The sequence below is a fragment of the Enterobacter cloacae complex sp. 2024EL-00214 genome (genome assembly GCF_043945575.1).
GTDB lineage: Bacteria > Pseudomonadota > Gammaproteobacteria > Enterobacterales > Enterobacteriaceae > Enterobacter > Enterobacter cloacae_P.
In genome coordinates this window covers 1-57,671 of record NZ_JBIMRC010000017.1, presented here as the reverse complement: position 1 = coordinate 57,671, position 57,671 = coordinate 1, and the positions used below count along the sequence as shown (strand labels likewise).

The following is a 57,671-nucleotide window of genomic DNA, read 5'->3' as shown; positions in this document are numbered from 1 at the left end:
TGAAGCGCCGATTTTCCATATGGTCGGTACGCCAAACCGGTTCAGTCTGCCACCTGAAGTTGGCGTTTCTGGTGGTAGTTTTCGGCTTCTAAATATGGAAATTATGATATGGAAAACCAATCTTTCTCCCAACTCTACAGCGAACTCACCCTCAACCCCGATCTCCCAACCCTTGCCGAGCGTTGTAAGTTGCTCACCGAAATCCTGCTGGATTGCACTTCGCTTCCTCAAACCCAGCCCGTTTGCCGCTGTCTGGGCGCTTATCTGGAAGAAGTCAAAACGGGACTCACAGAATCAATGCGCGATTTTCAGGTAGTGGAATTTGAAGCCGAAGAAGAACGACCGAAGCATAAAGAGTGGTTGCTGGAAGATACTGAAACGAAATGCGATTACTGCCGGGCATTAAATCACGTATTGCTGATTTCGCATTTTGATCGCGATATGTTGCCGCATCTTACGGGGTTATTGCATGACATAGCGCATTCAATGGCCGCAGATGTGATTACGCCTTGTCGTGAAAAAACCGTAATCCATATTATTCCCTGAATCTGATTTGTTGCATCAGTACGGGTTCTTGCACCCATTACGTCACGGATGTGATAAGAAATTGTAGTGGCCTGGACATCCCAAACACGAGAGAAGCAAAAAGTATGCGGGCCACTTTAGTGAATAATTAAAACCCCATTATGAAATTTTCAGGGATAACTAATGAGATCGCTCCTGATAATCATTTTCACGCTGTCTTCAATTGCTGTGGCAAGTGAACACAATCAACCCGCTACCATAGCCATAAAATTTAATCAGTGGTATATCAGTCAGCTTAATCAGAATAATGCACCTGTCCTCAACCCGGACACTATGGGTGATTACGTAGCATCAGAAACGATCGCAGCGATAAAAAAACTTTATTCAGGTGACAGCAATGATAAAGACATGCCAGATGCTGACATGTTTATAAAAGCCCAGGACTGGGGTAATGGCTGGGATCATGTTGCGGTAGTTTCATCTGATTTTGACGCTGTGTGCACAAACATCTATATCGCATTCGGACAGAAGCAGGAGCATGTCGTTGCAGATTGCCTGATTCAGGAAAATGGGAAGTGGAAAATAAGGTCAGCAACTCTTATTAAATAAGGATCGGCTCGCTGACTGTGGGACCTTTCTACGGGCGACTTACGGGCTAAGCGCGACAGCGACGGTTCCCTGGTTCTGAGAAATAACAACCGCATCTGTTTCAGGGGGCGGTTTTTTCTGCCAGCCGGGTATCGAATACAAAAGAGTGGCGCTGAACGGAGGATAAAGCCTGTTGAAATGCCGGGTTCAATGGGTTGAGAATGGCATTGTTTTCATAAGGAATAATGCAGGAAGGTAAAATAAGTGCCAGTGCATCACTGGCCTGTAGCCAGCTGGTTCCCAGGTCCATCGTTGAAACCGGAGCCGGATTTTCCTGCCAGTCCCCGGGCAGCCACTCTTTATCCAGATGATCAATCTGATCGTCCGGGATATCGATGCTGAACAGTTGGTATTGATTCAGTACGGTATCCCTTTTAACGTGAACCAGAATTTCGAGCGCTGCCAGCGAGATGGATGTGGAGACGTACACCGCAGGGTGTCCTTTATGATTCCAGCGGCCACCGTACTGGTTTGCACCGCTTCCACTCCACGCTTCGCTGGCATAACGTCCCGTCACCAGACGATAAAAAATCATGCCAGCACTCCGTGTTCCAGACGGCCAATCAGGTCGGTGACTTCCAGTGCGCCGGTTTCTGTGGCAATCAGGTCGACAGGTGCTATATTGCCAAGCCCGCGAACCGGTGATTGCAGCCAGTTCCATGCCTCGTCTTTACTGCCAAAATAATCGACAGCGGTATCCAGTACCCGAACGAAACGAGCCACGCGTTCGCTTTCATCGGGCGTCAGCGTACGGCCCGCACTTTTGCGGCGCGCGACATTGCGCTCGTTAATCCCTGTCACGCGTAAAATGTCCGCTTTTGACATCGCGGTCCATTCATGAATGTTGTCAAGTACGCTGACGGGCAAGCCCTGATTGAGATATTCAATCAGCCGCATACCTCTGTTTGCAGGCAAACCTGCAAAACGCCAAAGTGCGTTGTCAGCAGGTTTCTGCGCGGGAACCCATGTTCTCATCTGTACCTCCTGATGAATGTCATTTGTCATAGGGAAGTATAGTCATTTGTCATGACTTATGGAATGGATACTTTTTGCGCATTAAGAGCGGAGGGATTAAAGGTGTCGTGGCCTACAAAAAAATAAGGCCGGGATTATCCCGACCTTGTATATATTCATCTGCCATTACAGGCGAAAACAATTAGCGACTACGGAAGACAATGCGGCCTTTGCTCAGGTCGTACGGGGTCAGTTCAACAGTCACTTTGTCGCCCGTTAAAATGCGGATATAGTTTTTGCGCATTTTACCGGAGATGTGCGCAGTTACCACGTGACCGTTTTCCAGCTCTACGCGAAACATGGTGTTAGGCAACGTATCAAGTACGGTACCCTGCATTTCAATATTGTCTTCTTTGGCCATCTAATCCTCTGGGGTATCACTACCAAGTTTTGAACCGGCAAGATAATGCCGAAATTCATCAATTAAGTAAAGAATTGCGCGATTAAAACGCAGCAAAACAGTTTCGGCGCATTGCCCAAGCGTCACGGTACTACCGAACGAAAAGCGCATTCGTAAAGGGGAGACGACAGGATAAACGTCAGGACGTTATCTGAAGCGAAGGTCCCAAACGGCGGCGGGGCAACAGGCAGAAGCTACTCTGCGGCGTAATTATAACACCCTCATGAAAAATGTGCGGAAAACATTTAGACATTGGGCATAAAGAGTGTCCTTGGTACCCAGAAGTCGCGCGGAAGCTTCTCCTGGCGGCAGGTATCCAGGTGCTCAATGTAGTGACGACGGGAGATTTCTACGGCACCGAGCGAGGCGGTATGCTCGTTAAGTACCTGACAATCCATCAACTGTCCGCCACGTAGGGCAAACTCGTTGCAGAAAACCAGCAGTGCAGTTTTCGAGGCGTTAACTGCGCGGGAAAACATCGACTCGCCACAGAACAACGTACCCTGTGCCACGCCATACATGCCACCAACCAGCTCACCTTTCTCCCACACTTCTATTGAATGGGCGTAGCCAAGCTCATGCAGGCGGTGATAGGCGTCGATAATATCGCGGGTTATCCATGTGCCTTCATGACGATCGCTGGCACAACCTTCAATGACCTGACCAAACGCGTGGTTGAGCGTTACACGGTACGGTGATTTCGCATGGAAACGTTTCATGCTGCGGCTCAGATGAAACTGGGCTGGCCACAGTACAGCACGCGGGTCGGGCGACCACCATAAAATAGGGTCACCGGGGGAAAACCACGGGAAAATCCCGCGCTGGTAAGCCATCAATAGCCGTGCAGGACTGAGGTCACCGCCAAGCGCCAGTAGCCCATTGGGTTCACGCAGCGCCCCCTCCGGAGAAGGGAACGCAATATTATGACGAGAAAGCTGGACCAGGCGCATGACAGCAGAACTCCAATACGCGAGTGAGGAACGGTACAAATATAGTCTACAGACGCTGTTTAAACTGGTAGTAGCGACCCTGTTTCGCCAACAGTTCTGCGTGACTACCATGCTCAATAATGTGCCCGTTGTCCATCACAATTATCTGATCAAAACTCGCCAGTCCGCGCAGTCGGTGTGTCACCATCAGCACGGTTTTACCGGCCATGACAGTGGCCAGTAAATCAAGGATTTGGCTCTCGGTAGTGGCGTCCAGCCCTTCTGTCGGCTCATCCAGCAACATCAGCGGGGCATCGTGCAGCAGTGCTCGCGCAATTGCCAGACGGCGCAACTCACCGCCGGAGAGCTGACGACCCCCTTCACCCAGCCAGCTGTTTAACCCGTCATCTTCAAGCAGTTTATGCAGCCCAACCTGCTCCAGCACCGCGCTAAGCAGCGCATCAGGGGCATCTGGCGCGGCAAGCAGCAGGTTATCGCGCAGCGTTGCGCTAAAGAGATGCACACGCTGCGGTACCACGCTGACAGTCTTGCGCAACGTCTGTTCGCTGAAGTCTGCCAGTGGCACATTGTTAAGGAGGATCTGTCCCTGCTGCGGATCCCAGGCGCGGGTCAGCAGCTGCAGGAGCGTCGATTTACCGCAACCCGTGCGGCCAAGAAGCGCAATGCGTTGGCCTGCGTTCACGACGAGATTGATGCCTTCCAGCGCGTTTTGTGCCTGCTTGTCATAAGCAAACGTGACGTCATTCAGTGTCAGAGTGACGCGCTCTGGCACAACGGTTTGCCCGTCGCGGAACGTCACTTCCGGCTCTTGCCCGGCAATCTCCGTGATGCGCAGGGCAGAAGCGATAACCTGCCCAAGATGCTGGAATGCCCCCGTCACCGGTGCCAGTGCCTCAAAGGCCGCCAGCGCACAGAAGACGAAGAGGGCAATCAGTGCGCCGGGCTGTGAGTTATCGCCCACTCCGCCAGAAGCCATCCACAGCATAGCAATGACAGCCACGCCGCCAATTAACATCATCAAGGCCTGGGAGAACGCCGTCAGTTCAGACTGGCGACGTTGCGCTTCGTGCCAGTTTAACTCCGTGCTTTCCATACGGGCGCGGTAGCGTTTGCTGGCACCAAAAAGGGTCAGCTCGGCCTGCCCCTGTAACCAGGAGGTGAGTTGCTGACGATATTCACCGCGAAGGCGAGTCAGATTTTCCCCGGTGGATTTACCGGCGCGGTAGAACAGCGGCGGCAGAATCATCAGCGTCAACAGCATGATGCCGCCGAGCGTCAGCGCAATGGGAACATCCAGAACACACAACCCCAGCGTAACCACCGCGATCACCACAAATGCGCCCACCAGCGGCGAAATGACGCGCAGGTAGAGGTGATCCAGCGTATCGACATCCGCGACCACGCGGTTGAGCAATTCACCCTGGCGAAAACGCGCCAGCCCGGCAGGGGAGAGGGGCAATAGTTTGCTGAAGGTGTAAATGCGCAGGTGTTGCAGCACGCGGAAGGTCGCATCGTGGCTGACCAGCCGCTCAAAATAGCGTCCGGCGGTACGGGTAATGGCGGTGCCACGCACGCCCGCGGCCGGGAGCATGTAGTTAAAGCTGTATAACCCGGCGACGCCCGCGACGGCAGACGCCGATAAGAACCAGCCGGAGAGCGTCAGCAGGCCAATGCTGGCAAGCAGAGTGACGATCGCCAGTACGATGCCCAGCGTCAGCATCCATTTATGGCGTTTATACAGCGCAAGATACGGGAGCAGGGCACGCATCAGATGTCCTCCTGACGATTCGCCAGCAGGGTGGCAAATGGCCCCTGCGCGGTAACGAGAGAGGCGTAATCGCCTTGCTCAACAATTTGACCGTTTTCCATCACCCAGATTTGATCCCAGTCGGCAATGCCTTCCAGCTGGTGTGTGACCATCAGGGTGGTTTGCTGCAATGAGGCTGCGTTAAGGGCATGCATTACGCGTTGCTCGCTGTGTGCATCCAGGCTGGCGGCAGGCTCATCCAGCAGCATCAACTGGCAGGGATTAAGAAGAGCACGGGCAACGGCTACACGCTGCGCCTGGCCTACGGACAGCCCGGCAGACTGGTCGCCAACGATAGTGTTGACCCCCTGCACAAGCAGGGGCAGAAACTCGCTGACCCAGGCGCGGTCAAGGACGGATTGCAGCTCATCTTCGCGTGCATCCGGGCGAGCCAGAAGCACGTTCTCCCGCAGCGTGGCGGCCGGTAGCTGTGGGTTTTGTCCCACCCAGCTTAGCTGTTTGCGCCAGGCATCCGGATCGAGATCGCGCAGCTCGGTTTTGTTAATCCGTAGCGAACCGGTGTAAGCCATAAAGCCGGACAGTGTATTAAGCAGCGAACTTTTACCTGAACCGCTGGTACCGACCAGCACCACTCGCTGCCCGGCAGGCAGGGTAAAGTTCAGCGGGCCTGCCAGCACTTTGCCTTCAGGCGACAGAATAGAAAAATCACTCGCCTCAATTGTCACTGGTTCTTTGGTATTCAGCGTAACGTCACCCCGTTCCGGGTGTGCCAGCGGCGTTTCCATGAATGTTTTCAGGCTATCGGCCGCGCCAACGGCCTGCGCTTTAGCATGATAAAAGGTACCGAGATCGCGCAGTGGCTGGAAAAACTCCGGAGCCAGGATTAGCGCCAGGAAGCCCGAAGACAGCGTCACTGCCGTACCGTAGTGGCCAAAATCCAGCGCACCGAGGTAGGAGAAACCGAAATAAACCGCCACCAGTGCAATCGACAGCGAGGTAAAGAATTCGAGCACGCCAGACGACAGAAACGCCAGGCGTAACACTTCCATCGTGCGCTGGCGGAAATCCTGCGACGCCAGGCGGATGTTTTCAGTTTCCGCTTCACCACGGCCAAAAATACGCAAGGTTTCCATACCGCGCAGACGGTCAAGGAAATGGCCACTCAGACGACCCAGCGCCAGGAAATTGCGGCGGTTAGCGTCTGCAGCCCCCATTCCCACCATCGCCATAAACAGCGGGATCAACGGGGCGGTACCCAGCAGGATCAACGCCGCTACCCAGTTGGTCGGGAAAATGGTGATCACAATCAGCAGCGGCACGCAAACGGCCAGCGCCATCTGAGGAAGATAGCGGGCATAGTAGTCGTGCATATCGTCAATTTGCTCAAGGATAAGCGTCGCCCAGCTTCCGGCAGGCTTACCCTGGATCCAGGCGGGTCCGGCTTCCTGCAGACGGTCGAGTACCTGACGGCGGATTTCATAGCGTATATGTTGCCCCGCATGGAAACCGACGCGTTCACGCAGCCAGACCACCCAGGCGCGCAGAACAAAAACCAGAACAAGGACGATAAACGGCATCAGGAGTGCTTCGCGCGGAATGTTCTCCATGATCATGTGGTTAAGAATGCGGGCCAGCAGCCATGCCTGGGCAACAATCAACAGACCGCTGATCAGTCCCAGAAGGCGGGAAATCATGAGCCAGCGGCGGGAAAGAACGCTTTGCTGTTTCAGCCAGCGTGTTAACTCTTGTTGACGGGTTTTTTCCATTGCGTACTTTGCAGGTGACGTTATTAGAAATTGGGCAGCGCAATGTTACAACGGAGAGACAATAAAGGCGACTTATCGCCGCCTTTATTTACGTTTGTTACTGACTTGTAAAGATTATTTACCTTGTTCGGCCAGCCCGTCCAGATAGCGTTCAGCATCCAGCGCGGCCATACAACCGGTACCGGCGGAGGTGATTGCCTGACGGTAAATATGATCCATGACGTCACCTGCGGCGAATACGCCCGGGATGCTGGTCTGGGTTGCGTTGCCGTGAATGCCGGATTGCACTTTAATGTAGCCGTTTTCCAGCTCCAGCTGACCGTCGAAGATCGCCGTGTTCGGGCTGTGGCCGATCGCCACAAACAGGCCAGCCACTTCCAGCGATTCCACGGTATCGGTGTTCTGGGTATCACGGATACGCAGACCCGCAACGCCCATCTGATCGCCCGTGACTTCTTCCAGCGTACGGTTGGTGTGCAACACGATGTTGCCGCTCGCCACTTTATCCATCAGACGTTTGATCAGGATTTTCTCCGCACGGAAGGTGTCGCGGCGGTGGATCAGGTGTACCTCAGAGGCGATGTTCGCCAGATAAAGCGCTTCTTCCACTGCGGTGTTACCCCCGCCAATGACCGCGACTTTCTGGTTGCGGTAGAAGAAACCGTCGCAGGTGGCGCAGGCAGATACGCCGCGGCCTTTGAACGCTTCTTCAGACGGCAGACCCAGGTAACGGGCGGATGCACCGGTGGCAACGATCAGCGCGTCACAGGTGTACTCACCACTGTCGCCGGTCAGACGGAACGGACGGTTCTGCAGATCGACCTTGTGAATATGGTCGAACAGAATTTCGGTTTCGAACTTGGTCGCATGCTCGTGCATACGTTCCATCAACAGCGGCCCGGTCAGGTCGTTCGGGTCGCCTGGCCAGTTTTCCACTTCGGTGGTGGTGGTCAACTGACCGCCTTTTTCCATGCCGGTAATTAACACCGGTTGCAGGTTAGCGCGTGCAGCGTAGACCGCCGCGGTATATCCCGCAGGTCCAGAACCAAGAATTAGCAGCTTACTGTGTTTGGCCGTGCCCATGAGATCCCCATTGTTGTTGGCAGACATTTGGCAGGATTGTAGGGAATTTGTTGCCGTAAAAAAAGAGCACAGCAATTTTGATATCAATATGTGCAATAGACGCTGACGATGAATGGCGGGCGATAACATACTGTGTGCTATTGAAAACCGGTTGTTTATAAGGCAATAAAATGAGGATTAATACCCGACCGCAATGAATATCCGGCATGTTGTACTAAAAATCGATGTTTTGCTTTGACAATCACCTGCGCTTTTGCGAAAACATTCAAGGAAGAAAAAAAACGCATTAACTGTGTGCCGCATAGGCATGCACGTAAATGCCATTTTTACCGGGTTAGTGAAATCTACGCATGGTGTGGACAGACGCCATACGTGATGTCGGTGACTGCCCTTCGGGCAACGGACTTCTTACCAACAGAACCCGAATCCGCATCGCGTCTATAGCCTAATAATTCGAGTTGCATGAAGGCGGCGACGCAGCGAATCCCCGGGAGCGTACATGAGTACGTGACTGGGGTGAGTGAGAAAAGCCAACGCGCAGGCAACTTGAAGTATGACGGATATAATACATAACCAGGCGATGTGATGAATAACGGGTACAGGCTCTGAACAGTGATGTGCACAGGGTCCAGGCAGGAGTAGGGAAGGAATACAGAGAGACAATAATAATGGTAGATAGCAAGAAGCGCCCTGGCAAAGACCTCGACCGTATCGATCGTAACATTCTTAATGAATTGCAAAAGGATGGGCGTATTTCCAACGTCGAGCTTTCAAAACGTGTGGGACTTTCCCCGACGCCGTGCCTTGAGCGTGTACGTCGACTGGAAAGACAGGGTTTTATTCAGGGCTATACGGCTCTGCTGAACCCGCATTATCTGGATGCCTCACTTCTGGTATTTGTTGAGATTACTCTGAATCGTGGTGCGCCGGATGTGTTTGAGCAATTTAACGCCGCTGTACAAAAACTTGAAGAAATTCAAGAGTGTCATCTGGTTTCCGGTGATTTTGACTACCTGTTGAAAACCCGTGTGCCAGACATGTCCGCCTACCGTAAGCTGCTGGGTGAAACCCTGCTGCGACTGCCTGGTGTGAACGACACCCGTACCTATGTGGTGATGGAAGAGGTCAAACAGAGCAATCGTCTGGTTATTAAGACGCGCTAACACGGAACAGGTGCAAAATCAGCGTAGTTTGATTACACTCCTGTTAATCCATACAGCAACAGTGCCGGGGATACCCGGCGCTGTTGTCCGTTTTAGCAAACAGGCAGGATATGCCTGATACCTGGAGAGCCTTTCTTGAGCCAGGAATACACTGAAGACAAAGAAGTCACACTATCGAAGCTAAGCAGCGGACGTCGTCTCCTTGAGGCGTTGCTGATTGTTATTGCCCTTTTTGCCGTCTGGCTGATGGCAGCCTTACTCAGTTTCAACCCCTCCGATCCAAGCTGGTCACAAACCGCATGGCATGAGCCTATTCATAATTTAGGCGGCATTCCCGGAGCCTGGCTTGCGGATACGCTCTTTTTCATTTTCGGTGTGATGGCCTACACCCTTCCCGTCATTATGATTGGCGGATGCTGGTTTGCCTGGCGTCATCGGCAGAACGATGACTACATCGATTATTTCGCTGTTTCGCTGCGCCTGATTGGCGCGCTGGCACTGATCCTGACCTCCTGCGGGCTGGCGGCGATTAACGCCGATGATATCTGGTACTTTGCTTCCGGTGGGGTGATCGGCAGCTTGCTGAGCACCGCGCTACAGCCGATGCTCCACAGTAGTGGCGGAACCCTGGCATTGCTCTGCATCTGGGCGGCTGGGTTGACGTTGTTCACGGGCTGGTCATGGGTGAGTATCGCCGAAAAGATCGGCAGTTTTATCCTTAATATTCTTACTTTTGCCAGCAACCGTACCCGTCGCGATGACACATGGGTTGATGAAGACGACAATGAAGATGAGTACGACGATGCCCCGGTGCAGCGTCGCGAATCTCGCCGTGCCCGCATTCTGCGTGGGGCGCTGGCGCGCCGTCAGCGCGTAGCCGAAAAATTTGCCAACCCGCTGGGCCGTAAAACCGATGCTGCACTTTTCTCCGGCAAACGCATGGATGAAGAGGAGCAGGTTGAATATCGTGCTGCAGGTAAGGCCGTCGATCCTGATGATGTGCTCTTCTCCGGGAGCCGCGCCACGCCAGGTGATTTTGACGAGTACGATCCGCTACTCAATGGTCACTCTGTCACCGGGCAGGTTGCGGTCGCTGCAGCGGCCACCACGGCAGCGCAGGCGTTTGCTGCACCTGCTGAAGCCGTCATGCCATCCGCGCCGGTTCCTGCACCAGAGCTGGCTATGCAGCAGCCTCAGGTTGACTGGCAGAGTGCGCCGGGTGTCCATACGCCGGAGCCGGTCATCGCACCGGAGCCAGAAAGCTATGTGCCGGTACAGCAGGAACAGTGGCAACAACCTTATCAGCCGCCTGAACCTGCGTATGAACCGCAGGGGTATCCGGAATACGAGCAACCTGCCGCCCAGCCGTATCAGGCATATGTGCCTGAACCGGTCGAACCTGCGCAGCCATATGTAGAGCCGCAGTCCGAACCTGAAGTGGTGGAAGAGACGAAACCGTCCCGTCCGCCAATGTACTACTTTGAAGAAGTTGAAGAGCGTCGGGCCCGTGAGCGCGAGCAACTGGCGGCCTGGTATCAGCCCGTTCCTGAACCTGCCGTACAGGTTCCTGCTGTTTCTGCTCCTTCCGTTGATCCTACACCTGTTGTTGCTCCGGTGGCTGAAAGCGTGAAGCAAGCCACGGCAGCGGCCGCTGTTGCTGCGCCAGTCTTTAGCCTGGCAGCAGGTGGCGCGCCACGTCCTCAGGTGAAAGAGGGGATTGGCCCGCAGTTGCCTCGTCCTAATCGTGTTCGCGTACCAACGCGTCGTGAGCTGGCCTCTTACGGCATCAAGCTGCCTTCCCAGCGTATGGCTGAGGAAAAAGCGCGCGAGTCTGAATATGAAGACGACGCCGATGAACTGCAGCAGGATGAGCTGGCACGTCAGTTCGCCGCGCAGCAGCATCAGCGCTACGGTGAAGAGTATCAGCACGATGCGCCATCGCCTCATGTTCCTGAAGACGAAGAGGATGCGGCGGAAGCCGAGTTAGCGCGCCAGTTTGCGGCAACGCAGCAGCAGCGCTATTCCGGTGAACAACCTGCCGGTGCGAACCCGTTCTCGCTGTCAGATTTTGAATTCTCGCCAATGAAAGATCTGGTGGATGATGGCCCTGGTGAGCCGTTATTCACCCCGAGCGTGATGCCGGAAGCTGAGCAACCGGTGCGCCAGCAGCAGCCTCTGGCACAGCATGCTCCTGCACAGCAGGCGTATGCGCAGCCGCAACAGCCGACTCCGCAGACTCACGCACAGCAGCCGCAGTTCCAGCAGCCTCCGGCACAGCCGCAGGAAAGCCTTATTCATCCATTGTTGATGCGTAACGGTGATAGCCGGCCGCTGCAACGCCCGAGTACGCCATTGCCGTCGCTGGATCTGTTAACGCCGCCACCGTCTGAAGTTGAACCGGTTGATACCTTTGCGCTGGAGCAGATGGCGCGTCTGGTCGAAGCGCGTCTGGCTGATTTCCGCATCAAGGCGGATGTGGTGAACTACTCTCCTGGCCCGGTGATCACCCGTTTCGAACTGAACCTGGCCCCTGGCGTAAAAGCGGCGCGTATTTCTAACCTGTCCCGCGACCTGGCGCGTTCCCTGTCGACCGTGGCGGTGCGTGTGGTAGAAGTTATCCCGGGTAAGCCGTACGTAGGGCTTGAACTGCCGAATAAGAAACGTCAGACCGTGTATTTGCGAGAAGTGCTGGACAACACCCGCTTCCGCGATAATCCATCTCCACTGACCGTGGTGCTGGGTAAAGATATCGCGGGCGATCCGGTGGTTGCCGATCTGGCGAAAATGCCTCACCTGCTGGTCGCGGGTACCACCGGCTCCGGTAAGTCCGTTGGGGTGAACGCCATGATCCTCAGCATGCTCTATAAAGCGCAGCCTGAAGATGTGCGTTTCATCATGATTGACCCGAAAATGCTGGAATTGTCGGTTTATGAAGGCATCCCGCATCTGCTGACTGAAGTTGTGACCGATATGAAGGACGCCGCCAACGCCCTGCGCTGGAGCGTCAATGAGATGGAACGTCGCTATAAGCTGATGTCGGCGCTGGGCGTGCGTAATCTGGCCGGTTATAACGAGAAAATCGCTGAGGCGGCGCGTATGGGCCGTCCGATTCCGGACCCATACTGGAAGCCGGGTGACAGCATGGATGCCCAGCATCCGGTGCTGGAAAAACTGCCTTACATCGTCGTGCTGGTGGATGAATTCGCCGACCTGATGATGACCGTCGGTAAGAAAGTGGAAGAGCTGATTGCGCGTCTGGCGCAGAAAGCGCGTGCGGCCGGTATTCACCTCGTTCTGGCGACGCAGCGTCCATCAGTAGACGTCATCACCGGGTTGATTAAAGCAAACATCCCGACCCGTATTGCGTTTACCGTATCGAGTAAAATTGACTCGCGTACCATCCTCGACCAGGGAGGTGCAGAGTCACTGCTGGGGATGGGGGATATGCTCTACTCCGGCCCGAACTCAACCTCTCCGGTGCGTGTTCACGGCGCGTTCGTTCGTGACCAGGAAGTGCATGCGGTGGTACAGGACTGGAAAGCGCGTGGCCGTCCGCAGTACGTTGACGGTATTACCTCCGACAGCGAAAGCGAAGGCGGTGGTGGTGGCTTTGACGGCGGCGAAGAGCTGGATCCGTTATTCGACCAGGCGGTTAACTTCGTCACCGAAAAACGTAAAGCGTCTATCTCCGGGGTACAGCGTCAGTTCCGCATTGGCTACAACCGTGCGGCGCGTATCATCGAGCAGATGGAGGCCCAGGGCATCGTGAGCGAGCAGGGGCATAACGGTAACCGTGAGGTACTGGCTCCACCGCCGTTTGATTGACCTTTCATCGATTGCAAAGAAGGGTAAATCAGCAAAATTTAAGCATTTTCTTCTGTCACCTGCCTGCGGGCAGGTTCACAATAGATGACAGAACCCCGTATCGGGATGACGTATTTTAAGGAATAACAATGAAAAAAATTGCAATCGCTTGTGCATTACTCACCAGTTTTGTTGCCAGCAGCGTCTGGGCTGATGCCGCCAGCGACCTTAAAAGCCGACTGGATAAAGTGAGCAGCTTCCATGCCAGCTTCACGCAAAAAGTGACTGACGGCAGCGGCAACGCGGTGCAGGAAGGCCAGGGTGATTTGTGGGTAAAACGCCCGAATCTGTTTAACTGGCATATGACCCAACCTGATGAGAGCATCCTGGTGTCTGACGGTAAGACCCTGTGGTTCTTCAACCCGTTTGTTGAGCAGGCGACCGCCACCTGGCTGAAAGATGCGACCAGCAATACACCCTTTATGCTGATTGCCCGTAACCAGTCCAGCGACTGGCAGCAGTACAATATCAAACAAAGCGGTGATGAGTTTGTCCTGACGCCAAAAGGCAGCAACGGCAACCTTAAGCAGTTCACGATTAACGTGAGCACCAATGGCACCATCAATCAGTTTGGTGCTGTTGAGCAAGACGATCAGCGCAGCAGCTATCAGCTTAAATCTCAGCAAAACGGCGCTGTTGATGCATCAAAATTCACCTTTACCCCGCCGAAGGGCGTAACGGTGGACGACCAACGTAAGTAAGAGGCGTGAGTGGGCAACCTGTCGCTCGATTTTTCAGATAATGCGTTTCAACCTCTGGCCGCCCGTATGCGGCCAGAAAATTTAGCGCAGTACATCGGCCAGCAGCACTTGCTGGCTGCGGGCAAGCCATTGCCGCGTGCCATTGAGGCCGGGCATCTGCACTCGATGATCCTCTGGGGCCCACCCGGAACCGGTAAAACGACACTCGCGGAAGTGATCGCCCGATATGCGAACGCCGATGTGGAACGCATCTCTGCCGTCACATCTGGCGTGAAGGAGATCCGCGAGGCGATCGAGCGAGCGCGGCAGAACCGTAATGCCGGACGTCGTACCATCCTCTTTGTGGACGAAGTCCACCGCTTCAATAAGAGCCAGCAGGATGCTTTCCTGCCGCATATTGAAGACGGCACAATTTTCTTCATCGGTGCGACCACGGAAAATCCGTCATTTGAACTGAATTCGGCGCTGCTTTCCCGCGCCCGTGTGTACCTGCTTAAATCGCTCACGACTGACGATATCGAAAAGGTTCTGATGCAGGCGATGGACGACAAAGCGCGCGGCTACGGCGGGCAGGATATCGTTCTGCCGGACGAGACGCGCCGGGCAATTGCGGAGTTGGTCAACGGTGATGCGCGGCGGGCACTGAACACGCTGGAAATGATGGCCGATATGGCTGAAGTTGACGATGCTGGTAAGCGAATGCTGAAACCGGAGTTGCTTACTGAAATTGCCGGCGAACGCAGCGCGCGTTTTGATAATAAAGGCGATCGTTTTTACGATCTGATTTCTGCTCTGCATAAGTCCGTGCGCGGCAGTGCGCCGGATGCGGCGCTCTACTGGTACGCGCGCATTATCAGTGCGGGTGGCGATCCTCTGTATGTTGCGCGTCGCTGCCTGGCGATTGCCTCTGAAGATGTCGGCAATGCCGATCCGCGCGCTATGCAGGTGGCACTTTCCGCGTGGGACTGTTTTACCCGCGTCGGGCCAGCGGAAGGTGAGCGCGCCATTGCGCAGGCGATTGTGTATCTGGCTTGTGCACCGAAAAGTAATGCGGTTTACACTGCATTTAAAGCGGCTATGTCTGACGCGCGTGAACGTCCGGACTATGATGTTCCGGTTCATCTGCGTAATGCACCGACCAAACTGATGAAAGAGATGGGTTATGGGCAGGAGTACCGCTACGCCCACGATGAACCCAATGCCTACGCTGCCGGAGAGGAATATTTCCCTCAGGAGATGGCACAAACCCGCTATTATCACCCTACAAACAGAGGTCTTGAAGGCAAGATTGGCGAAAAGCTCGCCTGGCTCGCCGGACAGGATCAAAATAGCCCTATAAAACGCTACCGTTAGTTCAATCGTTGCGGTAATGTTGGCATAGTATCCCTGTGACCGCAGGCTGTGGTTACATTTCCCTATTTTAATTCGATAAGCACAGGATAAGCATGCTCGATCCCAATCTGCTGCGTAATGAGCCAGACGCAGTCGCTGACAAACTGGCACGCCGGGGCTTTAAGCTGGATGTAGATAAGCTGCGCGCTCTTGAAGAGCGTCGTAAAGTTCTGCAGGTACAAACTGAAAATCTGCAGGCAGAGCGTAACTCTCGATCGAAGTCCATCGGCCAGGCGAAAGCGCGCGGGGAAGACATTGAGCCATTACGCCTGGAAGTGAACAAACTGGGTGAAGAGCTGGACCAGGCGAAAGCGGAACTGGACGTTCTTCAGGCAGAGATTCGTGATATTGCTCTGGCGATCCCGAACATTCCTGACGACAGCGTGCCTGTCGGTAAAGACGAAAACGACAACGTTGAAGTGAAACGCTGGGGCACTCCTCGCGCGTTCGACTTCGACGTTCGCGATCACGTGACGCTGGGTGAAATGCACTCAGGACTGGACTTTGCCGCAGCGGTTAAGCTGACGGGGTCTCGCTTTGTGGTGATGAAAGGTCAGATTGCCCACCTGCACCGCGCACTGGCGCAGTTCATGCTGGATCTGCACACTGAACAGCACGGCTACAGCGAAACCTACGTACCGTATCTGGTGAACCACGATACGCTGTACGGTACAGGTCAGTTGCCGAAATTTGCTGGCGATCTGTTCCATACCCGTCCGCTGGACGAGGAAGCTGACAGCAGCAACTATGCGCTGATCCCAACGGCAGAAGTACCGCTGACCAACCTCGTGCGCGATGAGATCATCGACGAAGATGACCTGCCAATCAAACTGACGGCGCACTCTCCGTGCTTCCGTTCAGAGGCGGGCTCTTATGGCCGTGACACCCGTGGTCTGATCCGTATGCACCAGTTCGACAAAGTGGAGATGGTGCAGATCGTGCGTCCTGAAGAGTCTATGGATGCGCTGGAAGAGATGACCGGCCATGCTGAAAAAGTGCTGGAGCTGCTGGGTCTGCCGTACCGCCGTATGGCGCTGTGTACCGGTGACATGGGCTTTGGTGCCTGCAAAACCTTCGACCTGGAAGTCTGGGTTCCTGCGCAGAATACCTACCGTGAAATCTCTTCCTGCTCTAACGTCTGGGATTTCCAGGCGCGTCGCATGCAGGCACGCTGCCGTAACAAGTCTGACAAGAAAACCCGTCTGGTGCATACCCTGAACGGTTCTGGTCTGGCAGTGGGTCGTACGCTGGTCGCGGTGCTGGAAAACTACCAGCAGGCGGATGGTCGTATTGAGATCCCTGAAGTGCTGCGCCCGTACATGAAAGGCCAGCAGTACATCGGTTAATTTGTCGTAAAACAAAAAAGCGCCTGAGGGCGCTTTTTTTATGCCTCTGATTTGATACGAAGCAATAACCCCTCCCTCTAAAGTGGTAATACTCCTCCGAATGAAAGTCAGCATAACGCGCTGATAACGAAGAAATACGTTGTATATAAGGCTACATAGCGGCCTGGGCCGCCTCTCTTTTTTTTGTGAGCAACCAAAGTGAGTCTCTATGAAAATCAAAGCGCCTGATGCGTTAATGGCTGCCGAGGTCACTCGCCGTGGGTTGATGAAAACCACGGCAATTGGTGGCCTGGCTGTTGCCAGCAGTGCCTTCACGCTCCCCTTTACCCGACTGGCATCAGCGGCGGATGCTCTGTCCCCGGCGACAGCCCCGGAAAAAGTGGTGTGGAGTGCCTGTACCGTAAACTGTGGTAGTCGTTGTCCATTGCGTATGCATGTGGTGGATGGTGAAATTAAGTATGTCGAAACCGACAATACTGGCGACGATAACTACGATGGATTACATCAGGTTCGTGCCTGCCTGCGTGGCCGCTCAATGCGTCGCCGCGTCTATAACCCGGATCGCCTGAAGTATCCGATGAAACGCGTCGGTCAGCGTGGGGAAGGGAAGTTCGAACGCATTAGCTGGGATGAAGCCTACGATATCATTGCCACCAACATGCAGCGTCTGATCAAAGAGTATGGCAACGAATCCATCTACCTGAACTATGGTACCGGGACTCTTGGCGGTACGCTGACGCGTTCCTGGCCACCGGGAAAAACGCTGGTAGCACGTCTGATGAACTGCTGCGGCGGTTATCTCAATCACTATGGTGACTACTCTTCTGCACAGATTGCCGCAGGTCTGAACTACACCTATGGTGGCTGGGCAGACGGTAACAGCCCTTCTGATATTGAGAACAGTAAGCTGGTGGTGCTGTTCGGTAATAACCCGGGTGAAACGCGCATGAGCGGCGGCGGGGTGACATACTACCTTGAGCAGGCTCGCGCGAAATCCAATGCACGTATGATTATTATCGATCCACGCTATACCGATACCGGTGCAGGGCGTGAAGATGAGTGGATCCCTATCCGTCCTGGTACCGATGCCGCATTAGTCAGCGCGCTGGCGTGGGTGATGATCACCGAAAACCTTGTCGATCAGCCATTCCTTGATAAATACTGCGTTGGTTATGACGAGAAAACCCTGCCCGCCAGCGCACCGGCTAACGGGCATTACAAAGCGTACATTCTCGGTCAGGGCAGTGACGGTGTGGCGAAAACCCCAGAGTGGGCCTCTACCATCACCGGTATTCCGGTCGAACGTATTGTTCAACTGGCGCGTGAAATTGGTTTAGCCAAACCGGCCTTTATCAGCCAGGGCTGGGGGCCGCAGCGTCACGCAAACGGTGAAATCGCGACCCGCGCCATTTCGATGCTCTCCATTCTGACCGGCAACGTTGGTATTAATGGCGGTAACACCGGTGCGCGCGAAGGCTCTTATGACGTGCCGTTTGAGCGTATGCCGACGCTGGATAACCCGGTTCAGACCAGTATCTCCATGTTTATGTGGACGGATGCAATTGAACGTGGCCCGGAAATGACCGCGTTGCGTGACGGTGTGCGGGGTAAAGACAAGCTGGATGTGCCGATCAAGATGATCTGGAACTATGCCGGTAACTGTCTTATCAACCAGCACTCTGAAATTAACCGTACCCATGAAATCCTGCAGGATGACAAGAAGTGCGAGATGATTGTGGTGATCGACTGCCACATGACCTCGTCGGCGAAATATGCCGATATTCTGCTGCCGGACTGCACCGCCTCTGAGCAGATGGATTTTGCGCTTGATGCCTCCTGCGGCAACATGTCCTATGTGATCTTCACCGATCAGGCCATCAAACCGCGCTTTGAGTGCAAAACCATCTATGAGATGACCTCCCAGCTGGCAAAACGCCTTGGCGTTGAGCAGCAGTTTACCGAGGGGCGTACTCAGGAAGGGTGGATGCGTCATCTGCATGAACTCTCCCGTAAAGCCATCCCTGACCTGCCGGACTTCGATACCTTCCGCAAGCAGGGGATGTATAAACAGCGTGACCCGGAAGGGCACCACGTGGCGTATAAGGCATTCCGGGAAGATCCTCACGCCAACCCGTTGACGACGCCGTCAGGCAAAATCGAAATCTATTCGGAAGCGCTGGCGAAAATCGCCTCCAGCTGGGAGCTTCCGGACGGGGACGTTATCGATCCACTGCCAATCTATACGCCTGGTTTCGAAAACTACAACGATCCGCTGACGGCGAAATTCCCGCTGCAGTTGACCGGTTTCCACTATAAGGCACGCGTACACTCAACCTACGGCAACGTAGACGTACTGAAAGCCGCCTGCCGTCAGGAAATGTGGATCAACCCAATAGATGCGAAAGCGCGCGGTATCAGCAATGGCGATCGCGTACGCATCTTTAACGGTCGTGGAGAGGTACACATTGAAGCCAGGGTTACACCGCGCATGATGCCAGGCGTTGTCGCGCTGGGGGAAGGGGCCTGGTACAACCCGGATGCAAACCGTATCGACCAGGCAGGCAGTATTAACGTACTGACCACGCAGCGCCCATCACCGCTGGCGAAAGGCAACCCGTCCCACACGAACCTTGTTCAGGTTGAAAAGGTGTAAGGAGTAACCGATGACAACCCAGTATGGATTTTATATTGATTCCAGCCGTTGCACCGGGTGCAAAACCTGCGAGCTGGCCTGCAAAGATTACAAAGACTTAACCCCGGACGTCAGCTTCCGTCGTATTTACGAATACGCGGGCGGCGACTGGCAGGAAGACAATGGCGTCTGGCATCAGAATGTCTTTGCTTATTACCTGTCGATTGCCTGCAACCACTGCGAAGATCCGGCGTGTACCAAAGTGTGCCCGAGCGGGGCGATGCATAAGCGTGAGGACGGCTTTGTGGTGGTGGACGAAGATGTCTGCATCGGCTGTCGCTACTGCCATATGGCCTGTCCTTATGGTGCGCCGCAGTACAATGCCGCCAAAGGCCACATGACCAAATGCGACGGTTGCTATACCCGCGTCGCAGACGGCAAAAAGCCCGTCTGCGTGGAGTCCTGTCCGCTGCGTGCGCTGGACTTCGGCCCGATAGAAGAGCTGCGTAAAAAACACGGCCAGCTTGCTGCCGTCGCGCCGCTGCCGTCGGCGCACTTCACGAAGCCGAGCATTGTGATTAAACCTAACGCCAACAGCCGCCCGACGGGTGATACCACCGGCTATCTGGCAAACCCGAAGGAGGTGTGAGATGGGAAGTGGATGGCATGAATGGCCGCTGATGATCTTCACGGTCTTTGGACAGTGCGTTGCGGGCGGTTTCATTGTTCTCGCCCTTGCGTTGTTAAAAGGCAATCTGAATGCCGAACAACAGCAACGTCTGGTATTGAGCATGTTTGGCCTGTGGGTATTGATGGGGATCGGGTTTATCGCCTCTACGTTACACCTCGGCTCGCCAATGCGCGCGTTCAACTCCCTGAACCGCGTAGGTGAGTCTCCGCTCAGTAACGAAATCGCCAGCGGGGCAATCTTCTTTGCTGTGGGTGGTCTGGGCTGGCTGTTGGCCGCGCTGAAAAAACTGCCTGCGGGTCTGCGTAGCGTGTGGCTTGTGGTCACGATGGTGCTGGGCGTGGTGTTCGTGTGGATGATGGTGCGGGTTTATAACACTATCGACACCGTACCGACCTGGTACAGCGTCTGGACACCGATGAGTTTCTTCCTGACGATGTTTATCGGCGGGCCGCTTCTCGGCTTCCTGCTGTTACGCGTTGCGGGTGTTGATGGCTGGGCAATGCGTTTACTGCCGGTTGTTTCGCTGCTGGCGCTGGTGGTGAGTGCGGTTGTTGCTCTGATGCAGGGGGCAGAACTGGCAACCATTCACAGCTCCATTCAACAGGCTTCTGCACTGGTGCCGGATTACGGTTCGCTGATGGCCTGGCGCGTGGTGTTGCTGGTGGCGGCATTAGTCTGCTGGATTACGCCTCAGATCAAGGGCTATCAACCCGCGCTGCCGCTGCTGTCACTGGCGTTTGTGCTGGTGCTGGTCGGTGAATTGATTGGCCGTGGGGTGTTCTACGGTTTGCATATGACCGTTGGGATGGCCGTCGCCAGTTAACTCCAGTTTTTGTTATATAAAGCCGGGACTTAGTGCCCGGCTTTTCTTTTTCCGATCATGAAATTTTTCGACTGTCATCAGGTGTAGATTCTGACCATTAATAAATAAAAACATATACATAATTAATATTAATGACAGATATTGCAGTAGCAGGATGAGTTTTTTAAATCGACAAGGGACTTATCGTGCGCCCAGCCAGAACCGGTGGATTGACTTTGTTTTTGCCAGTGGCATGATGCGCACGAAATCTGAATTTCCTCACGGTTTTAATCCATGACCACCTATACCCGGCCAGTGCTTCTGTTGCTCTGTGGCCTGCTTTTGCTGACCCTGGCGATCGCGGTGTTAAACACGCTCGTCCCGCTGTGGCTCGCCCATGAAAACTTACCGACCTGGCAGGTGGGTATGGTTAGCTCGTCGTTTTTTACGGGAAACCTGCTGGGAACCCTGGTGACAGGGAACCTGATTAAACGTTTTGGTTTTAACCGTAGCTATTATCTGGCGTCGCTGATTTTCGCCGCCGGGTGCGCCGGGCTGGGGCTGATGGTTGGCTTCTGGAGCTGGATGGCCTGGCGTTTTATTGCCGGTGTAGGCTGCGCGATGATCTGGGTAGTCGTAGAAAGTGCGCTAATGTGCAGTGGCACTTCGCGCAACCGTGGCCGCCTGCTGGCGGCTTATATGATGGTCTATTATGTCGGTACCGTGCTCGGGCAGTTGATGGTCAACAAACTGCCAACTGATTTGATGAGTGTTCTGCCGTGGGTCACGGGTATGACGCTGGCGGCGATCCTGCCACTGCTCTTCACGCGTATTGTGAACCAGAGCAGTGAGCATCAGGAAGCGACGACCCACGTCTGGCCGATGTTGAAGCTGCGTCAGGCGCGTCTGGGAGTGAACGGCTGTATTATCTCTGGCATTGTGCTGGGGTCGCTCTATGGCCTGATGCCGCTCTGGCTGAACCATCAGGGGGTTAGTGATTCCGGGATCGGGTTCTGGATGGCCGTGATGGTCAGTGCAGGTATTGTCGGGCAGTGGCCAGTTGGCCGTCTGGCGGACCGTTTTGGCCGCCTGCTGGTGCTGCGCGTGCAGGTCTTTGTGGTGATCATGGGGTGTCTCGCCATGCTCAGCAACGCTGCGATGGCTCCCGCGTTGTTTATTCTGGGAGCCGCGGGTTTCACGCTCTATCCAGTCGCAATGGCATGGGCCTGTGAGAAGGTGGAACATCACCAACTGGTGGCGATGAACCAGGCGCTGTTATTAAGCTATACCATCGGCAGCTTATTGGGGCCGACGTTTACCGCCATGCTGATGCAGAATTATTCCGACAACCTGCTCTTTATTATGATCGCCAGCGTGTCGTTTATATACCTCTTAATGCTGCTGCGCAAAGCGGGTGAGCATCCAACCCCAGTGGCACATGCCTGATTAAATGAAAGCCTGTCAATGACAGGCTTTTTTGTTCTCATCACATATAAGAGTTTTACGTATTGTTTGTTTATTGCGCCAGGTGATAATTCAAATACGTTCTACCACTAAAAGGCAGTAATCATGTCTATACGTCGTTTTTCCACTACAGCTCTGGCAGTAGTGTTGTCTTTAACGTTCGCAACTGCGCCGGTCATGGCTAACCCAGGAAACGGGAATGGGAATGGTGGTGGCCACGGCAACAGCGGTGGACAAGGCAATGGCGGCAATCATGGAAACGGGAATTCCGGTGATAATGGGAACGGAAATTCTGGCAATCATAGTAATAAACAAAATAACGCAAGCCAGGTGCATGGTAAATCGAGCAAAAACGTCAGCGATGATGTTGATGCACGCGTCAGCTTCGATCATGCCCGCCATCTGGCGTTGAACTATGGTTTAACGGGGTATGATTCATTGCCTCCGGGCATTGCGAAAAACCTTGCTCGTGGCAAACCACTTCCTCCGGGGATTGCTAAGAAAACTGTCCCTGCCTCTATGCTGGATCAGCTTCCTTCGTATCCGGGTTATGAGTGGCGAGTGGTAGGTGATGATCTGGTCTTAGTGGCATTGAGTACGGCGATTGTGACCAGCATTATCAATGGCGTCTTCAAATAGAATACAAAAAGGCCCGGTTCTCACCGGGCCTTTTATTAATACATGACCTTGTGGCCGTACTGCTCAAGAATACCTTTAACGCGTTCCATCGTCTCTTTCTTCGGCGGCTTAACGCCATCGAGTTTGTACTCTTCACCCATCGCCACCCATTTATGTTTACCCAGCTCGTGATAGGGCAGAAGTTCTATTTTCTCAACGTTACCCATATCCCGGGTAAATTCGCCCAGACGATGCGCAGAATCATCATCATCTGACCAGCCGGGTACAACAACATAGCGGATCCAGGTTTTGATACCTTTCCCTGAGATGTATTTCGCGAACTCCAGGGTACGATGGTTGGAAACACCCACCAGATTCTGGTGGATCTCATCGTTCATCTGTTTGAGATCGAGCATCACCAGATCGGTCACTTCAAGCAATTCATCGATGACCGGATCGTAGCGGCGCACAAACCCGTTGGTGTCGAGGCAGGTATGGATACCTTCTTTGTGGCAGGCGCGGAACCAGTCGCGTACAAATTCAGCCTGAAGGATCGCCTCACCGCCGGATGCAGTCACGCCGCCGCCGGACGCGTTCATAAAGTGGCGGTAGGTCACCACCTCTTTCATCAAATCTTCAACGGTCACTTCCTTGCCTCCGTGCGTATCCCATGTGTCACGGTTATGGCAGTACAGGCAACGCATCAGGCAGCCCTGGAAGAAGGTAATAAAACGGATACCCGGGCCATCGACAGTGCCACAGGATTCAAAGGAGTGAATGCGACCAATAATTGACATTGCGGTGATATCTCCAGCATCGGCCCGTCCGGGGCCTGTGTATGCACAGCTCAAAACCGGCTGTGTTTAAGTCTGTTTTGGCTGTTATCCATAAAGTATAGATAGCGGACAAAAGAGACTGGTGTGGAGAGGGTGCTAAAAAGGCCCCACTTGCGTGGAGCCTTTATTGTACGCTTTTTAACGCGTGATTTCAGTCAATTCCACTTACATGGACTGAGTGAAAGTACGGGTGATAACGTCCTGCTGTTGTTCTTTAGTCAGGGAGTTAAAACGTACTGCGTAGCCTGATACACGGATGGTCAGCTGAGGATATTTCTCAGGATGTTCCATCGCGTCGAGCAGCATTTCACGGTTCATGACGTTCACGTTCAGGTGCTGACCACCTTCGATGGACGCTTCGTGGTGGAAGTAACCATCCATCAGACCCGCGAGGTTAGTTTTACGCACTTCGTCGTCTTTACCCAGCGCGTTTGGCACGATAGAGAAGGTGTAAGAGATACCATCTTTAGCGTAAGCAAACGGCAGTTTAGCAACGGAGGTCAGAGAGGCAACCGCACCTTTCTGGTCACGACCGTGCATTGGGTTAGCACCTGGGCCGAATGGCGCGCCAGCACGACGACCGTCTGGGGTGTTACCGGTTTTCTTACCATACACAACGTTAGAGGTGATGGTCAGAACAGACTGAGTCGGGATAGCGTTACGGTAAGTAGTCAGTTTCTGAATTTTCTTCATGAAACGTTCTACCAGGTCAACCGCCATGTCATCAACGCGAGAGTCGTTGTTACCAAACTGCGGGTATTCGCCTTCGATTTCGAAGTCAACAGCCAGGCCGTCTTCGTCACGAATTGGTTTAACTTTCGCATATTTGATTGCAGACAGGGAGTCAGCAGCAACGGACAGACCAGCGATACCACACGCCATGGTGCGGATAACGTCACGGTCGTGCAGCGCCATCAGAGAGGCTTCGTAGCTGTACTTGTCGTGCATGTAGTGGATAACGTTCAGCGCAGTAACATACTGTTTAGCCAGCCAGTCCATGAAGTGATCCATACGGTCCATCACTTCGTCGAACTTCAGCACGTCGCCTTTGATTGGTTCAGACTTAGGACCAACCTGCATTTTCAGTTTTTCATCAACGCCGCCGTTGATTGCGTACAGCATGGTTTTCGCCAGGTTTGCACGCGCACCGAAGAACTGCATTTGTTTACCAACGATCATTGGGCTTACGCAGCAAGCGATAGCGTAGTCATCGTTGTTGAAGTCCGGACGCATCAGGTCATCGTTCTCGTACTGCAGAGAAGAGGTGTCGATGGACACTTTAGCGGCGAATTTCTTGAAGTTCAGAGGCAGTTTTTCAGACCACAGAACGGTGATGTTCGGCTCCGGAGAAGGACCCATGGTGTACAGGGTGTTCAGGAAGCGGAAGCTGTTTTTGGTAACCAGAGTACGGCCATCAACGCCCATACCACCGATAGACTCAGTTGCCCAGATTGGGTCACCAGAGAACAGTTCATCATATTCAGGCGTACGCAGGAAGCGAACCATACGCAGTTTCATGACCAGGTGGTCAATCATTTCCTGAGCGTCTTGTTCTGTGATTTTGCCTGCTTTGATGTCACGTTCGATGTAAGCGTCCAGGAAGGTGGATACGCGACCGAAGGACATTGCTGCACCGTTCTGAGACTTAACAGCAGCCAGGTAGCCGAAGTAAGTCCACTGGATAGCTTCCTGAGCGTTGGTAGCAGGACCAGAGATATCGCAGCCATATTTAGCAGCCATCTCTTTGATCTGACCCAGCGCACGGTGCTGTTCAGCGATTTCTTCACGCAGACGGATAGTGGCTTCCAGGTTTACGCCGTTTTCCAGGTCAGACTGCAGGGAAACGAACTGAGCGTATTTGTCTTTCAGCAGGAAGTCGATACCGTACAGTGCAACACGACGGTAGTCACCGATGATACGGCCACGGCCATACGCATCTGGCAGACCAGTCAGAACGCCAGATTTACGGCAGTTCAGAATGTCTTTGGTATAAACATCGAATACACCCTGGTTGTGGGTTTTGCGGTATTCGCTGAAGATTTTTTTCAGCATTGGGTCCAGCTCGCGGTTATACGCTTTGCAGGAACCTTCAACCATTTTGATACCACCGAACGGGATGATTGCACGTTTCAGTGGCGCTTCAGTTTGCAGACCAACGATTTTCTCAAGGGCTTTGTTGATGTAACCAGCATCGTGAGAAGTGATGGTGGAAGCAACGGAAGTGTCGAAATCAACTGGCGCGTGAGTGCGGTTTTCCAGTTTAACGCCTTCCATTACCTTGTCCCACAGCTTGGTGGTCGCGTCAGTTGCGCCAGCCAGGAAGGATTCGTCACCTTCATACGGGGTGTAGTTTTTCTGAATGAAGTCACGGACGTTTACTTCATTCTGCCAGTCACCTTTAGTAAAACCTTCCCAGGCTGTGGCTAACTTTTCATTAAGCTCGGACATGTAACACCTACCTTCTTAAGTGGATTTTTTATTTACTGCCTGAGATAACCATCAATGATGGTCGTCGCCACGCAGGTAAATGACCCAGTATGTCAACCCAACTAACAGACCCCCACCGATAATGTTCCCGATAGTGACAGGGATCAGGTTATCAGTAATGAAATTCATAATAGTCAGGTGAGAGAAACTTTCCGGAGTTGACCCAACTGCAGTCCAGAACTCCGGGCTCGCAAAGTTGCGGATTACAATACCCATCGGGATCATAAACATGTTTGCGATACTGTGCTCAAAGCCGCTGGCAACAAACATCGCAACCGGCAGAACCATAATCATGGCTTTATCCATCAGGCTACGACCAGAGTAGCTCATCCAGACCGCCAGGCAGACCATCAGGTTTGCGAGGATGCCGAGAGCAACAGCTTCGATAAATGTATGGTGCATTTTGTGGTCAGCGGTTTGCAGGACGTTGAGTCCCCAGCCGCCGTTGGCGGTCATGTACTCGCCAGAGAGCCACATCAACAGAACAAAGAGCAGACAACCAATCAGGTTACCAACATAGACGTTAAGCCAGTTGCGCGCCAGTTGGCCCCAGGTAATTCTTCCGCTGGCTTTCGCCACCACAATCAGCACCGTTGAGGTGAAGAGGTCGGCACCGCAGATCACGCAAAGAATCAGACCCAGTGAGAAGCAAATACCGCCAACCAGCTTGGCCATGCCGAAAGGCATCGCGGCAGTACCGGTGGTCGCAGTGATGTAGAAGACGAAAGCGATAGAGATGAACACACCGGCCGTGATCGCCAGATAGAACGTCTTCATCGGATGTTTCGTTGCTTTATAGACACCCGCTTCTTCGGCAACTTTGGCCATCGCAGCTGGGAGTAATAGATCAAAAGGGTTGTCAGCTTTCACACTAACTCTCTCTTTATTAAGTCGGCGACGAGATACTAACAAAGCATTATAGAAGAGAAATTGATATAGATCATATCTCGCCTGGCTTATAGGCCCGCAATGCGTATGGTTTTACAACAAATGCGGAGTAAGTATTTGATTATCCGTATAAAAATAAATTTTAAAAGTTATGAAAAGAGTTGAATTTTTTCGTTCGACCATCTCCTGGACAGTTAATTAAAATGGAGTATTTACCATAAAAAGTAACAGCAAAACCCGGGTAAGCATTATTATATTTACCCGTGTTTAACTTTATTATTACAATTAACAGTCATTGCCGAATAAAATAAAAAACGGGGCAATGAAATCGCCCCGTAATATAGCCCAGACGATTGAATACGCCTACTGCTACTCATGTTATGTGCGCTTATTTTGACCAGTAAGTCGCTTTAGCTTTCTGCAGTTTCTCATAAGCATTCAACAGCGACTGATGCGCCAGGAAGGCTTTCAGATCGTTATCAACAGCCTGAAGTCCGTAGAACGGCTCTTCACCACTCAGCGCCGCGCTGGCTGCTTCCACCGCTTCTGCACCGTACATACGCACGAATGCATTCAGATATTGCAGTGGCTGACGATCTTCTTCCTGCGCAAGCAGCAGCAGGGTTTGCAGGCAACGGTAGTAGTTGGTGCGCTCGGCAGAGAAGACGGACTGGTTAAACTCCATTGTCCACTCGGTCCAGGCCAGCGCCTGATCCAGGTCGCCACCAGCCAGCGCCAGCATCGCTTTCAGCTCGCCAATGCGCAGGGTATACCAACCGTTGTCTTTACCGGTCGCCAGACCCAGCAGTTCGCGTACGCGGGTAAAGTCATCGTGACCTTCATCGTCCAGCTGGGCGATCAGGTTCAGATAATCTTCTTTTTCCCACTCGCTGCCCGGCAAGGCCAGCAGCGTTTCACGCAGATGTGCGCCCATGCTGTTGTTTGCCAGCCACAGATCTTCCGCCGGATAAATGTCGGACATGCCTGGAACAATAATGCGGCATGCGTAGACGCTCAGGTGCTCGTAGTCAGCAATATAGACTTCCTGATCTTCTGCGTCGAAGATAGCCATCAGGGTGGCGAACTCTTCTTCAGTGGTACCGGCGAAGCTCCAATCCACGAACGGGTAGTCCGCGTCCTGCTTAAACATATCCCAGGAGATCAAACCGCTGGAGTCGATGAAATGCGTCTCGAGGTTGGTGTGCTCGGCCACTTCTTCGTCGTCAAACGTTGGTGGGGTAAACACGTCGAGATCTTTCAGACTGCGACCCTGCAGCAGCTCGGTCACGGTACGCTCCAGCGCTACGCCGAAGTCCGGGTGTGCACCGAAGGAAGCAAAGCAGGTTCCGTTAGCCGGGTTGAACAGCACCACACAGATAACCGGATATTTACCGCCCAAAGAGCCGTCATAGGCAAAGATTGGGAAACCTTCCGCTTCCAGCTTAGCGATGGACTCTACCACGCCCGGATAGCGTGCCAGGACGTCAGCCGGGATTTCAGGCAGGCTGATAGACTCGGCAATAATGCGGTTTTTAATGTGGCGTTCGAAGACTTCAGACAGACCCTGCACGCGCGCTTCGTTGCGGGTGTTACCGGCAGACATGCCGTTAGACACGTACAAGTTGCCGACGATATTCATTGGGATATAGACGGTCTGGTCATCGGACTGGCGGGTAAACGGCAGGGCGCAAATACCACGTTCCTCATTGCCGGACTGCAGGTCAATCAACATGCTGGCGGTCAGTTCGTTTTCCGGATCGTAGAACGCGCGCAGACGTGCATCCAGAATGCCTGCTGGCAGTTCGTCGTCTTCGGTCAGCGGGAACCATTTTTCATTTGGATAGTGAACGAACGGGCCTTTTGCGACGGTTTCACCCAGCCAGAAGTCGGCGAAGAAATAGTTGGTCGACAGACGTTCAAAATACTCACCCAACGCAGAGGCCAGAGCCGCTTTTTTCGTCGCGCCCTTACCGTTGGTAAAGCACAGTGCACAGTCTTTATCGCGGATATGCACAGACCAGACGTGAGGCACCGGGTTCAGCCAGGAGGCTTCTTCGATATTAAAGCCCAGGTCGGTCAGTTTCTGCTGGAAGCGAGCGATGGAATCTTCCAGAGCGGCGTCTTTGCCGGGGATAAACGTTTGAGTCATGGCGTTCACTTTTATCGTACGTAAAGCGCGCAATGATACGGGTTTTGCATGACAGGTGCTATCTTCGGCGAAAATAAAAGGCAGGGCTATAGGGCAGAAGAACAATCAATAATGTCCACGCCGCGTGAATCCAGGATGGACGAAGGTTAGCCGGGGCAAATCGATCACCTGGCAGCCATTTTATCGGTTTTGTGACAGCAAGGTGGCAGATTGTATTGTGTGACGACAGACACATTTCGCCGGTCATAAGTTTTAGACATTGCGGCGCGTGTCACTGAATGATAAAACCGATATCCACAGTTATAACTTATGGCTTTTAGCGTGGTGAGGGGAAATGGCTCAAGTCTTTAATTTCAGTTCAGGTCCGGCGATGTTACCGGCAGACGTGCTTAAACAGGCTCAACAGGAACTTTGTGACTGGAACGGTCTTGGTACATCGGTGATGGAAATCAGCCACCGTGGTAAAGAGTTTATTCAGGTGGCGGAAGAGGCAGAAAAGGATTTTCGCGATCTGCTGAATATTCCCTCGAACTACAAAGTATTGTTCTGCCACGGCGGTGGACGCGGTCAGTTTGCTGGCGTTCCGCTGAATATTCTGGGCGGCAAAACGACCGCTGACTATGTTGACGCTGGCTACTGGGCTGCAAGCGCAGTGAAAGAAGCCAAAAAATACTGCTCGCCACATGTTATTGACGGCAAAATTACCGTTGATGGCCTGCGTGCCGTGAAGCCAATGAGCGAGTGGCAGCTTTCTGATAACGCAGCCTATCTGCACTATTGCCCGAACGAAACCATCGACGGTATTGCCATCGATGAAACGCCGAATTTTGGCAAAGATGTGGTGGTGGCAGCCGATTTCTCCTCCACCATTCTCTCCGCGCCAATTGATGTGAGCCGCTACGGTGTGATCTACGCCGGTGCACAGAAAAACATTGGTCCGGCAGGTTTGACGCTGGTCATTGTGCGTGAAGATCTGCTGGGCAAAGCACACACTGCGTGCCCGTCGATTCTGGATTACACCGTGCTGAACGATAACGACTCCATGTTCAACACCCCACCGACGTTTGCCTGGTATCTGGCGGGCCTGGTCTTTAAATGGCTGAAGCAAAACGGCGGTGTGGCGCAGATGGACAAGATCAACCAGCAAAAAGCGGAACTGCTGTACGGTGTGATTGATAAGAGTGATTTCTACCGCAACGACGTGGCGAAAACGAACCGTTCCCGCATGAACGTGCCGTTCCAGCTGGCAGACAGCAATCTGGATAAAGTCTTCCTGGAAGAGTCGTTTGCAGCGGGCCTGCATGCGCTGAAAGGCCACCGCGTGGTAGGGGGTATGCGCGCCTCTATCTATAACGCCATGCCGCTGGAAGGCGTAAAAGCACTGACCGACTTCATGGTCGACTTCGAACGTCGTCACGGTTAATTGCGCTGTTTTCACCCCCGCAGTTTGTGCTGCGGGGTTTTTATTATGTCGAGTTGAGAGTTAAGTTTCATGGAATCCCTGACGTTACAACCTATCGCGCGGGTAGATGGCACCATTAATCTGCCTGGTTCAAAAAGTGTCTCGAACCGCGCTCTGCTGCTGGCAGCTCTGGCAAACGGCACCACCGTCCTCACGAATCTGCTGGACAGCGATGACGTACGCCATATGCTCAATGCGCTGAAAGCGTTGGGAGTTCATTACACGCTGTCTGACGATCGTACCCGTTGCGAAGTGACCGGCAACGGCGGTGCATTGCGTTCGGCTGAAGAGCTTGAACTGTTCCTGGGCAACGCCGGAACGGCGATGCGTCCGCTGGCGGCTGCCTTGTGTCTGGGCAGTAACAACATTGTGCTGACCGGCGAGCCGCGCATGAAAGAGCGTCCAATCGGTCACCTGGTGGATGCCCTGCGTCAGGGCGGCGCACAAATTACGTATCTGGAGCAGGAAAATTATCCACCGTTACGTCTGCGTGGTGGCTTTACCGGCGGTAACGTTGAGGTTGACGGAAGCGTCTCCAGCCAGTTCCTGACCGCACTGCTGATGACCGCACCGCTGGCTCCGCAGGATACGGTCATCACCATTAAAGGTGATCTGGTATCTAAGCCGTACATTGATATCACGCTGCACCTGATGAAAACCTTCGGTGTTGAGGTTGAAAACCAGTCTTATCAGCGCTTTGTGGTTCGCGGTGCGCAGCAGTACCAGTCTCCGGGTCACTACCTTGTTGAAGGCGATGCCTCTTCGGCGTCCTACTTCCTGGCGGCCGGTGCGATTAAAGGCGGTACGGTAAAAGTGACCGGTATTGGCCGTAATAGCGTACAGGGCGATATCCGCTTTGCGGATGTGCTGGAGAAAATGGGTGCTGTCGTCACCTGGGGCGATGACTTTATCTCCTGTACTCACGGCGAGCTGAATGCCATCGATATGGACATGAACCATATCCCGGATGCGGCGATGACCATTGCGACGGCTGCGCTGTTCGCGAAAGGGACCACGACGTTGCGTAACATTTACAACTGGCGCGTAAAAGAGACTGACCGCCTGTTCGCGATGGCAACCGAGTTGCGTAAAGTTGGTGCTGAAGTGGAAGAGGGCGAAGACTACATTCGCGTCACGCCTCCGACAAAACTGCAGTTCGCGGAAATCGGCACTTATAACGATCACCGTATGGCAATGTGTTTCTCGCTGGTGGCGCTGTCCGACACGCCAGTGACCATCCTCGATCCGAAATGTACGGCAAAAACCTTCCCGGACTATTTCGAGCAGTTGGCGCGTATTAGCACGCTGGCCTGATGGATCCCTGCCGCATCACCCGATGCGGCATTTCCTTACGCTTTCTGACGTTCATCCTCGCCCGTTTCTTCTACACTCTGCTTCAATCATTCCGTAATTTGCACGCAAGGGTAACAGTTGCACACGTTGGCGCGTATAATGCGCGGCGTTCATGTTAACGGTATGCCTTAATTAAGGAGAAAAAGATGACGGCAGTTGCCCCGGTAATCACCATTGATGGGCCTAGTGGCGCAGGGAAAGGTACTCTGTGCAAAGCGATGGCGGAAGCATTGCAATGGCATCTTTTAGATTCGGGAGCAATCTATCGCGTGCTGGCTCTGGCTGCGCTGCATCACCACGTTGATGTTGCGTCTGAAGAGGCACTGGTACCGCTGGCTGCGCATCTGGATGTGCGTTTTGTCTCGACCGACGGTAACCTCGAAGTGATCCTGGAAGGGGAAGACGTCAGTGGCGAAATTCGTACCCAGGAAGTTGCTAACGCGGCTTCCCAGGTGGCAGCGTTCCCGCGTGTTCGTGAGGCACTTTTACGTCGCCAGCGTGGATTCCGTGAAGCCCCGGGTTTGATCGCCGACGGACGTGATATGGGAACCGTGGTCTTCCCTGATGCACCAGTAAAAATTTTCCTTGACGCCTCCTCGGAAGAACGTGCTCAACGGCGCATGCTTCAGTTGCAGGAGAAGGGGTTTAGTGTTAACTTTGATCGCCTTTTGTCCGAGATAAAAGAGCGCGACGATCGCGACCGTAACCGCGCTGTCGCTCCACTTGTTCCTGCTGAAGATGCATTAGTGCTGGATTCAACCAGTTTAACTATTGAGCAAGTGATTGAAAAAGCGCTACAATATGCGCGCCAAAAACTGGCACTCGCGTAATCGCGACCGATTTAGCAGTACCCCCGCTGCAATGGATTGACGGCGGGTATGTGAAACAACCCCATCCGGCACGGAGCCAGGTGGACGTTAATATTAACCTGAAGATTAAACATGACTGAATCTTTTGCTCAACTGTTTGAAGAATCCTTAAAAGAAATCGAAACCCGTCCGGGTTCCATCGTTCGTGGTGTTGTTGTTGCTATCGACAAAGACGTAGTACTGGTTGACGCCGGTCTGAAATCTGAGTCCGCCATTCCGGCAGAGCAGTTCAAAAACGCCCAGGGCGAGCTGGAAATCCAGGTTGGTGACGAAGTTGACGTTGCACTGGATGCAGTGGAAGACGGCTTCGGTGAAACCCTGCTGTCCCGTGAAAAAGCTAAGCGTCACGAAGCCTGGATCACGCTGGAAAAAGCTTACGAAGAAGCTGAAACTGTGGTCGGTGTTATCAACGGCAAAGTTAAAGGCGGCTTCACTGTTGAGCTGAATGGTATTCGTGCGTTCCTGCCAGGTTCACTGGTAGACGTTCGTCCAGTTCGTGACACCCTGCACCTGGAAGGCAAAGAGCTTGAGTTCAAAGTAATCAAGCTGGACCAGAAGCGTAACAACGTTGTTGTATCCCGTCGTGCCGTTATCGAATCCGAAAACAGCGCAGAACGCGATCAGCTGCTGGAAAACCTGCAGGAAGGCATGGAAGTCAAAGGTATCGTTAAGAACCTCACTGACTACGGCGCATTCGTTGACCTGGGTGGCGTTGATGGCCTGCTGCACATCACCGACATGGCGTGGAAACGCGTTAAGCACCCAAGCGAAATCGTGAACGTTGGCGACGAAATCACTGTTAAAGTGCTGAAGTTCGACCGCGAACGTACTCGTGTATCCCTCGGCCTGAAACAGCTGGGCGAAGATCCATGGGTTGCTATCGCTAAGCGTTACCCAGAAGGTACTAAACTGACTGGTCGCGTTACCAACCTGACTGACTACGGCTGCTTCGTTGAAATCGAAGAAGGCGTTGAAGGTCTGGTACACGTTTCCGAAATGGACTGGACCAACAAAAACATCCACCCATCCAAAGTTGTTAACGTTGGTGATGTAGTGGAAGTGATGGTTCTGGATATCGACGAAGAACGTCGTCGTATCTCCCTGGGCCTGAAACAGTGCAAAAACAACCCATGGCAGCAGTTCGCGGAAACCCACAACAAGGGTGACCGTGTTGAAGGTAAAATCAAGTCTATCACTGACTTCGGTATCTTCATCGGCCTGGACGGCGGCATCGACGGCCTGGTTCACCTGTCTGACATCTCCTGGAACGTTGCAGGCGAAGAAGCAGTTCGTGAATACAAAAAAGGCGACGAAATCGCTGCAGTTGTTCTGCAGGTTGACGCAGAGCGTGAACGTATCTCCCTGGGCGTTAAACAGCTCGCAGAAGATCCGTTCAACAACTGGGTTGCACTGAACAAGAAAGGCGCAATCGTAAACGGTAAAGTGACTGCAGTTGACGCTAAAGGCGCAACCGTAGAACTGGCTGACGGCGTTGAAGGTTACCTGCGCGCTTCTGAAGCTTCACGTGACCGCGTTGAAGATGCAACTCTGGTTCTGAGCGTTGGCGACGACGTTGAAGCTAAGTTCACCGGTGTTGACCGTAAGAACCGTGCAATCAGCCTGTCTGTTCGTGCTAAAGACGAAGCTGATGAGAAAGATGCAATCGCAACTGTTAACAAACAGGAAGATGCAAACTTCTCTAACAACGCAATGGCTGAAGCTTTCAAAGCAGCTAAAGGCGAGTAATATCAAGTTCTCAACATCATTTGAGCTGTAACGCATTTACAGCGATAAGGATGAGGAGCAGACTTGACAGATTGCAGGATTCGTCCTGTAATCAATAACAAAGGGCGGCTACGGCCGCCCTTGTTTAATGAGCTGTTCAGCTAATTGGTTTGAAAGGAACCGGAGGAATCATGACCAAGTCAGAATTGATTGAAAGACTTGCCAGTCAGCAACCGCACATCCCTGCAAAAGCAGTGGAAGATGCCGTAAAAGAGATGCTGGAGCATATGGCCACCACTCTTGCCCAGGGCGAGCGCATTGAAATCCGCGGTTTCGGTAGTTTTTCTCTGCACTATCGTGCTCCACGTACCGGGCGTAACCCGAAGACTGGCGATAAAGTCGAGCTGGAAGGCAAGTACGTTCCACACTTTAAGCCGGGTAAAGAACTGCGCGATCGCGCCAATATTTACGGCAACTGAGTTTAACCGTCAGGTGTAAACTGGGTTAAAAGAGAAAGCACCTGCGGGTGCTTTTTTTGTCTGTCTCATTTTCATTCTGAAGATGCGCCGCAATTTCAGCTTCGCTTTTCTGCAACCCGTTAAAAACATTACAGCGTCTGCTGTAACCCGTATTTTTTCCCACTGACGCTTTCCCTGCCTGCTTACATACTGCCGCCCTGAAACAGGGAGGTAGCAATGGGAATTCCCGTTATTAGTGTGTGCGCCATTCTGGCGATAGTCCCGTTACTCTGGCTACCTGAACTGCCAGCACGCCATATCGTCTGGATAATGATTGCTGGCGGAATAGTGCTGGCTATCCAGCGAAAAGTTGAGCTGAGGTTTGTCGGTATTGGGTTGTTATTTTGCGTCTGGGGTATTCTTGCTGCGCAAGAAAGCGTATGGCCGATGCAGCATTTAACCACGGGTGTACAGCGGGCAGTGGTAGAGATTACGGCCACCGATGGGGCAATGACGCATCAGGGGAAGATTGTGACTCTCAACGGCAAACGCTGGAGTGCTTCCACGGGGGTAATGCTGTATGGCAATTACCTGCCGCAAAAGGTGTGTGCTGGTCAGCGCTGGGCCATGACGCTGCACCTCAGGGCAGTACACGGTGAGCTAAACGACGGCGGTTATGATGCGCAACAAAGCGCTTTTGCCCGACATCAAACGCTGAGCGGCCGGTTTACTCAGGCTGAAATTGTCGACGATCGCTGCAGCCTGCGTGCCCGATATCTGATGTCACTGCAAAATACGTTGTCTTCATATCCGTGGGGAGCGGTGATCCTGGGGCTGGGAATGGGGGAGCGCCTGGATGTACCGCGAGAAATAAAAAACCTGATGCGTGAAACAGGCACACTGCATCTGATGGCGATTTCGGGCCTGCATATTGCGCTGGCGGCATCCATCGCCTGGTTACTTGTCCGGGGTATCCAGTTTTTCTTGCCGTGCAACTGGGTTTACTGGCAGATGCCCGTTCTGGGCGGACTGTTCTTTGCGGCCTTTTATGCATGGCTCACCGGATTGCAACCACCTGCACTGCGCACCGTCATCTCGCTTGCGGTGCTGGCGGCCTTGCGGATAAGCGCCCGTCGCTGGACCCCCTGGCAAGTCTGGTTTTGCTGCGTGGCAGCGATTCTGATCTTCGATCCTTTAGCCGTACTTTCGCAAAGCCTGGCCTTGTCAGCCTTTGCCGTGGCGGCATTGATTTTCTGGTATCAGTGGCTGCCACTTCCGCGCTGGCACTGGTTTGGCCATATACGACCGCTGGTGAATATGATCTATTTACAGGTCGGAATGCTATTGTTGCTCCTGCCATTACAGGTGTTGATTTTTCATGGTTTCAGCATCTCTTCTCTGGTGGCGAATCTCTTTGCCGTTCCTCTGGTCACGTTTATCTCTGTTCCGTTGATCCTGGCCGGTATGTTGCTACATTTGCTCCCGCTGTCGTCACTGGAAACGGCCATCTGGTTTGCGGCAGATAAATCTCTGGAAGGATTGTTCTGGTTGCTGATGCGTTTACCGGATGGCTGGCAGAATGTTGATGAACGCTGGCAATACCTGACATTGCTGCCCTGGCTTGCTCTGATCGGCTGGCGTTTTTGTGCCTGGAAAACGGTTTCGGCAGTTTGCATGGCAGGAACACTGATGCTGGCATTCCCTTTCTGGCGAACGGTTAAAACCGATAGCTGGACGTTGCATATGCTGGATGTGGGGCAGGGGCTGGCAATGGTTATTGAACGGCAGGGTAAAGCGATTTTATATGATACCGGTCTGGCCTGGCCAGGTGGTGATAGCGCACAACAACTGCTCGTTCCCTGGCTTCGCTGGCACCACCTGCGGCCTGAAGGCATCATTCTGAGTCACGAGCATCTCGACCACGCCGGAGGGCTGGCGTCGTTGCAAAAGACATGGCCCGATTTGTGGGTAAGAAGTTCATTACGCTGGGTGGGGCATCTTCCGTGTTTTCGTGGGCAGCAATGGCAGTGGCAGGGGTTAACATTCACCGTCCACTGGCCACCTGAAAACCTGTCTGCTAAAGGCAATAAGCGTTCTTGCGTGGTTAAAATTGATGATGGTGAACAAAGCGTGCTACTGACCGGTGATATTGAGGCAGAGGCTGAACTTACGATGCTTAGTCACCGCTGGCGTTATCTTGCATCAACACTCATTCAGGTACCCCATCATGGCAGTAATACGTCTTCATCAGCCCCCCTGGTACAGCGGGTGGAAGGAAAAATCGCGCTGGCCTCGGCAGCACGTTATAACGCGTGGCGATTTCCGTCAGGCAAAGTGGTCAGACGTTACAGAAAAGAGGGCTATATTTGGTACGATACACCCCAATCTGGACAAATATCTGTGACTTTTTCACAACATGACTGGCAAATCCGACGTTTGCGAGATCAATATTTACCACGTTGGTATCATCAGTGGTTTGGCGCGCCCGTAGATAACGGGTAGAATATGCGGCTATTTCAACAAATGCTGGTTTTTTGAATGCATAACGACAAAGATCTCTCCACGTGGCAAACATTCCGCCGACTCTGGCCGATGATTGCACCTTTTAAACCAGGCTTGATCGTGGCGGGTGTAGCGTTAATCCTCAACGCAGCCAGCGATACTTTTATGCTATCGCTTCTTAAACCGTTACTGGACGACGGTTTTGGTAAAACGGATCGCTCAGTGTTGCTATGGATGCCTCTGGTGGTTATCGGACTGATGATCTTACGCGGTATCACCAGCTATATTTCCAGTTACTGTATCTCCTGGGTATCAGGAAAAGTGGTTATGACCATGCGCCGTCGTCTGTTCAGTCACATGATGGGCATGCCGGTCTCTTTCTTTGATAAGCAATCGACCGGGACATTGCTGTCTCGTATCACGTATGACTCAGAGCAGGTGGCCTCATCGTCCTCCAGTGCGCTGATTACCGTTGTGCGTGAAGGGGCATCAATTATCGGTTTGTTCGCGATGATGTTCTATTACAGCTGGCAGCTGTCAATCATCCTTATCGTGCTGGCACCGGTTGTTTCTATTGCTATTCGCGTTGTCTCGAAGCGTTTTCGCAACATCAGTAAGAATATGCAGAACACAATGGGGCAGGTGACCACCAGCGCTGAACAGATGCTGAAAGGGCATAAAGAAGTGTTGATTTTCGGCGGCCAGGAAGTCGAAACCCACCGCTTTGATAAGGTCAGCAACAAAATGCGTCTGCAGGGGATGAAAATGGTTTCGGCCTCTTCCATCTCTGACCCGGTGATTCAGCTGATTGCTTCTCTGGCTCTGGCGTTTGTTCTGTATGCGGCGAGCTTCCCGAGCGTCATGGAGACCCTGACGGCGGGGACTATCACCGTTGTCTTCTCATCCATGATTGCGCTGATGCGTCCGCTTAAGTCGCTGACTAACGTTAACGCCCAGTTCCAGCGTGGGATGGCAGCTTGTCAGACCCTGTTCAGCATTCTGGATTCCGAACAGGAGAAAGACGAAGGTAAACGTGTGATTGAGCGTGCCCGTGGGGATGTTGAGTTCTGTAATGTGACCTTCAGCTATCCTGGCCGCGAAACACCCGCCTTGCGTAATATCAACCTGACCATTCCGGCGGGTAAAACCGTTGCCCTGGTGGGGCGTTCCGGCTCAGGTAAATCCACCATTGCCAGCCTGATCACCCGTTTCTACGACATTAACGAAGGTGAGATCCTGTTAGATGGTCACGACCTGCGGGAGTACACCCTGCAGTCGCTGCGTAACCAGGTTGCGTTGGTATCTCAGAACGTGCATCTGTTCAACGATACGGTCGCGAACAACATCGCCTATGCGCGTACCGAAGAGTACAGCCGCGAACAGATTGAGAATGCCGCTCGCATGGCGTATGCGATGGACTTTATCAATAAGATGGATAACGGCCTGGATACGATCATTGGTGAGAACGGTGTACTGCTCTCCGGCGGCCAGCGTCAGCGTATCGCCATTGCCCGTGCTCTGCTGCGTGATAGCCCAATCCTGATTCTGGACGAAGCGACCTCTGCACTGGATACGGAATCTGAACGTGCCATTCAGTCGGCGCTGGATGAACTGCAAAAGAACCGTACCTCGCTGGTGATTGCGCACCGTTTGTCGACGATCGAACAGGCTGATGAAATCGTCGTGGTTGAAGATGGCGTGATTGTCGAACGCGGAAGCCATGCTGATTTGCTGGAACACCGTGGCGTTTACGCCCAGCTTCACAAGATGCAGTTCGGCCAATGATTGCACGCATCTGGTCCGGTGAATCCCCGCTGTGGCTGCTGCTTTTGCCGCTCTCGTGGCTGTACGGCCTGGTGAGCGGCATCATTCGTCAGCTTTACCGTCTGGGGATCAAGCGTGCCTGGCGCGCACCGGTTCCGGTTGTGGTTGTGGGTAATCTTACGGCCGGCGGCAACGGTAAAACGCCGGTGGTGATCTGGCTCGTCGAACAATTGCAAAAACGCGGTATCCGCCCGGGTGTTGTCTCGCGTGGGTATGGTGGTAAAGCGGCGCGATACCCACTGCTGCTGGCGGAGGAAACAACCACCGCCGAAGCGGGGGATGAACCGGTATTGATTTACCAACGTACCGGCGCGCCGGTGGCGGTCTCTCCGCTGCGCAGCGACGCTGTTCAGGCGCTTCTTGCTGAACATGAAGTACAAATAATTATCACTGACGATGGCCTGCAGCATTACGCCCTGGCGCGTGATAAAGAGATTGTGGTGATCGACGGGGTTCGCCGTTTCGGTAACGGCTGGTGGCTGCCCGCCGGGCCAATGCGTGAACGCGCTTCGCGTCTGCGCTCCGTTGATGCGGTGATTGTTAACGGAGGCGTTGCAAAGTCGGGTGAAATCCCGATGCATCTTCACCCGGGAATGGCGGTGAACCTGTTGACCGGAGAACGCCAGGCCGTCGCCCAATTGCCTGCGCTGGTGGCGATGGCGGGTATTGGTCATCCACCACGTTTCTTTTCGACGCTGGAACAGTGCGGTGCTCGTCTGGATAAATGTGTGCCGCTGGCCGACCATCAGGCGCTGGTGGCAGAGCAGGTGGATGCGCTGACGGTACCCGGACAGACGCTGATCATGACAGAAAAAGATGCGGTGAAATGCCGCGCCTTTGCGAAAGAAAACTGGTGGTATCTGCCGGTTGACGCTGAACTCAGCGGTGAGCAGCCGGAACAATTGCTTAAGGAACTGATTGCGTTAGTGCATTAACAGCCTACACGGTTCTGGTGGCGCTTTGACTGACAGGAAAACGCATGTCTTTACCGCAACTCTCGCTTTCAGCTGCACGTAATCTTCACCTTGCCGCGCAGGGGCTGCTTAAAAAGCCCCGTCGCCGTGCGCAACCCGCCGATATCCTCTCTACCGTGCAACGCATGTCATTGCTGCAAATAGACACCATTAATATTGTGGCGCGTAGCCCTTATCTGGTGCTGTTTAGTCGTCTGGGACATTATCAGCCACAGTGGCTGGACAATGCGCTTAGCCAGGGCGACCTCATGGAATACTGGGCGCACGAGGCCTGCTTCCTGCCGCGTAGCGATTTTGCGCTGGTTCGCCATCGTATGCTCTCCCCGGACAAGATGGGCTGGAAATACCGCCAGGAATGGATGCACGAGCACGCGGCTGAAATTGAGCAGCTTATCGCGCATATTCAGGAAAACGGCCCGGTACGCTCCGCTGATTTTGAACATCCACGAAAAGGTGCGAGCGGCTGGTGGGAGTGGAAGCCGCACAAACGTCATCTTGAAGGGTTATTTACATCAGGCAAAGTGATGGTGGTTGAGCGACGTAATTTTCAGCGCGTGTATGACCTGACACACCGTGTAATGCCACACTGGGATGATCGACGCGATCTGCTCACCCAGGATACTGCCGAAGCTCTCATGCTGGAAAACAGCGCCCGTAGTCTGGGGATTTTCCGGCCACAATGGCTGGCGGATTACTATCGCCTTCGCCAGCCTGCGCTGAAGCCGTTGCTCGAGAAGTGGCAACGCGAGCAGTGTGTGGTTCCCGTTTCTGTGGAAACGCTGGGTGATATGTGGCTGCATACGGATCTACTTCCGCTGTTGCCGCAGGCTCAGGAAGGAAAACTTCAGGCTACCCACAGCGCGGTGTTGTCGCCTTTCGATCCGGTTGTATGGGACAGAAAACGCGCCGAACAGCTGTTTGATTTCAGCTACCGGCTGGAGTGCTACACCCCCGCACCAAAACGTCAGTACGGTTACTTCGTTTTACCTCTGCTGCATAAAGGGCAACTGGTGGGGCGTATGGATGCCAAAATGCACCGTAAAACCGGCACGCTTGAAATTATCGCGCTCTATCTTGAAGACGGGGTAAAAGTGACGGCAGCCCTGGAAAAAGGGTTAACGTCCGCCATTAGCGACTTTGCGCTCTGGCAGGGGGCGAGCAACGTGACGCTGGGTCGTGTTCCAGACGGGTTATTTACAACCTGTCGAAGTGGCTGGGAAACAGGCACTCCCTGAAAAGGGAATGTGTTAAGCTTTAGTGATTACCCATACGGAGGAACTATGGATCACCGTTTACTTGAAATTATTGCCTGCCCGGTGTGCAACGGCAAACTTTACTACAGCCAGGATAAACAAGAGCTGATTTGCAAGCTGGACAGTCTGGCCTTCCCGCTGCGTGACGGTATTCCGGTCCTGCTGGAAAATGAAGCCCGTTCCCTGGTGGCAGAAGAGAGCAAACCATGAGTTTTGTCGTCATTATTCCGGCACGTTATGCGTCAACGCGCCTGCCGGGTAAACCGCTGGTGGATATCAACGGTAAGCCGATGATTGTGCATGTGCTTGAGCGTGCCCGTGAATCCGGTGCTGACCGCGTTATTGTGGCAACCGATCACCCGGACGTCGCGCGTGCGGTTGAAGCGGCTGGCGGAGAAGTATGCATGACCCGCGCCGATCACCAGTCCGGTACTGAGCGTCTGGCTGAAGTGGTCGAAAAATGCGGTTTCAGCGATGATACGGTCATCGTGAACGTGCAGGGCGACGAGCCGATGATCCCGGCGGTCATTATCCGTCAGGTGGCGGAAAACCTGGCGCAGCGTCAGGTCGGTATGGCTACGCTCGCGGTACCTGTTCATCACGCGGAAGAAGCATTTAACCCGAATGCCGTGAAGGTGGTGATGGACGCAGAGGGTTATGCGCTCTATTTCTCCCGCGCCACCATTCCGTGGGATCGCGATCGCTTTGCCGTGTCCAAAGAAACGATTGGCGACACGTTCCTGCGTCATCTTGGGATCTACGGTTATCGCGCAGGCTTTATTCGTCGTTATGTTACCTGGGCACCCAGCCCGCTGGAACATATCGAAATGCTGGAGCAGCTTCGCGTGCTCTGGTATGGCGAAAAAATCCACGTCGCAGTGGCGCAGGAAGTTCCTGGCACGGGCGTTGATACCCCTGACGATCTCGAGCGTGTTCGCGCAGAATTGCGTTAATAACGCCTGCATCCCTCCTTTTGGGGGGATGTTCTCCCGCCTGGCTATTTTTCCCCTTTCTTATCCATAATTGATCTCTTCCGGGTGACATCTGCCGTCTGCACGCTCATTATAAAAGCAGTAGTCTTAATGGGGGTAATCTCATATGGAACAGTTGCGTGCCGAACTTAGCCATTTACTTGGTGAGAAATTAAGCCGGGTTGAGTGTGTCAATGAAAAGGCAGATACCGCACTCTGGTCGTTGTATGACAGTCAGGGAAACCCGATGCCACTGATGGCCCGAAGTTTTACCTCGCCGGGTGTCGCCAGACAACTCGCCTGGAAAATTTCGATGCTGGCACGGGAAGGGACAGTCCGCATGCCGACAGTTTACGGCGTGATGACGCATGAGGAACACCCCGGTCCGGATGTTCTGTTGATTGAGCGTTTACGCGGGGTGTCCGTTGAGGCTCCGGCGCGTACGCCAGAACGTTGGGAACAGCTGAAAGACCAGATTGTTGAAGCACTACTCGCCTGGCACCGGCAGGACAGTCGTGGGCTGGTTGGCCCAGTCGACAGCACCCAGGAAAACCTGTGGCCGCTGTGGTATCGCCAGCGGGTCGAAGTGCTGTGGGGGACGCTCAATCAGTTCAGCAACACCGGTTTAACGATGCAGGACAAACGTATTCTGTTTCGTACCCGCGAATGTTTACCGGCGTTGTTCGACGGATTTAACGACAACTGCGTACTGATACACGGTAATTTTACCCTGCGCAGCATGCTGAAAGACTCCCGCAGTGACCAACTGCTGGCAATGCTGGGGCCAGGGGTTATGCTCTGGGCACCGCGTGAATATGAGTTGTTCCGGTTGAGCGACAGCGGGTCAGCAGAGGGGTTGCTGTGGCATTATTTACAGCGCGCGCCCGTCGCGGAAGCGTTCCTCTGGCGGCGCTGGCTCTACCTGCTCTGGGATGAAGTGGCGCAACTGGTGAATACCGGCCGTTTCAATCGCGCCAACTTCGATCTTGCGAAAAAATCACTCCTGCCCTGGCTCGCCTGACGTGCCTTTGAGCCACTGCCAGAGGCGTCCGAGCGTCTCGTAGCCGACGCGATCGCTATGCATCAACCACATCGGGGACGGTATCGCCCGTTCCCACGGGTTGAGCGGTGCGTCGATGGCCATCTGGTTAGCAGGGGCGGGGAGTGGATGAAGCCCAAGTTTTTCAAAGAAAATCATTGCCCTTGGCAGGTGTGAGGCAGACGTTACCAGTAAAAACGGGACATCGCCGATCGCCTGTTTCACGGCTGCGGCTTCTTCTTCGGTATCTTTTGGGCTATCCAGCGTGATGATAGAGGCACGCGGAACCCCGAGTGATTCAGCCACTCTTGCACCCGCTTCAGCCGTACTGACGGGGTTCGTTTTTGCTGCCGCGCCGGTGAAGATCATTTTTGATCCTGGATTGGCCAGCCACAGGCGAATGCCTTCGTTCAGCCGGGGCAGGCTATTGCCGATCAGGTTTGAGCTGGGTGCCCAGTTCGGATCCCAGGTGTACCCGCCGCCCAGCACCACAATGTACTCCACTTTCTGATTTCCCTGCCATGTCGGGTACTTATTTTCGACCGGGCGTAATAAGCCATCCGCGACCGGTTGCAGGCTCAGCAACAACAGCGCCAGCCAGCCCAGCGTAATGAGTATTTTGCCACTTTTCTGAAAGCGACTGAACCACACCAGCCCCAGCCCCAGCGCGATGAGGAGCAGGAGCAGTGGAAGGGGGAGCATCATCCCTCCAATGTATTTCTTCAGGGTAAAAAGCATCCTTTTTGGTTCCTTTTTTAACCATATAGCAGGCGATTGTCAGTGATATTACACCAGAGAGGTTCATTCTCCGCTCGGGTGTGACAAAATAGCGGTTTTGCAGTTAGCGAGTGGAACTCTCCCAATGCGGGATCGCAATTTTGATGACATCGCGGAAAAATTTTCGCGCAACATTTATGGCACCACGAAAGGGCAGCTACGTCAGACGATCCTCTGGCAGGATCTGGACAACATCCTGGCTACATTCGGTGGTCAAACGTTGCGTGTGCTGGACGCCGGAGGCGGTGAAGGGCAGACGGCCATAAAAATGGCGCAGCGCGGTCATCACGTCACGCTTTGCGATCTTTCTGCCGAGATGGTCGCGCGGGCGACGCGTGCGGCGGCAGAGAAAGGTGTGAGCGACAACATGCATTTTATACAATGCGCCGCTCAGGACATTGCACAGCATTTGGAAACCCAGGTTGATCTGATATTGTTTCATGCTGTGCTGGAATGGGTTGCCGATCCACAAAGCGTGTTACAGACGCTCTGGTCGATGTTGCGCCCGGGCGGCACGTTGTCGCTGATGTTCTACAATGCTAACGGCTTCCTGATGCACAACATGGTCGCGGGTAACTTCGATTATGTTCAGGTCGGGATGCCAAAAAAGAAAAAGCGCACGCTTTCCCCGGACTACCCGCGCGATCCCCAGCAGGTCTATGGCTGGCTGGAAGAGATTGGCTGGCAGGTGACCGGGAAGACGGGCGTCAGGGTGTTTCATGATTATCTGCGTGAAAAACACAAACAGCGTGACTGTTTTGACACCTTAACAGAATTAGAAACGCGGTATTGCCGTCAGGAGCCTTTTGTCAGCCTTGGCCGCTATATTCACGTCACCGCGCACAAGCCGCAGATGCAAGGATAACCTATGAGTGAATTTTCCCAGACAGTCCCCGAACTGGTTGCCTGGGCCAGGAAAAACGATTTCTCCATCTCGCTGCCGGTAGACAGACTCTCTTTCCTGCTGGCGGTTGCCACGCTGAACGGCGAACGGCTGGATGGCGAAATGAGCGAGGGTGAACTGGTGGACGCGTTCCGCCATGTCAGTGATGCGTTTGAGCAAACCAGCGAAACCATTAGCGTGCGTGCCAATAACGCAATCAACGATATGGTGCGTCAACGTCTGCTGAACCGCTTTACCAGCGAGCAGGCGGAAGGAAACGCCATCTATCGTCTGACGCCACTGGGTATCGGCATTACCGATTACTACATCCGCCAGCGCGAGTTTTCCACGCTGCGCCTGTCCATGCAGCTCTCTATTGTTGCGGGCGAACTTAAGCGTGCCGCCGATGCAGCGGATGAAAACGGTGATGAATTCCACTGGCACCGCAATGTTTATGCGCCGCTGAAATACTCGGTGGCGGAGATCTTCGACAGCATCGATCTGACCCAGCGTCTGATGGACGAACAGCAACAACAGGTGAAAGACGATATCGCGCAGCTGCTGAATAAAGACTGGCGTGCGGCCATTTCCAGCTGTGAACTGTTACTGTCAGAAACCTCCGGCACGCTGCGAGAACTGCAGGATACGCTGGAGGCGGCGGGAGATAAGCTTCAGGCTAACCTGCTGCGCATTCAGGATGCGACTCTGGCGCACGATGACCTGCATTTTATCGACCGTCTGGTCTTCGATTTGCAGAGCAAACTCGATCGCATTATTAGCTGGGGTCAGCAGTCGATCGACTTGTGGATCGGCTATGACCGCCACGTGCACAAATTTATCCGTACCGCGATTGATATGGATAAAAATCGCGTCTTTGCTCAGCGTCTGCGTCAGTCGGTACAAAACTATTTCGATGCACCGTGGGCGCTCACCTACGCCAATGCCGATCGTCTGCTCGATATGCGTGACGAAGAGATGGCGCTGCGCGATGAAGAGGTTACCGGTGAACTGCCACCGGATCTGGAATTCGAAGAATTTAACGAAATTCGCGAGCAACTTGCGGCCATGATCGAAGAACAGCTCGCTGTCTATAAAACCAGACAAGTGCCTCTGGATCTTGGGCTCGTGGTGCGCGACTATCTGGCGCAATATCCTCGTGCGCGCCACTTCGACATTGCCCGCATTGTTGTAGACCAGGCGGTACGCCTGGGGGTCGCACAAGCAGATTTCACCGGACTGCCGCCGAAGTGGCAGCCGATTAACGATTACGGAGCCAAGGTACAGGCGCATGTCATTGACAAATATTGAACAAGTGATGCCACTTAAGCTGGCACAGGCGCTGGCGAATCCGTTATTTCCGGCGCTGGACAGCCAGCTGCGTGCCGGTCGTCACATTGGCCTTGACGAGCTGGATAATCACGCCTTTTTGATGGACTTCCAGGAGTACCTGGAAGAGTTTTACGCACGCTATAACGTTGAGCTTATCCGCGCGCCGGAAGGGTTTTTCTACCTGCGCCCACGCTCCACGACGCTTATCCCGCGTTCTGTGCTCTCCGAACTGGATATGATGGTTGGCAAAATCTTGTGCTACCTCTATCTCAGCCCGGAGCGTCTGGCGAATGAAGGTATTTTCACCCAGCAGGAGCTTTACGATGAGCTGTTAACACTGGCTGATGAGAACAAGTTGCTCAAGCTGGTGAACAACCGTTCAACGGGCTCGGATCTTGACCGTCAGAAGCTACAGGAAAAAGTTCGCTCTTCTCTGAACCGTCTGCGCCGTCTGGGTATGGTCTGGTTTATGGGTCACGACAGCAGCAAATTTCGTATTACGGAATCTGTCTTCCGCTTCGGTGCCGATGTCCGTGCGGGCGACGACGCGCGTGAAGCGCAGCTGCGCATGATCCGCGACGGGGAAGCGATGCCGGTGGAAAACCATTTGCAGCTCAATGATGAGCATGAAGACAATCAGCCGGATAGCGGGGAGGAAGAGTAATGATTGAACGCGGTAAATTTCGCTCACTAACGCTGATTAACTGGAACGGCTTCTTTGCCCGAACCTTCGATCTGGATGAGCTGGTGACGACGCTCTCCGGCGGTAACGGTGCGGGTAAATCCACCACAATGGCGGCATTTGTTACGGCGCTGATCCCCGATCTGACGCTGCTGCACTTCCGTAACACCACCGAAGCGGGGGCGACAAGCGGCTCCCGCGATAAAGGTCTGCACGGTAAGCTGAAAGCGGGCGTTTGTTATTCGGTGCTGGACGTGATCAACTCCCGTCATCAGCGCGTGGTCGTGGGCGTGCGTCTGCAACAGGTTGCAGGTCGCGACCGTAAAGTGGATATCAAACCGTTCGCGATCCAGGGGCTGCCAACGTCCATGCAGCCAACGGCACTGCTGACTGAAACCCTGAACGAACGTCAGGCGCGCGTGCTGACGCTGCAGGAGCTGAAAGACAAGCTCGAAACCATTGAAGGTGTACAGTTTAAGCAGTTTAACTCGATCACCGACTATCACTCCCTGATGTTCGATCTGGGGATTGTGGCTCGTCGTCTGCGTACCGCCTCTGACCGTAGTAAATACTACCGTCTGATTGAAGCCTCCCTGTATGGCGGTATCTCCAGCGCCATTACCCGTTCCCTGCGTGACTACCTGTTGCCGGAAAACAGCGGCGTGCGTAAGGCGTTCCAGGACATGGAAGCCGCGCTGCGTGAAAACCGCATGACGCTGGAAGCCATCCGCGTTACCCAGTCCGACCGCGACCTGTTTAAACACCTGATCAGCGAAGCCACCAACTATGTGGCGGCGGACTATATGCGTCACGCCAATGAGCGCCGGGTTCATCTCGATAAGGCCTTAGAGTACCGCCGTGAACTGTTTACCTCGCGCAAACAGCTGGTGGCCGAGCAGTATAAGCATGTCGAAATGGCGCGTGAGCTGGGTGAGCACAACGGTGCCGAGGGCGATCTGGAAGCGGATTACCAGGCCGCCAGCGATCATCTGAACCTGGTGCAAACCGCACTGCGCCAGCAGGAAAAAATCGAGCGCTACGAAGCAGATCTCGATGAGCTGCAAATTCGTCTCGAAGAGCAAAATGAAGTGGTGGCCGAAGCCGCCGATATGCAGGAAGAGAACGAAGCCCGCGCCGAAGCCGCTGAGCTGGAAGTGGATGAGCTGAAAAGCCAGCTTGCAGATTACCAGCAGGCGCTGGACGTGCAGCAGACCCGCGCGATTCAGTACACCCAGGCATTGCAGGCGCTACAGCGTGCGAAAGAGCTGTGCCATCTGCCGGATTTAACGCCGGACAGCGCCGACGAATGGCTGGATACCTTCCAGGCGAAAGAACAGGAAGCCACCGAGAAACTGTTGTCGCTCGATCAGAAAATGAGCGTGGCACAAACGGCGCACAGTCAGTTTGAGCAAGCTTACCAACTGGTGGCATCGATTAACGGCCCGCTGGCGCGTAACGAAGCGTGGGACGTTGCCCGTGAACTGCTGCGCGACGGTGTTAACCAGCGCCATCTGGCCGAGCAGGTTCAGCCGCTGCGTATGCGTCTGAACGAGCTGGAACAGCGCCTGCGCGAGCAGCAGGAAGCCGAGCGTCTGCTGGCGGAATTCTGCAAGCGCCAGGGTAAACACTACAACATCGACGATCTCGAGGCGCTGCATCAGGAGCTGGAAGCGCGCATTGCGGCACTTTCTGACACCGTCTCCAGCGCCAGCGAACAGCGAATGACGTTGCGCCAGGAGATGGAGCAGCTGCAGTCCCGCTCGCAAACGCTGTTGCAGCGTGCGCCAGTCTGGCTTGCCGCCCAAAGTAGCCTGAACCAGCTCAGCGAGCAGTGCGGTGCTGAGTTTGCATCCAGCCAGGAAGTGACCGAATATCTGCAGCAGTTGCTGGAGCGAGAGCGTGAAGCGATTGTTGAGCGTGACGAAGTCGGCGCACGTAAACGTGACGTCGACGAAGAGATTGAACGCTTAAGCCAGCCGGGTGGCGCAGAAGATGCACGCCTGAATACCCTGGCGGAACGTTTTGGCGGCGTACTGCTGTCCGAAATTTATGACGACGTGGGTCTGGATGATGCGCCGTACTTCTCTGCGCTGTATGGCCCGTCGCGTAATGCGATTGTGGTTCCTGATCTGTCGCTGATTTCTGAGCAGCTTGCCGGGCTGGAAGATTGCCCGGAAGATCTCTATCTGATCGAAGGAGATCCGCAGTCATTCGATGACAGCGTCTTTAGCGTTGACGAGCTGGAAAAAGCGGTCGTGGTGAAAATCGCTGACCGTCAGTGGCGTTACTCACGCTTCCCTGAACTTCCCCTGTTTGGCCGCGCTGCGCGTGAAAGCCGCATTGAAAGCCTGCATGCCGAGCGTGAAACGTTGTCTGAACGTTTTGCGACGCTGTCGTTTGACGTACAGAAAACCCAGCGTCTGCACCAGGCCTTCAGCCGCTTTATTGGCAGCCATCTGGCCGTGGCCTTTGACGCTGATCCTGAAGCGGAAATTCGCAAGCTCAACACCCGCCGGGGTGAGCTGGAGCGTGCGATTGCCAACCATGAAAATGACAACCAACAGAGCCGTGTTCAGTTCGAACAGGCGAAAGAGGGCGTAGCCGCTCTTAACCGCATTCTGCCGCGTCTGAACCTGCTGGCGGACGAAACGCTGGCCGATCGCGTGGATGAAATCCAGGAACGCCTGGACGAAGCCCAGGAAGCGGCGCGTTTCGTGCAGCAGCACGGCAATCAACTGGCAAAACTGGAGCCGGTTGTCTCCGTTCTTCAAAGCGATCCGGAGCAGTTTGAACAGTTAAAAGAAGATTATGCCTGGTCTCAGCAGGTGCAGCGCGAAGCGCGTCAGCAGGCGTTTGCCCTGACGGAAGTCGTGCAGCGTCGTGCTCACTTCGGTTACTCCGATTCGGCGGAAATGCTGAGCGGCAACAGCGATCTGAATGAAAAGCTGCGCCAGCGCCTTGAGCAGGCAGAGGCGGAACGTACCCGTGCCCGTGAAGCGATGCGTAGCCACGCGGCTCAGTTGAGTCAGTACAACCAGGTCCTGGCCTCACTGAAAAGTTCTTATGACACCAAGAAAGAGCTGTTAAACGATCTGCAAAAAGAGCTGCAGGATATCGGCGTGCGTGCCGACAGCGGTGCAGAAGAGCGAGCGCGTATTCGTCGTGATGAACTGCACAGCCAGCTCAGCAATAACCGTGCGCGCCGCAACCAGCTGGAAAAAGCGCTGACCTTCTGTGAAGCGGAAATGGATAACCTGACCCGTCGCCTGCGCAAGCTGGAGCGCGATTATCACGAAATGCGCGAGCAGGTCGTGTCCGCGAAGGCGGGCTGGTGCGCCGTGATGCGCATGGTGAAAGACAATAACGTTGAACGTCGTCTGCACCGTCGCGAGCTGGCGTATCTCTCTGCGGATGAACTGCGCTCCATGTCGGATAAGGCATTGGGTGCGCTGCGTCTGGCGGTGGCGGACAACGAACACCTGCGTGACGTGTTGCGCATGTCAGAAGATCCGAAACGTCCTGAGCGTAAAATTCAGTTCTTCGTTGCCGTTTATCAGCATCTGCGTGAACGTATTCGTCAGGACATCATCCGTACCGACGATCCGGTTGAAGCCATTGAACAGATGGAAATAGAACTGGGCCGCCTGACGGAAGAGCTGACCTCCCGCGAGCAGAAACTGGCTATCAGCTCCCGCAGCGTGGCGAACATCATTCGCAAAACCATTCAGCGCGAGCAGAACCGTATCCGCCAGCTGAACCAGGGACTGCAGAGCGTGTCGTTTGGCCAGGTAAACAGCGTGCGTCTGAACGTGAACGTACGCGAAGCGCATGCAACGCTGCTGGATGTGTTGTCTGAGCAGCATGAACAGCATCAGGATCTGTTCAACAGCAACCGTCTGACCTTCTCCGAGGCGCTGGCGAAACTGTATCAACGCCTGAATCCGCAGATTGATATGGGGCAACGTACGCCGCAAACCATCGGCGAAGAGCTGCTGGATTACCGCAACTATCTGGAAATGGAAGTTGAGGTTAACCGTGGTTCTGACGGTTGGCTGCGTGCGGAGTCCGGTGCGCTGTCTACCGGTGAAGCTATCGGTACAGGTATGTCGATTCTGGTGATGGTGGTACAGAGCTGGGAAGATGAAGCGCGTCGTCTGCGTGGTAAAGATATCTCCCCATGCCGTCTGCTGTTCCTTGACGAAGCCGCGCGTCTTGACGCCCGCTCCATCGCGACGCTGTTTGAGCTGTGCGATCGTCTGGATATGCAGCTCATTATTGCCGCGCCAGAAAATATCAGCCCGGAAAAAGGCACTACCTATAAGCTGGTGCGTAAAGTGTTCCAGAACAGTGAACATGTACACGTTGTCGGGTTGCGTGGTTTTGCACCGCAACCACCGGAGTCGTTGCCGGGAACGGCGGACGCTTCCTGAGGCGTTTTGTTACAATGAGCGGCGCATAAGCGCCGCTTTTTTTTGTACACTTAACTTGTGCTTACGGCTACCTTATCTTTAAACTTCTTTACATAAGGTAAGGCAACCCGTTTTTGGCCTACCTATAATGAAGAAAAGCCCCAATGTGATGGGCATGTCGTGAGAAAACAGGGGGCAAGGGATGTTGCTAAAGAAAATTCGTGGTCGTCAGTTGTCAGCGCTGAGTTTGTGCCTGGCAGTGACGTTTGCTCCACTGTTCACCGCACAGGCCGACGAGCCTGAAATGGTACCGACTGACAGTTCTGCGACGATAGGCGCACAGCCAACGTCGTTGTCGCAGCCGCTGGATCAGTCGCCCGCGACGGCCATTATGGCCGGTATTAAGCCGCTACCTGAAGGTATCGACACAGAATCTCTTCGTCAGCAGCTCCAGTCCGGGCTGCCATCCGGCTACACGCCTGCTTATATTAACCAGCTCACGCTGCTTTATGCCGCGCGCGATATGAAACCGATGTGGGAAAATCGCGAGGCGGTACGAGCCTTCCAGCAACAGCTGGCAGAAGTGGCGATTGCCGGTTTTCAGCCACAGTTTACCACCTGGGTTGAACGCCTGACCGACCCTGCCGTGACGGGCCTGGCGCGGGATGTTGTGCTCTCCGATGCCATGATGGGCTACCTCCAGTTTGTGGCGGGGATCCCGGTGAATGGCAACCGCTGGTTATACAGTGACAAACCGTACAAACTGGCGACGCCTGCGCTGTCGGTCATTAACCAGTGGCAACTGGCGCTGGACAATGGCGAGCTGCCGCGTTTTATCGCCAGCCTTGCCCCGGCACATCCACAATATGCAACGATGCATCAATCGTTACTTGCGCTGGTGGCTGATTCCCGGCCGTGGCCGCAGTTACGGGGAACGGGATCGCTTCGTCCGGGGCAGTGGAGCAGCGATGTTCCGGCACTGCGCGAGATCCTTCGCCGTTCAGGCATTCTGAACGGCGGGCCAAAAATTGCGCTGCCTGGCGATGACCCGCAAGGCGTTGTTGTCAGCCCCTCCGCAGCGGTGAAAGAGACGAAAACGGTAGCGCTTAGCGATAAACCGGCGGCTTACGACCGCGAACTGGTGGCGGCGGTTAAGCAGTTCCAGGCCGCTCAGGGATTAGGGGATGACGGTGTGATCGGTCAGTCAACGCGTGACTGGCTGAATGTCTCTCCTGCACAGCGAGCCGGGGTGCTGGCGCTGAATATCCAGCGTTTGCGTTTGCTGCCGGGTACGTTATCTACAGGCATCATGGTCAATATTCCCGCTTACTCCCTGGTTTATTACCAGAACGGTAGCGAAGTGCTGGCCTCGCGGGTGATTGTCGGGCGTCCTGACCGCAAAACGCCGTTGATGAGCAGCGCGCTGAATAACGTGGTGGTTAACCCTCCGTGGAACGTGCCACCAACGCTGGCGCGTAAAGACATTCTGCCTAAGGTCTGGAACGACCCGGGGTATCTGGAACGTCATGGGTACACGGTGATGCGAGGCTGGAACAGCAAAGAGGCGATTGATCCTTCGATGGTAGACTGGTCGACCATTACGGCATCTAATCTACCGTTCCGTTTCCAGCAGGCTCCTGGCGCGCGCAATTCGCTGGGACGCTATAAATTCAACATGCCGAGCTCAGAAGCGATTTATCTGCACGATACGCCGAACCACAATTTGTTCCAGAAAGATACGCGAGCACTTAGCTCCGGTTGCGTGCGCGTGAATAAAGCGTCGGAACTGGCGAATATGCTGTTGCAGGATGCGGGCTGGAACGATACGCGTATCTCCGATGCCTTGAAACAAGGAGATACACGTTACGTCAATATTCGACACAACATTCCCGTCAATCTTTACTACCTGACGGCATTTGTTGGCGAAGATGGACGTACCCAGTATCGTACAGATATTTACAATTATGATCTCACTGCGCGATCGGGCGCACAAATTTTGTCAAAAGCTGAACAATTAATCAGGTAAATGAAGTAGTTCGGGAAAATGGGGTGTCGTAAGTTATGGCGAATACGCGGCAATATGGCTGGAGGCCGCGTATTTGCTGGGGTTGGGTGCCTTGACGTAGTGGCCTTTGCCAGTTAAGGTGCCCTTCGTGCGCTAAGCATATATACGATAAACATTGACCTGTAGACCTGATTATCATGGACAAATTTGACGCTAATCGCCGCAAACTGCTGGCGTTAGGTGGTGTTGCGCTTGGCGCAGCGGCCATCTTGCCGACGCCAGCATTTGCCACCCTCTCGACACCTCGTCCGCGTATTTTAACGCTCAACAATCTTCATACCGGTGAGTCGCTAAAAGCGGAGTTCTTCGATGGCAGAGGCTATATTCAGGATGAATTAGCAAGACTAAACCATTTTTTCCGTGATTTCCGCGCGAATAAAATAAAAGCCATCGACCCAGGATTATTTGATCAGTTGTTCCGCCTTCAGGGCCTGCTGGGTACCAGCAAGCCGGTACAGCTCGTTTCTGGCTATCGTTCCATTGATACCAATAACGAACTGCGCGCCCACAGTCGCGGGGTAGCGAAAAAAAGCTATCACACGAAGGGACAGGCAATGGACTTCCATATTGAAGGCGTTTCGTTAGCCAATATTCGCAAAGCTGCGTTATCTATGCGCGCAGGTGGTGTAGGATATTACCCTGGCAGCAACTTTGTGCATATTGATACCGGTCCAGTTCGGCACTGGTAATAACGAAACACAGGAGCAGTATGAACTATCGTATTATTCCGGTTACCGCGTTCTCCCAGAATTGTTCATTAATCTGGTGCGAGCAAACCAAACTGGCCGCGCTTGTCGATCCCGGCGGTGACGCTGAGAAAATCAAGCAGGAAGTCGCCGCCAGTGGTGTAACGCTGATGCAGATTTTGCTGACGCATGGTCATCTCGACCACGTTGGCGCAGCGGCAGAGCTGGCGCAGCACTATGGTGTGCCGGTGATTGGCCCGGAAAAAGAAGATGAGTTCTGGCTGCAGGGTTTACCCGCCCAAAGCCGCATGTTTGGTCTTGATGAGTGTCTGCCGTTGACGCCCGATCGTTGGCTGAACGAAGGAGATCGCATTAACGTAGGGAATGTGACTTTACAGGTGTTGCATTGTCCTGGGCACACGCCAGGCCATATCGTCTTCTTTGATGACCAGTCTCGTCTGCTGATTTCCGGCGATGTGATTTTCAAAGGTGGGGTAGGACGCAGTGATTTCCCGCGCGGCGATCACGGGCAGTTGATTCAGTCGATTAAACAGAAGTTATTGCCGCTGGGTGACGACGTGACGTTTATCTCTGGGCATGGCCCGATGTCGACGCTGGGTTATGAACGATTACATAACCCGTTCCTTCAGGATGAAATGCCTGTCTGGTAAATCTGAATGAGATAAAAAAAGCCTGCATGATGCAGGCTTTTTTGTGGGTGCAAATTACAGCACTGCGACAATCGCTTCGCACAGGGGAGCCATATTGTCCGGCGTCATGCCTGCAACGTTCACACGACCAGAGGCCACAGCATACACACCAAACTCTTCACGCAGACGCAGAACCTGTTCTTTTGTCAGGCCGCTGAAAGAGAACATGCCGTTCTGTTTGATGATGAAGCTGAAGTCACGGTCAGCCCCTTTCTCTGCCAGGGTGTTCACGAACAACAAGCGCATACGCTGAATGCGTTGACGCATATCGTTCAGCTCTTGTTCCCAGATAGCGCGCAGCGCGTCATTGCTCAGGATCGTCGCAACGACAGATGCACCGTGTGCTGGTGGGTTAGAGTAGTTGGCGCGGATCACAGACTTCATCTGGCTGAACGCACGGTCAACGGTCTGCTCGTCAGCGGCGACCAGCGTACAGGCACCTACGCGCTCATTGTACAGGCCAAAGTTCTTGGAATAAGAGCTCGCAACAATCAGCTCCTGATGCACGGCCGCGAACGCGCGCAGACCTTCTGCATCTTCTTCCAGACCACGAGCAAAGCCCTGGTATGCGAAGTCGAACAGTGGCAGCCAGCCTTTTTCAACGGACAGTTTAGCCAGTTGAGTCCATTGCGCCAGCGTCGGATCGATACCGGTTGGGTTATGGCAGCAACCGTGGAACAGTACCACGTCACCCGCCTGGGCTTCGCTCAGGCTTGCCAGCAGGCCATCGAAGTCCAGAGCGTGGTTTGCCGCATCGTAATAGGCATATTCGCGCACTTCCAGACCTGCAGAGTTAAAGACGCTCTTGTGGTTCGGCCAGCTCGGGTTGCTTACCCACACACGCTTAACCGCGGTGTTTTTCGCAAGGAAATCCGCCGCAACGCGCAGTGCACCGGTACCGCCAGGGGTTTGTGCTGTGCGAGCGCGTTTGCTGCTCACAATTGCGCTGCCTTTACCGAACAGCAGTTCCTGAGTGCAACGACCAAATTCAGGGATACCATCAATACCGAGGTAGTTTTTGGTGGTTTCATTTTCCAGCAAATACTGCTCAGCTTTTTTAACGCTGGTCAGTACCGGAGTTTTGCCGGTTTCATCTTTATATACACCAATACCCAGGTTGATTTTGCCAGGGCGGTCGTCGGCACGAAACAGATCGGCCAGGCCCAGAATAGGGTCGGCAGGAGCGGCGGTAATGTTCTCAAACATGACGAAGTTCCATTGTGATGACAGAAGTGAAATCCGCTATCAGGTTAACGGTAGATTTACAAAATGCCAACCGTTTGCGACGAAAAGCGTGCGGCTTTTCAAAAGTCGCCATTTTTTACTATCAGGCATAAAAAAACAGGGCCGAAGCCCTGTTCATTAAGCATATAACAAAGTGGTGTACTGATTAGAACTGGTAAACGATACCAACACCAGCCTGGTCGTCTGTAGACAGGGCTGTTGCACGGGTATAATCATTTTCATTCAGCAAGTTGAACTTGTACGCAGCGTAAACGTTCATGTTCTTGTTGAAGTAGTACCAGGTACCCACTTCGATGTATTTAACCAGATCAGCATCGCCGCCTGCGAAAGTAGAACCGTTAGCAGTACGGCCAGTCAGGTCTTTACCCTTAGACTGCACATAGCCAATGGATGGACGCAGACCAAAGTCGAACTGGTATTGAACCACAGCTTCGAAGTTCTGCGTTTTGTTCGCGAATTCGTCATCGTTTTCACGAGTCATGTTACGGGATTCACCATACATAACAGATGCGTATATGCTGTTCGCATCATATTTCAGTGACGTTGCCCAACCTTCAGCACGTTCACCTTTACCATCGGTAGTTTGCTTAGTAGAACGGTCTGAGTTGGTGTATGCCGCAGTTACGTTGAAGCCGTCTGCGAATTCATAACCCAGAGAGTAGCTGCCGCCGTCACCGTTCTGGCGAGAAGTGGTGTGGCCGCTTTCGTTTTTACCCTGGTACTGCAGGCCCAGTGCCAGACCATCAACCAGACCGAAGAAGTTAGAGTTACGGTAGGTAGCCAGACCTGTGCTACGTGAGGTCATGAAGTTATCAGTTGCGGCCAGAGAATCGCCACCCCAGATAACCAGCATATCGGTTGAAGCCAGCGCATCATAGAACACGCCGTAGTTACGGCCATAATCGAATGAACCGTATTCACCTGCTTTCAGACCCGCGAAAGCCAGACGGGTTTTGGTACCCTGAGCACCTTCCTGAGAGGATGCATCCATGTTGTATTCCCACTGACCGTAACCGGTCAGTTGGTCGTTAACCTGGGTTTCACCTTTGAAACCGATACGGGCATAGGTAGTATCGTTGTTATTCGATGCACCGTTTGTTGTCCACTGGTGTTCGCCTACAGCTTTACCGTAGAAGTCCAGTGATCTTGACCCGCCATCTCCGGACAGCTTTTGTATCTTAAGTTAACGATGTCCGCTGCCGCCGATATTCCCTCGGGGAGTGATATCCCAGCGCGCTGTGCGGGTGGTTTTCATTGTAATGTGTGAA

At 53.8% G+C, this 57,671-nt stretch carries 44 protein-coding genes and 1 pseudogene; 31 read left to right on the top strand and 14 right to left on the bottom strand.

Annotated features, from left to right (window positions below; genetic code table 11):
* Window positions 1-108: 108 nt before the first annotated feature.
* Together ACHHZ6_RS17855 and ACHHZ6_RS17850 are read left to right on the top strand one after the other, a co-directional pair.
* Window positions 109-546: a hypothetical protein gene (locus tag ACHHZ6_RS17855; protein WP_395122806.1), complete on the top strand. Its 438-nt coding sequence runs from the start codon at window positions 109-111 to the stop codon at window positions 544-546.
* 162 nt (window positions 547-708) lie between these two features.
* Complete coding sequence (locus ACHHZ6_RS17850) at window positions 709-1,134, top strand: DUF3828 domain-containing protein (RefSeq protein ID WP_395122805.1); 426 nt, start codon at window positions 709-711, stop codon at window positions 1,132-1,134.
* Window positions 1,135-1,234: 100 nt separating this feature from the next.
* Here the strand turns inward: ACHHZ6_RS17850 and ACHHZ6_RS17845 are convergent, their stop codons facing one another.
* From ACHHZ6_RS17845 to trxB, 7 genes are all read right to left on the bottom strand, one after another.
* The gene (locus ACHHZ6_RS17845; RefSeq protein ID WP_182274366.1) at window positions 1,235-1,708 is read right to left on the bottom strand and encodes an RES family NAD+ phosphorylase; all 474 of its coding nucleotides are present in this window, start codon (window positions 1,706-1,708) and stop codon (window positions 1,235-1,237) included.
* On the bottom strand, window positions 1,705-2,148 hold the full coding sequence (locus tag ACHHZ6_RS17840; protein WP_182919707.1) for an antitoxin Xre/MbcA/ParS toxin-binding domain-containing protein: 444 nt from the start codon (window positions 2,146-2,148) through the stop codon (window positions 1,705-1,707). Before ACHHZ6_RS17840 ends, ACHHZ6_RS17845 begins: the two co-directional genes overlap by 4 nt.
* Window positions 2,149-2,329: 181 nt before the next feature.
* The gene (gene infA / locus ACHHZ6_RS17835; protein ID WP_002211347.1) at window positions 2,330-2,548 is read right to left on the bottom strand and encodes a translation initiation factor IF-1; all 219 of its coding nucleotides are present in this window, start codon (window positions 2,546-2,548) and stop codon (window positions 2,330-2,332) included.
* A gap of 284 nt (window positions 2,549-2,832) precedes the next feature.
* Window positions 2,833-3,537, bottom strand: coding sequence for a leucyl/phenylalanyl-tRNA--protein transferase (gene aat, locus ACHHZ6_RS17830; RefSeq protein WP_182274368.1), 705 nt, complete (start codon window positions 3,535-3,537; stop codon window positions 2,833-2,835).
* A 46-nt stretch (window positions 3,538-3,583) separates the two neighbouring features.
* Window positions 3,584-5,305, bottom strand: a complete 1,722-nt coding sequence (gene cydC / locus ACHHZ6_RS17825) for a cysteine/glutathione ABC transporter ATP-binding protein/permease CydC (RefSeq protein ID WP_196391069.1) — start codon at window positions 5,303-5,305, stop codon at window positions 3,584-3,586.
* Window positions 5,305-7,071, bottom strand: a complete 1,767-nt coding sequence (gene cydD / locus ACHHZ6_RS17820; RefSeq protein WP_182274370.1) for a cysteine/glutathione ABC transporter permease/ATP-binding protein CydD — start codon at window positions 7,069-7,071, stop codon at window positions 5,305-5,307. Before cydD ends, cydC begins: the two co-directional genes overlap by 1 nt.
* Before the next feature lie 114 nt (window positions 7,072-7,185).
* Complete coding sequence (trxB, locus tag ACHHZ6_RS17815; protein WP_182274371.1) at window positions 7,186-8,154, bottom strand: thioredoxin-disulfide reductase; 969 nt, start codon at window positions 8,152-8,154, stop codon at window positions 7,186-7,188.
* 668 nt (window positions 8,155-8,822) lie between these two features.
* On the opposite strand from trxB, the gene lrp reads away from it, so the two are divergent.
* From lrp to ACHHZ6_RS17765, 10 genes are all read left to right on the top strand, one after another.
* Entirely contained in the window at window positions 8,823-9,317 is a 495-nt protein-coding gene (gene lrp / locus ACHHZ6_RS17810) for a leucine-responsive transcriptional regulator Lrp (RefSeq protein ID WP_000228469.1), read from the top strand.
* Between the two features lie 135 nt (window positions 9,318-9,452).
* Complete coding sequence (locus tag ACHHZ6_RS17805) at window positions 9,453-13,142, top strand: DNA translocase FtsK 4TM domain-containing protein (RefSeq protein WP_395122804.1); 3,690 nt, start codon at window positions 9,453-9,455, stop codon at window positions 13,140-13,142.
* A 128-nt stretch (window positions 13,143-13,270) separates the two neighbouring features.
* Complete coding sequence (gene lolA, locus ACHHZ6_RS17800) at window positions 13,271-13,882, top strand: outer membrane lipoprotein chaperone LolA (RefSeq protein ID WP_182274373.1); 612 nt, start codon at window positions 13,271-13,273, stop codon at window positions 13,880-13,882.
* Window positions 13,883-13,891: 9 nt separating this feature from the next.
* Entirely contained in the window at window positions 13,892-15,235 is a 1,344-nt protein-coding gene (gene rarA / locus ACHHZ6_RS17795) for a replication-associated recombination protein RarA (RefSeq protein ID WP_196391072.1), read from the top strand.
* Between the two features lie 92 nt (window positions 15,236-15,327).
* Entirely contained in the window at window positions 15,328-16,620 is a 1,293-nt protein-coding gene (gene serS, locus ACHHZ6_RS17790; RefSeq protein ID WP_182274375.1) for a serine--tRNA ligase, read from the top strand.
* 208 nt (window positions 16,621-16,828) lie between these two features.
* Window positions 16,829-19,273: a dimethylsulfoxide reductase subunit A gene (gene dmsA / locus ACHHZ6_RS17785; RefSeq protein ID WP_182274376.1), complete on the top strand. Its 2,445-nt coding sequence runs from the start codon at window positions 16,829-16,831 to the stop codon at window positions 19,271-19,273.
* A gap of 10 nt (window positions 19,274-19,283) precedes the next feature.
* Entirely contained in the window at window positions 19,284-19,901 is a 618-nt protein-coding gene (locus tag ACHHZ6_RS17780) for a DMSO/selenate family reductase complex B subunit (RefSeq protein WP_182274377.1), read from the top strand.
* Between the two features lies 1 nt (window position 19,902).
* Window positions 19,903-20,766 carry a dimethyl sulfoxide reductase anchor subunit family protein gene (locus tag ACHHZ6_RS17775; RefSeq protein ID WP_395122803.1) on the top strand — a complete coding sequence of 288 codons (864 nt, stop codon included), beginning with the start codon at window positions 19,903-19,905 and terminating at the stop codon, window positions 20,764-20,766.
* A gap of 273 nt (window positions 20,767-21,039) precedes the next feature.
* A complete protein-coding gene (locus tag ACHHZ6_RS17770) occupies window positions 21,040-22,191 on the top strand; it encodes an MFS transporter (RefSeq protein WP_182274379.1) in 1,152 nt (383 codons plus the stop codon).
* A gap of 123 nt (window positions 22,192-22,314) precedes the next feature.
* Entirely contained in the window at window positions 22,315-22,848 is a 534-nt protein-coding gene (locus tag ACHHZ6_RS17765; RefSeq protein ID WP_395122802.1) for an anti-virulence regulator CigR family protein, read from the top strand.
* A gap of 35 nt (window positions 22,849-22,883) precedes the next feature.
* On the opposite strand, the gene pflA is transcribed toward ACHHZ6_RS17765, so the two are convergent.
* The 4 genes from pflA to ycaO all read right to left on the bottom strand — a co-directional run bounded on the left by pflA (window position 22,884) and on the right by ycaO (window position 29,187).
* The gene (gene pflA / locus ACHHZ6_RS17760) at window positions 22,884-23,624 is read right to left on the bottom strand and encodes a pyruvate formate lyase 1-activating protein (protein ID WP_182274381.1); all 741 of its coding nucleotides are present in this window, start codon (window positions 23,622-23,624) and stop codon (window positions 22,884-22,886) included.
* 204 nt (window positions 23,625-23,828) lie between these two features.
* Complete coding sequence (gene pflB / locus ACHHZ6_RS17755; RefSeq protein WP_182919713.1) at window positions 23,829-26,111, bottom strand: formate C-acetyltransferase; 2,283 nt, start codon at window positions 26,109-26,111, stop codon at window positions 23,829-23,831.
* A 51-nt stretch (window positions 26,112-26,162) separates the two neighbouring features.
* Entirely contained in the window at window positions 26,163-27,020 is an 858-nt protein-coding gene (gene focA, locus ACHHZ6_RS17750; protein ID WP_182274383.1) for a formate transporter FocA, read from the bottom strand.
* A gap of 406 nt (window positions 27,021-27,426) precedes the next feature.
* Window positions 27,427-29,187: a 30S ribosomal protein S12 methylthiotransferase accessory factor YcaO gene (ycaO, locus tag ACHHZ6_RS17745; RefSeq protein WP_395122801.1), complete on the bottom strand. Its 1,761-nt coding sequence runs from the start codon at window positions 29,185-29,187 to the stop codon at window positions 27,427-27,429.
* Window positions 29,188-29,521: 334 nt separating this feature from the next.
* On the opposite strand from ycaO, the gene serC reads away from it, so the two are divergent.
* The 12 genes from serC (at window position 29,522) to ACHHZ6_RS17685 (ending at window position 43,599) form a co-directional block, all read left to right on the top strand.
* Window positions 29,522-30,610 carry a 3-phosphoserine/phosphohydroxythreonine transaminase gene (gene serC / locus ACHHZ6_RS17740; RefSeq protein ID WP_182274385.1) on the top strand — a complete coding sequence of 363 codons (1,089 nt, stop codon included), beginning with the start codon at window positions 29,522-29,524 and terminating at the stop codon, window positions 30,608-30,610.
* A 69-nt stretch (window positions 30,611-30,679) separates the two neighbouring features.
* Entirely contained in the window at window positions 30,680-31,963 is a 1,284-nt protein-coding gene (gene aroA, locus ACHHZ6_RS17735; RefSeq protein ID WP_182274386.1) for a 3-phosphoshikimate 1-carboxyvinyltransferase, read from the top strand.
* Window positions 31,964-32,148: 185 nt separating this feature from the next.
* Entirely contained in the window at window positions 32,149-32,832 is a 684-nt protein-coding gene (gene cmk, locus ACHHZ6_RS17730) for a (d)CMP kinase (protein ID WP_152084089.1), read from the top strand.
* Between the two features lie 111 nt (window positions 32,833-32,943).
* Complete coding sequence (gene rpsA / locus ACHHZ6_RS17725) at window positions 32,944-34,617, top strand: 30S ribosomal protein S1 (RefSeq protein WP_003858235.1); 1,674 nt, start codon at window positions 32,944-32,946, stop codon at window positions 34,615-34,617.
* Between the two features lie 170 nt (window positions 34,618-34,787).
* Complete coding sequence (gene ihfB, locus ACHHZ6_RS17720; RefSeq protein ID WP_003858233.1) at window positions 34,788-35,075, top strand: integration host factor subunit beta; 288 nt, start codon at window positions 34,788-34,790, stop codon at window positions 35,073-35,075.
* Window positions 35,076-35,291: 216 nt separating this feature from the next.
* Window positions 35,292-37,556 (top strand): ComEC family protein, encoded by a 2,265-nt coding sequence (locus ACHHZ6_RS17715; RefSeq protein ID WP_395122800.1) that lies wholly within the window; start codon window positions 35,292-35,294, stop codon window positions 37,554-37,556.
* A gap of 36 nt (window positions 37,557-37,592) precedes the next feature.
* A complete protein-coding gene (gene msbA, locus ACHHZ6_RS17710) occupies window positions 37,593-39,341 on the top strand; it encodes a lipid A ABC transporter ATP-binding protein/permease MsbA (protein WP_182274388.1) in 1,749 nt (582 codons plus the stop codon).
* Window positions 39,338-40,315 carry a tetraacyldisaccharide 4'-kinase gene (gene lpxK / locus ACHHZ6_RS17705; protein WP_182274389.1) on the top strand — a complete coding sequence of 326 codons (978 nt, stop codon included), beginning with the start codon at window positions 39,338-39,340 and terminating at the stop codon, window positions 40,313-40,315. Before msbA ends, lpxK begins: the two co-directional genes overlap by 4 nt.
* A 44-nt stretch (window positions 40,316-40,359) precedes the next feature.
* On the top strand, window positions 40,360-41,589 hold the full coding sequence (locus tag ACHHZ6_RS17700; protein WP_395122799.1) for a winged helix-turn-helix domain-containing protein: 1,230 nt from the start codon (window positions 40,360-40,362) through the stop codon (window positions 41,587-41,589).
* Window positions 41,590-41,634: 45 nt separating this feature from the next.
* Window positions 41,635-41,817, top strand: a complete 183-nt coding sequence (gene ycaR / locus ACHHZ6_RS17695; RefSeq protein WP_006174474.1) for a protein YcaR — start codon at window positions 41,635-41,637, stop codon at window positions 41,815-41,817.
* Window positions 41,814-42,560 carry a 3-deoxy-manno-octulosonate cytidylyltransferase gene (kdsB, locus tag ACHHZ6_RS17690; RefSeq protein WP_182274391.1) on the top strand — a complete coding sequence of 249 codons (747 nt, stop codon included), beginning with the start codon at window positions 41,814-41,816 and terminating at the stop codon, window positions 42,558-42,560. The genes ycaR and kdsB overlap by 4 nt, the downstream gene beginning before the upstream one ends.
* Window positions 42,561-42,705: 145 nt before the next feature.
* Complete coding sequence (locus ACHHZ6_RS17685) at window positions 42,706-43,599, top strand: YcbJ family phosphotransferase (protein WP_182274392.1); 894 nt, start codon at window positions 42,706-42,708, stop codon at window positions 43,597-43,599.
* On the opposite strand, the gene elyC is transcribed toward ACHHZ6_RS17685, so the two are convergent.
* The gene (gene elyC, locus ACHHZ6_RS17680; protein ID WP_182274393.1) at window positions 43,576-44,355 is read right to left on the bottom strand and encodes an envelope biogenesis factor ElyC; all 780 of its coding nucleotides are present in this window, start codon (window positions 44,353-44,355) and stop codon (window positions 43,576-43,578) included. The genes ACHHZ6_RS17685 and elyC overlap by 24 nt on opposite strands.
* A 124-nt stretch (window positions 44,356-44,479) precedes the next feature.
* On the opposite strand from elyC, the gene cmoM reads away from it, so the two are divergent.
* The 7 genes from cmoM (at window position 44,480) to ACHHZ6_RS17645 (ending at window position 55,119) form a co-directional block, all read left to right on the top strand.
* Window positions 44,480-45,259, top strand: a complete 780-nt coding sequence (gene cmoM / locus ACHHZ6_RS17675; RefSeq protein WP_182919717.1) for a tRNA uridine 5-oxyacetic acid(34) methyltransferase CmoM — start codon at window positions 44,480-44,482, stop codon at window positions 45,257-45,259.
* A 3-nt stretch (window positions 45,260-45,262) separates the two neighbouring features.
* The gene (mukF, locus tag ACHHZ6_RS17670) at window positions 45,263-46,585 is read left to right on the top strand and encodes a chromosome partition protein MukF (protein WP_395122798.1); all 1,323 of its coding nucleotides are present in this window, start codon (window positions 45,263-45,265) and stop codon (window positions 46,583-46,585) included.
* On the top strand, window positions 46,566-47,270 hold the full coding sequence (mukE, locus tag ACHHZ6_RS17665; RefSeq protein ID WP_182919718.1) for a chromosome partition protein MukE: 705 nt from the start codon (window positions 46,566-46,568) through the stop codon (window positions 47,268-47,270). Before mukF ends, mukE begins: the two co-directional genes overlap by 20 nt.
* Window positions 47,270-51,718, top strand: coding sequence for a chromosome partition protein MukB (gene mukB, locus ACHHZ6_RS17660; RefSeq protein WP_182919719.1), 4,449 nt, complete (start codon window positions 47,270-47,272; stop codon window positions 51,716-51,718). The genes mukE and mukB overlap by 1 nt, the downstream gene beginning before the upstream one ends.
* A 181-nt stretch (window positions 51,719-51,899) precedes the next feature.
* On the top strand, window positions 51,900-53,723 hold the full coding sequence (gene ldtD / locus ACHHZ6_RS17655; protein WP_395122797.1) for a L,D-transpeptidase: 1,824 nt from the start codon (window positions 51,900-51,902) through the stop codon (window positions 53,721-53,723).
* A gap of 176 nt (window positions 53,724-53,899) precedes the next feature.
* The gene (locus ACHHZ6_RS17650) at window positions 53,900-54,451 is read left to right on the top strand and encodes a YcbK family protein (RefSeq protein WP_196391077.1); all 552 of its coding nucleotides are present in this window, start codon (window positions 53,900-53,902) and stop codon (window positions 54,449-54,451) included.
* A 20-nt stretch (window positions 54,452-54,471) separates the two neighbouring features.
* Window positions 54,472-55,119: an MBL fold metallo-hydrolase gene (locus ACHHZ6_RS17645; RefSeq protein WP_182274400.1), complete on the top strand. Its 648-nt coding sequence runs from the start codon at window positions 54,472-54,474 to the stop codon at window positions 55,117-55,119.
* 54 nt (window positions 55,120-55,173) lie between these two features.
* On the opposite strand, the gene ACHHZ6_RS17640 is transcribed toward ACHHZ6_RS17645, so the two are convergent.
* A complete protein-coding gene (locus ACHHZ6_RS17640; protein ID WP_182274401.1) occupies window positions 55,174-56,364 on the bottom strand; it encodes an amino acid aminotransferase in 1,191 nt (396 codons plus the stop codon).
* Window positions 56,365-56,548: 184 nt separating this feature from the next.
* Window positions 56,549-57,544, bottom strand: a pseudogene (locus ACHHZ6_RS17635) (porin); the annotation flags it as partial.
* Between the last annotated feature and the right edge of the window lie 127 nt (window positions 57,545-57,671).

Bases quoted from the DNA above. Each gene is read 5' to 3' on its own strand.
- lolA (WP_182274373.1), top strand. From the start codon at position 13,271: ATGAAAAAAATTGCAATCGCTTGTGCATTACTCACCAGTTTTGTTGCC.
- mukB (WP_182919719.1), top strand. From the start codon at position 47,270: ATGATTGAACGCGGTAAATTTCGCTCACTAACGCTGATTAACTGGAAC.
- ACHHZ6_RS17640 (WP_182274401.1), bottom strand. From the start codon at position 56,364: ATGTTTGAGAACATTACCGCCGCTCCTGCCGACCCTATTCTGGGCCTG.
- serS (WP_182274375.1), top strand. From the start codon at position 15,328: ATGCTCGATCCCAATCTGCTGCGTAATGAGCCAGACGCAGTCGCTGAC.
- ACHHZ6_RS17840 (WP_182919707.1), bottom strand. From the start codon at position 2,148: ATGAGAACATGGGTTCCCGCGCAGAAACCTGCTGACAACGCACTTTGG.
- cmoM (WP_182919717.1), top strand. From the start codon at position 44,480: ATGCGGGATCGCAATTTTGATGACATCGCGGAAAAATTTTCGCGCAAC.
- infA (WP_002211347.1), bottom strand. From the start codon at position 2,548: ATGGCCAAAGAAGACAATATTGAAATGCAGGGTACCGTACTTGATACG.
- ACHHZ6_RS17775 (WP_395122803.1), top strand. From the start codon at position 19,903: ATGGGAAGTGGATGGCATGAATGGCCGCTGATGATCTTCACGGTCTTT.
- ldtD (WP_395122797.1), top strand. From the start codon at position 51,900: ATGTTGCTAAAGAAAATTCGTGGTCGTCAGTTGTCAGCGCTGAGTTTG.
- cydD (WP_182274370.1), bottom strand. From the start codon at position 7,071: ATGGAAAAAACCCGTCAACAAGAGTTAACACGCTGGCTGAAACAGCAA.
- ACHHZ6_RS17700 (WP_395122799.1), top strand. From the start codon at position 40,360: ATGTCTTTACCGCAACTCTCGCTTTCAGCTGCACGTAATCTTCACCTT.
- lrp (WP_000228469.1), top strand. From the start codon at position 8,823: ATGGTAGATAGCAAGAAGCGCCCTGGCAAAGACCTCGACCGTATCGAT.
- pflA (WP_182274381.1), bottom strand. From the start codon at position 23,624: ATGTCAATTATTGGTCGCATTCACTCCTTTGAATCCTGTGGCACTGTC.
- ACHHZ6_RS17855 (WP_395122806.1), top strand. From the start codon at position 109: ATGGAAAACCAATCTTTCTCCCAACTCTACAGCGAACTCACCCTCAAC.
- dmsA (WP_182274376.1), top strand. From the start codon at position 16,829: ATGAAAATCAAAGCGCCTGATGCGTTAATGGCTGCCGAGGTCACTCGC.
- cmk (WP_152084089.1), top strand. From the start codon at position 32,149: ATGACGGCAGTTGCCCCGGTAATCACCATTGATGGGCCTAGTGGCGCA.
- mukE (WP_182919718.1), top strand. From the start codon at position 46,566: ATGTCATTGACAAATATTGAACAAGTGATGCCACTTAAGCTGGCACAG.
- serC (WP_182274385.1), top strand. From the start codon at position 29,522: ATGGCTCAAGTCTTTAATTTCAGTTCAGGTCCGGCGATGTTACCGGCA.
- elyC (WP_182274393.1), bottom strand. From the start codon at position 44,355: ATGCTTTTTACCCTGAAGAAATACATTGGAGGGATGATGCTCCCCCTT.
- ycaR (WP_006174474.1), top strand. From the start codon at position 41,635: ATGGATCACCGTTTACTTGAAATTATTGCCTGCCCGGTGTGCAACGGC.
- ACHHZ6_RS17850 (WP_395122805.1), top strand. From the start codon at position 709: ATGAGATCGCTCCTGATAATCATTTTCACGCTGTCTTCAATTGCTGTG.
- ACHHZ6_RS17650 (WP_196391077.1), top strand. From the start codon at position 53,900: ATGGACAAATTTGACGCTAATCGCCGCAAACTGCTGGCGTTAGGTGGT.
- trxB (WP_182274371.1), bottom strand. From the start codon at position 8,154: ATGGGCACGGCCAAACACAGTAAGCTGCTAATTCTTGGTTCTGGACCT.
- ACHHZ6_RS17845 (WP_182274366.1), bottom strand. From the start codon at position 1,708: ATGATTTTTTATCGTCTGGTGACGGGACGTTATGCCAGCGAAGCGTGG.
- ihfB (WP_003858233.1), top strand. From the start codon at position 34,788: ATGACCAAGTCAGAATTGATTGAAAGACTTGCCAGTCAGCAACCGCAC.
- pflB (WP_182919713.1), bottom strand. From the start codon at position 26,111: ATGTCCGAGCTTAATGAAAAGTTAGCCACAGCCTGGGAAGGTTTTACT.
- ACHHZ6_RS17765 (WP_395122802.1), top strand. From the start codon at position 22,315: ATGTCTATACGTCGTTTTTCCACTACAGCTCTGGCAGTAGTGTTGTCT.
- lpxK (WP_182274389.1), top strand. From the start codon at position 39,338: ATGATTGCACGCATCTGGTCCGGTGAATCCCCGCTGTGGCTGCTGCTT.
- aat (WP_182274368.1), bottom strand. From the start codon at position 3,537: ATGCGCCTGGTCCAGCTTTCTCGTCATAATATTGCGTTCCCTTCTCCG.
- rpsA (WP_003858235.1), top strand. From the start codon at position 32,944: ATGACTGAATCTTTTGCTCAACTGTTTGAAGAATCCTTAAAAGAAATC.
- ycaO (WP_395122801.1), bottom strand. From the start codon at position 29,187: ATGACTCAAACGTTTATCCCCGGCAAAGACGCCGCTCTGGAAGATTCC.
- ACHHZ6_RS17715 (WP_395122800.1), top strand. From the start codon at position 35,292: ATGGGAATTCCCGTTATTAGTGTGTGCGCCATTCTGGCGATAGTCCCG.
- ACHHZ6_RS17685 (WP_182274392.1), top strand. From the start codon at position 42,706: ATGGAACAGTTGCGTGCCGAACTTAGCCATTTACTTGGTGAGAAATTA.
- ACHHZ6_RS17780 (WP_182274377.1), top strand. From the start codon at position 19,284: ATGACAACCCAGTATGGATTTTATATTGATTCCAGCCGTTGCACCGGG.
- ACHHZ6_RS17770 (WP_182274379.1), top strand. From the start codon at position 21,040: ATGACCACCTATACCCGGCCAGTGCTTCTGTTGCTCTGTGGCCTGCTT.
- msbA (WP_182274388.1), top strand. From the start codon at position 37,593: ATGCATAACGACAAAGATCTCTCCACGTGGCAAACATTCCGCCGACTC.
- cydC (WP_196391069.1), bottom strand. From the start codon at position 5,305: ATGCGTGCCCTGCTCCCGTATCTTGCGCTGTATAAACGCCATAAATGG.
- mukF (WP_395122798.1), top strand. From the start codon at position 45,263: ATGAGTGAATTTTCCCAGACAGTCCCCGAACTGGTTGCCTGGGCCAGG.
- kdsB (WP_182274391.1), top strand. From the start codon at position 41,814: ATGAGTTTTGTCGTCATTATTCCGGCACGTTATGCGTCAACGCGCCTG.
- aroA (WP_182274386.1), top strand. From the start codon at position 30,680: ATGGAATCCCTGACGTTACAACCTATCGCGCGGGTAGATGGCACCATT.
- ACHHZ6_RS17645 (WP_182274400.1), top strand. From the start codon at position 54,472: ATGAACTATCGTATTATTCCGGTTACCGCGTTCTCCCAGAATTGTTCA.